This window comes from Kitasatospora sp. NPDC094019 (assembly GCF_044764505.1).
Lineage (GTDB): Bacteria > Actinomycetota > Actinomycetes > Streptomycetales > Streptomycetaceae > Kitasatospora.
Genome location: NZ_JBIWIF010000029.1, coordinates 1 through 57,671 on the forward strand (window position 1 = coordinate 1; position 57,671 = coordinate 57,671).

Genomic DNA, 57,671 nt, shown 5'->3' on the forward strand with positions numbered 1-57,671 from the left:
GGTACTGCAGGGGGGACCCTGTGGGAGAGTAGGACGCCGCCGAACAATCATTGTGAAGAACCCCCGTCGGGAAACCGACGGGGGTTCTTTGCGTTTGTCGGCCTTTCGCCCGCCCGGGGCCAGGGGACCGAGCGGGGTGGACCTAGGACCACCCCCAATTCGGGTGGGACGGCCAGTGCCTGCGGCGGCGGGGCCGGGGACACTGGGTGAGGAGGATCGGGGTCGGTCTGCGGCATCGGCATCAGCAACCAGGAGTGGGCGTGGCAACAGAGAGTCGGATCGGCGGGGGCGGTGCCGTGCGAGCCCGGACCGAGGCCGCGTTCACCGCGGCCGGCCGCGGGCTGGGCCGGTTGTCCGTGCTGGTGCTCGGTGCGGTGCCGATCGTGGTGGTGCCGGTCCTCGGGACCTTCTTCGCCGGTGCGACGGTCGCGTGGCTGCTCGACGGCTACTACCCGGCCGCGTTCGTCGCCCTGATCGCCGCCCTGGTCACGGGCCTGGCACTGGCCGGCCTGTTCGTGCGGCCGGCCGCGCGCCGGACGCGGCGGAAGCTCGACCGCTGGTACGGGATCAGGCTGCCGGCGGAGTACACCCCCAGGCCGCGGCTTGAGGAGGACGCCCGTGGGCACTGGTGGACGGGCTACTCCTACCACCGCTCCCACAATGTCGCCCGGCTCGCGCAGCTGCTGCACTGGGCCGCGAGGGACGCCGTGACCCGGCGCGAGATGCTCTGGCTGGTGCTCGGCCCGTTGCTGGCGATCGTGCTCGGAGCGGTGGTCCTCGCCCTGCTGGGTGGCGGGGCGGCGTCCCTGGTCCTCGCGGTGCGGGGTTACGGGTCGCACGGGTCGAGCTCGACGGGTGCCGTGAACGTCCTGCTGTCGGCGCTGCTCGGTCTCGGACTGGTCGCCCTCGGCACGCTGGTCGCCCCGTACGCGGTGCGCGGCTACGCCGAGTCGGCGCGACGGGTGCTGGACAAGGACGGCCGGGCCTCGCACGCGCAGCTGACCCGACGGGTGGCCGAGCTGACCGAGACCCGGGCCGAGGCGGTCGGCGACCAGGCGGCGGAGCTGCGGCGGATCGAGCGGGACCTGCACGACGGCGCGCAGGCGCGGCTGGTCGCGATCGGGATGACGCTGGGCACGATCGAGCACCTGATGGAGACCGACCCGGCGGCCGCGCGTGAGCTGCTGTCCGAGGCCCGGCAGTCCTCGGCGCGCGCACTCCAGGAGCTGCGCGACCTGGTCCGGGGCATCCACCCGCCGGTGCTGGCGGAGCGGGGGCTGGGGGACGCGGTCCGGGCGCTCGCGCTGGACTGCGCGCTGCCGACCGAGGTGTGCGTGAGCCTGCCGGACCGCCCGGCGGCGCCGGTGGAGGCCACGGCGTACTTCAGCATCTGCGAATTGCTGGCCAACGCGGCCAAGCACTCGGGCGCGGAGCGGGTGTGGGTGGACATTCTGTACCGGGCCGGCCGGCTGCGGGTCACGGTGACGGATGACGGCGTGGGGGTGGCCGATCCCACCAGGGGGACCGGGCTGCGCGGGATCGAGCGGCGATTGGGTACCTTCGACGGTGTCCTCGCCATCGACAGCACGTCGGGCGGTCCGACCACCATCACCCTGGAGTTGCCGTGCGAGTTGTCCTCGCCGAGGACCTCTACCTCCTTCGAGAAGGTCTGATCCGACTGCTGGAGGCGCACGGGTTCACCATCGCCGCCGCGGTCGAGACCGGACCCGAACTGCTGGACGCCCTGCTGACGCACCGTCCGGACGTCGCCGTGGTCGATGTGCGGTTGCCGCCGACGCTGACCGACGAGGGGTTGCAGGCGGCGCTCAAGGCCCGCCGGGAGATTCCGGGTCTGCCGGTGCTGGTGCTGTCGCAGCACGTCCAGCAGTTGTACGCGCGGGAGTTGCTGGCGGACGGTACCGGCGGAATCGGGTACCTGCTGAAGGACCGGGTCTTCAACGCGGACCAGTTCATCGACGCCGTCCGCCGGGTGGCGGACGGCGGTACGGCGATGGACCCGGACGTCATCGCCAAGCTGATGCAGAGCAGCTCGCGCCGCTCCGGTCCGCTGCAGCGGCTGTCGCCGCGCGAGCGGGAGGTGCTGGAGCTGATGGCGGAGGGTTGTTCGAACTCGGCGATCGCCGCCCGGCTGTCGGTGAGCGACGGTGCGGTGGCCAAGCACATCGCCAATATCTTCACCAAGCTCGAACTCGCCCCGGCCGAGGACGCGAACCGCCGGGTGATGGCCGTGCTGGCCTACCTCAACGGTACGGCGGGGCAGCCGTCCTGACCCGGTGCCCGCTCCCCGCTCCCGCCGGGTGGGGAGCACCCGCGCGGGAGTACCCGGACGCGAGCGGCCGGTCGGCGTGACGGTGCGGGCTGCGGGAACGCTGGGACAGGTGTACGAGTAAACTCCGGTGGGCCGAGCCCGGAGGTCGCTCAGCCGTCCGGCGCCCCGACAAGCGGGAACCGGCAGCCGAGGCAGCGTACGGCCGCAGCCGACATCCAGGGGTTGATAGACGTAATGGCACGCCCATCGCTCACCAAGGCCCACCGCAGCCTGCTCGGCCTGGTCGCCGCCGGTGCCTGCATCATCTCCGGAATCGGCTTCGCCGGCTCGTACAACGCGGTCAGGGAGCTGGCCGAGGAGAAGGGCTTCGGCGCCTTCTCCTACGCGTTCCCGATCGGCGTGGACGCGGGCATCGTGGTCCTGCTCTCGCTGGACCTGGTCCTCACCTGGCTGCGGATACCCTTCCCGGCGCTGCGGCAGACCGCCTGGCTGCTGACCGTCGCGACCATCGCCTTCAACGCGGCCGCCTCCTGGGGCGACCCGCTCGGGATGGGCATGCACGCCGTCATCCCGCTGCTGTTCGTCGTCGTGGTCGAAGCCTCCCGGCACGCGGTCGGCCGGATCGCGGCGATCACCGCGGACCGGCACATGGAGTCGGTGCGGATGATGCGCTGGCTGCTCTCACCGGTGCCGACCTTCCGGCTCTGGCGGCGGATGAAGCTCTGGGAGCTGCGCTCCTACGACGAGGTCGTGCGGCTGGAGCAGAACCGGCTGGTGTACCGGGCCCAGCTGCGGTTCCGCTACGGCCGGGGCTGGCGCCGCTCGGCGCCGATCCAGGCGCTGCTGCCGCTCAAGCTGGCCAAGTACGGCGTGCCGCTGGACCCGTCGGTGTTCGACCGGATGGACGAGGACGCCAAGGTGGCCCGGGAGGAGAAGGAGGCCCGCGAGGTCGAGGCGGCGGCCCGGGCCGAGGCGGCCCTCGCCGTGCAGGAGGCCCGCGCGCTCCAGGAGAGCCGGGCGGCGGGCGCCCTGGTGCCGGCCGGGCAGTCCACGCGGGTCGGGAGCGGCGGCGCGGCGGCCCGCGAGCGGGACGGGGTCGAGGCGCAGGTCGCCGCAGGGCAGCAGCCGGTCCGGGTCGACCGTTCCGCCCAGGCCGCTCCGCGGGTTCCGGGACCGGGGCAGAGCCGGCCGCAGCCGCAGCACTCTCAGTCCCAGGGCCAGGGCCAGGGCCGCCCGGAGCCGGAGGCGGAGCCGCAGGGTCAGGCCGAGCCCGCTCCCGCCGACGTGCTCGCCAAGCTCGCCGCCGTGCGGCTGCGTGACGCGCAGGAGCCGGCCGGCGGGGAGCAGCAGTCCCCGGTGCCGCCGGAGGAGGAGCTGAACGTCTGGACCGCGCGCGCCGTGCGGACCACCGGGCACCCCAGCGACGGTGCGCCGGGCGGGCGGGTGCCCGCCCAGGTCTCGCCGTGGTTCAAGCCGCCGCGTCCGACCGACCCCGACCAGTCGGAGGAGGGGGAGGCGCAGGCCGCCGACGTGCACGCGGGGTCCGGGGCCGGGTACGCGGAGCCGCCGTTCGTGGAGGAGCGCTTCGCCGAGCAGGGGCGTGCCGAGCAGGGCTTCACCGAGCGGGCCCACACCGAGCGGGCCCACAGCGAGCAGGGTTACGCGGAGCAGGGCTACGCGGAGGCCGTGGAAGAGGCGCCGGAGTTCGCCGAGCGCCCGGAGCGGGCGTTCGGTCCCGCGCCGCGCCCCGGTTCGCACCGGCTGGACCCGGAGCAGGCGTTCGAGGCGCTGGTGAGCTACATCGACACCTTCGAGCACGAGCCGGACCCGCAGCGGCTGGCCGCCTGGCTGACCAAGAAGTACGGCGTGGCCGGCAACCGTCCCGACGGTTCGGTCCACCCCAAGGACGTCGAGGCGCTCTACCCGGAGCTGCGGGACCGTTACGCGACCTCCGGGCGGGAGTGACCCGGCCCGCGGCCGCACCGTCCGATCCGTCGGTGGGCCATTGACGCCCGTTCCCGGCCCGTCTACCTTCGCATCAACAAACTGTTGAAGCGCTGGCCTGGCACGGGCCCCGCGCGCATGCTCGCGTGAGGAGTGACGGATGTCGCAGGTCGAGATGGGCGTCGGCGGGCCGACGGGCGCGGCGGGATTCTCCGCCGCCGCCCGGTCCGCCGTGGACGCGCTGCTGGCCCCGGTCGATGCCGATCTGGCCCGCCGCTTCCCGGGTGACCCGGGCACCCGCCAGCCGGTCCACACCGTCTACGTGCCGGCCGACACCTTCGCTGCGGACACCGTGCGGACCTGGGGCCGGCAGGCCCTGGAAGCCTTCGACACCCATGCCGGCACCCCCGCCGAGCTCGCCCGCGCGCTCGGTGTGCCGGACGACGGGCTGCTCGCCGAGGTGCACCGCCGGGTCCGGGCCAAGCTGGAGCGCGAGCCGGTCGAGGACCTGCGGGTCGACTTCGAGGACGGCTACGGCCCGCGGCCCGACGCGGAGGAGGACGCTGCGGCGGTCCGGGCCGCCGAGATCCTCGCCGCCGCGGTCGCCGACGGCAGCGCTCCGCCGTACTTCGGCATCCGGACCAAGTGCATGGAGGCCGCCGTCCGGGACCGCGGCATCCGCACCCTGGAGCTGTTCCTCGGCACCCTGCTGGCGCACGGCGGACTGCCCGACGGACTGGTGCTCACCCTGCCCAAGGTGACCTACGCCGAGCAGGTCACCGCACTGGTCCGGCTGCTGGCGGACTTCGAGCGCGGCGCCGGGCTGCCGGCCGGCCGGATCGGCTTCGAGATCCAGATCGAGACCACCCAGGCGATCCTCGGCCCGGACGGGCGGGCCACCGTCGCCCGGATGATCGAGGCGGCCGAGGGGCGGGCCACCGGCCTGCACTACGGCACCTTCGACTACAGCGCCGCCTGCGGGGTCGCCGCCGCCCACCAGAGCATGGACCACCCGGTCGCCGACCACGCCAAGGCGGTGATGCAGGTCGCCGCCGCCGGGACCGGCGTGCGGCTCTCCGACGGTTCCACCAATGTCGTCCCGACCGGTACCACCGCCCAGGTGCACGCCGCGTGGAAGCTCCACCACGATCTGGTCCGCCGCTCGCTCGCCCGCGCCTACTACCAGGGCTGGGACATGCATCCGGCGCACCTGCCGACCCGCTACGTCGCCGTCTACGCCTTCTACCGGGAGGGTCTGGCCGCCGCCGCGGCCCGGCTGGCCGCGTACGTGGCCAAGGCCGGCGGGGACGTCATGGACGAGCCGGCGACCGCCCGGGCGCTCAGCGGGTACCTGTTGCGCGGGCTCGACTGCGGTGCGGTCGACCTCGCCGAGGTGCGGACGGCGACCGGCCTGGACCGGGCCAGGCTGGACGCGCTCGCGGGCCGCGGCTGAGCGGCCCCGACCCGGTGCGGGCCCCGACTCGGCACGGGTGCCGTCGGTACGGGCCCCGGGCGGCGTGGATCCAGGCCCGCCCCGACCTGGTCCGGCCCGCCCCGACGGGCACGCCGTAGGCTGGCGGGGCGGTCCGTGGGCGAGCTGTCGTCCCGCGCGGGCCGCGCCGTCCGTCCCTCGACGCCCTCCGGGAGAACCGCCGCGCCATGCCCGCCACACCGGAGCCGACCCCCAGGCCGTACCTGACCGTCCGGAGCGCGGGCACGCACGAGATCGAGATCAAGAAGTCCCGGTTCATCTGCCACCTCGCCCGGGTCACCGACGAGGAGGAGGCCCAGGCGTTCATCGCGGGCATCCGCAAGCGGTACTGGGACGCCCGGCACAACTGCACCGCCTTCGTGGTCGGCGACGAGCAGCGCCGCGAGCGCTCCAGCGACGACGGCGAGCCCGGCGGGACGGCCGGCGTGCCGATGCTGGAGGTGCTGCGCCGACGCGGGGTGACCGACACGGTGGCGGTGGTGACCCGCTACTTCGGCGGCATCAAGCTCGGCGCCGGCGGCCTGGTGCGCGCCTACGGGAGCGCGGTGTCGGAGACCCTGGACGAGCTCGGGCTGCTGGAGCGGCGGCCGGTCGCGCTGCTCGCGGTGACGGTCGACCACGCCCGGGCCGGGCGGGTCGAGAACGACCTGCGGGCGGCCGGATTCGCGGTCAGCGACCTGGCGTACGAGGCGTCGGGGGTGCGGATCGAGGTGGGGGTGCCGGAGCCGGAGGTCCCGGCGTTCCACACCTGGCTGGCCGAGGCGACCGGTGGCACGGCGACCGGGGTGGCGGCGGGCCGGACCTATGTCGAGGTACCGGTCTGAGCGGAGCGGCCGGTCCGGGCGGCCCGTACCCGGCGTCCGCGGGGCCGGTACCCGGGCGGGGCCGGAGCCCATGCAGATTCTCCTCCCGCGCGAAAGCGGGCTTGAGCAGATTCACCCGAATGTAGTGACGTGGCCCGGAGTTGGAACTTCCGCTCCGGGCCATGGCGTTTCCTGTGCACAGGTCCGGCGAACCGGACCAAAGACCCATCGATGGAGGACACGGGACCCCACCACCGCCCCACGGAGGTATGCGCATGACCTCGGAACGTTCCTCGTCGTCGCCCGCCCGCGCCGGAATCCCCGGCGCCGGAGGCCCTGCGACGCCCTATCGGATGACCGTCACCACCACCCTCCCGTACGCCGACGCCCTCGCCCTGGCCGACCAGCACCTCGCCGCCTGGCTGAAACAGGAGGGGTGCGAGGAGCCCCCGCCCGCGTTGTCCACCCCGTCGACCTGGTCCGCCCACCCCCGGGCCGGAGCCGTCCACCCCTACGCCGAACGCTTCCGGCTCGGTGACCGCGTCCTGCTGGACCGGGACGGCGGCGGGTTCCCGGACCGTGCCGGAGGCCCGGCCGCCGCGGACGATCCGGCCGACCCGGGCGGTCGACGCGGCCGCTACGACCGCCGCCGGGTCCGTACCCCCGCCCCGCACGGCACCGATCACCTCACCCTCACCCTGGCGGCCGGACCCACCGGCCCGACCTGGCTCCGGCTGGAGGCCGCCACCCGCACCACCGACAGCGCCGTCCGGACGCCCGGCCGGGTACCGGTGCCGGACCTGGCCCGCACCCTGCTGCCGCTTCTCGACGCCGCCGACGGCCCGGCCGCCGTCCTGGCCGCACCCCGGCTGCTCACCGCGGCCGAGGTCGACGGCCTGGTCGACGAACTCTGCGACCCGGAGCGCCGGATGCCCGCCGTGGTGGCCAGCGTCCCGGCCGCCCTCGATCCCGGCGCGTGGCTCGCCGAGGTGGTCGCCCCGCTCTGCGAGCACCTGCCGGGGCTCGCCACGCTCTACGTCCTGGACGCCGAGGCGCGTACCAGGTTCAACGTCGCCCTGGAGTTCCACGCCGTCTACGGCGGGGCGCTCCGGACCTATCTGCCCGAGGTCGACCCGGCCTCGCGGCGGGACGGCCGGCGGCACCTGGTGCTGGCCCGTCACCGGATCGAGGAGGATCCGCGGCGCGCGGCCGTCCTGCTGTCCCGCGAACCGCGCCGGCTCGCCGCCGAACGGACGCCGCCGGAGGTCCTGGCGGCGGTTCCCCCGCTACGGTTCCCGGCCTCGGTGCCCGTGCTCGCGGCCCCGGTGGCCGTCCCCGCCGGTGTCCACGAGAGCGGCATCCATGAGAGCGGAGTCCGGTCCGTCCGGCCGGACCGGACGCAGGAGCACGGGCGGAGCGCCCACCCCCCGCACCCCGCGCGCCACGACGGCCGTCGGGAGCACCGTCGCGAGCGGGCCAAGCCGACGGCCCTCACGGCGGGCGGCCCGCTCCCCGGTCGGACGGCCGGCCCCGGGGCGGGGCGCGGATCCACCGGTCGGCTCTGCACCGGGCCGGGCGGCGGACCGGTACCGGCCCCGCCGGGGCTGTTCCTCCCCGCCCCGTCGGCCCCGGTCCGGCCGGTTCCGTCCGCTCCCGCCCGTCGGACCGGGCGGCGGCGCACCGGACCGGCCGGCGGCCACGGCGGGATCCCGCTCTCCTTCACCGAGCTGATGGACCGGCTCGGCGAGTTCCCGCTGCTGACCTTCACCGGCGACCAGAAGGCCGCGCTCGCCCTCGACGAGCTGCGCTGCGCCGGGGGCGGCTGGGCCCGTCTCACCTGGGACGGCCTGACCGCGCTCCAGGAGTACGCCGAGGCGGCGGTCCGCGGCCGGGCGGGCGGCGACTTCAAGCAGTGGTGCGAACGGACCCCGGCCGGCTGCCACCGCTTCCCGCCCCGCAAGGCGGTGCGCGGTGAGTCGCGGACGGTGTACAGCCACGCCAAGTGGAAGCGCGAGCGGATGCTCCCGGTGCCGGAGTGCGTGGACGCGTCCAGACGCGCGTTCATGGGCGCGCACCTGCGGATCGGCGGCGGCCGTACCGCGCCCCGGCTGCACTACCTGGACGACTGTTCGGGCAGTGGCCGGATCTATGTCGGCTACATCGGACTGCACCTGACCAACACCCGGACCAACTGAGAGGCTTGGCTGACCGGTGCGCCCGTTCGGTGGACAATGTCCGGAAGCGGGGCGGACCCCCGGTTCGCCGCCGAGGGGCTGCCGACCGCCCCGGGCAGGCGCCGGACGAGCAGGGGGAACGACCACCGATGCAGTACTCAGCAGACGGCCAGTCCGACGGTGCTGTCACGGCCCCCCAACCGGGCTTCCTCGCCTCGGTGTTCCGCGACCTCGGAGTGGAGGAGCCGACGGCCGACGATCCGTCCGGCCGCCCCCCGGGCGCCCCGGACGGACCGTCGGACACCGCCCGCCCGGCCCCCGGTCCGCTCGGCGTGGGCGGCGACGAGGAGGTCGCCGCCCACGCCCGGGCCGCCGCGCTCACCCACCACCGCACGCTCACCGTCCAGGCCGAGCACGAGCGGCTGGCCGACCTGCTCCGCCGCTCCGCCCTACCGGTCTCGGCCATGGACTTCGAGAGCCAGCTGCGCCGCTACGAGCCGCGCCCCTACCCGGACGGAGCGCCGTCCGCGGCGGAGGCCGGTCCGGACCCGGAGCCGCGGTGGGAGGACTACGCGCCCGCCGAACCGTCGGCCGCCGACCCCGACGGGCCCCCGGTCCGCCGACTGCTCGACTCCGGCTACCAGCGCGGACTGGCCCAGGCCCGGCTGACCCACCAGCGGGCCCTGCGGGAGTGGCGAACCCGGCAGGCCGAGGCCGGAAGCCCCGCCGTCGACGAGTCCCGGCGCGTCCACGACGAGGCCGAGCAGGCCCGGGCGCGGGCGGTGCGCGAGTACAACGACTCCCTGGAGGAGTGCCGCCGGGCCTACCGGCAGGCCGAGCCGGCCGCCGTGGAGTCCCTGCTGGAGCGGGCCCTCGCCGCCGCCGAGACCAACACCCGGGACCTGCCGGCGCCCTGCCGCGCCGTCTACCGGCCGCTGACCCGCACCGCCGTGCTCGACCTCGACCTGCCACCGCTGGACGTCGTGCCCTCGCTGACCGGCTACCGGCTCGCCCCGGACGGCGAGGTCCTCCCGGTGCCGCGCCCGCCGACCCATCGGGCCTCCGACTACCTGCGGCTGGTCGCCCGGCTGGCCCTGCGCGCGCTGCAGGCCGCCGACGCCGTCGACACCGACGAGATCCTGGCCGGCGTCGTGCTCAACGGCTGGCTGCGCGAGCCCGGCGGCGCCGGTCCGCTCTGCCTGGTGAGCGTGGACGCGGACCGCGACGCCCTGGCCCGTACCAGGCTGTTGCCGCCCACCGACCCCGACGAGCAGCCCGACGGCGAGGGCGTCTACGCGGACGCCGAGCAGGACGAGGCACTGGTCCGGCTGCGCCAGCTCGACGCCGCCGTCAGCCCGGACCCGTACGGCCGGGCGGGCGTCGAACCGGCCGCGCGGGCGGCCGCCACGGTCCCGGCGGCGCCGGACCTCTCGGCGAACGAGTTCGCCCAGCTGGTCCGGGAGCTGCTCACCCGCGGCGGGCTCGGGCAGTGGAGCGTACGGCTGCGCGGCCCGGTCGGGCTGGTGGCCACCGGTGAGGGGCCCGCGGGCAGCGCGCTGCCCGGCCGCTGGGTGGTGTGGGCCTCCCGGGGCGAGGGGGCGGTGGGCGAGGAGGAGATCCGGACCCTGGCGGAGGCGGTCCGCGAGGAATCGGCCGAACGCGGCCTGCGGCTGACCACCGGCCGCTTCACCGACGGGGCGCTCGACCTCACCGGCGAGGACGGGCACCGGCACATCCACCTGGTGGACGGCGACGGCGTCCGCGAGCTGACGCACACCCACCTCGGACTGCCGCTCGCCGCCGGGCACTGAGGCGGGCGGGCCCGAGCCGTGTCGGCGCCGGGCCGCGTGGGACCGGCCGGTGCGGCCGCGCGTCCCGACGGGGTCCGCGCGGCCCGGGATCCACTACGGTGTCGGCCCGGAGCGGTCGCCGTCGGCCGGCTCCGACGGTTCGTCCCGCCGTCCCGTGCCGCCGCCTCACCCCGACGGCCGGTCCGGCGGGCGACGGCGGGCGGGGTGTCCGACGCTGGGGGACACGGCCGGCAGGTACCGGCCGACGGTCGGCCCGGGGACGGGCGGGACACGGGGGAGACGAGTGAACGGACGGACCGTCACGGTGGAGCGGCGATGACCGCGGTCCTGGTGGCCGCGGGGGCGTTCCTGATGACGCTGATCGGTGGCTGGGTCGCGCAGCGCACCGGCGACCGCCGGCACCTGGTGCTCGGCTTCGCCGCCGGGCTGATGCTCGGGGTGGTCGCCTTCGACCTCCTCCCGGAGGCACTGAACCAGGCGCCCGAGGAGGTCCACGGGGTGCCGCAGGCGCTGCTGATGTTCGCGGCCGGCTTCCTGACCATCCACATCGTCGAGCGGGCGGTCGCGATCCACCGCGGCCACGAGGAGGAGTACGCCGAGCACAGCCACAGCCACAGCCACAGCCACGGCCGGAGCGGGAGTGGCGGTCACGACCACAGTCACCACGGCCACGCCCACGGTCGCCCCGGGAACGGCGGCGAGCGGCACCAGGGGGTGGGTCTGACGGCCGCGCTGGCCCTGGTCGGCCACAGCGTCATGGACGGCTTCGCGATCGGCGCGGCCTTCCAGGCCGGTACGACGGTCGGCACGGTGGTGGCGATCGCGGTGGTCGCGCACGACTTCGCGGACGGCTTCAACACGTACACGATCACCCGGCTCTACGGGAACAACAGACGGCGGGCGCTGGCCCTGCTGGCGGCCGACGCGCTCGCGCCGGTCACCGGTGCCGCGATCACCCTGCTGTTCACCATCTCCGAGCACCTGCTCGGGCTGTACCTCGGGTTCTTCGCCGGATTCCTGCTCTATCTGGCGACCTCCGACATCCTCCCCGAGGCGCACAGCCCGCACCCCTCGCGCACCACCCTGCTCTGCACGCTCGGCGGGGTCGGCTTCATGTGGCTGGTGATCGGGCTCGCGGCCTGACGGGAGGCCGCGACGGGGGCGCCCGCCGGTCAGCGGGCCCGGGCGTCCCAACGGGCCCGCATCGCCTCCAGCGCCTCGGTGACCGCCGGCCGGCGCGAGGTCTGGGAGCGCCACAGCGCGAACACCCGCCGGGCCGGCTCCGGTGCCACCGTCCGGGCGACCACCCCGGGCGGCAGCGCGCCCCGGCCCAGCCGGGGCACCAACCCGATGCCGAGACCGGCCCCGATCAGGGCGATCTGGGTCTCGAACTCGCCGACCCGGTAGTGCACGTCCGGCTCCTCACCGGCCTCGCGCAGAGTGCGGACCAGCCAGTCGTGGCAGATGTTGCCCGGCGGCACGCTCGTCCAGCGCTGCCCGCGCAGCCGGCCCACGGGCACCACCGGGAGCTCCGCCAGCGGATGACCGACCGGCAGCAGCAGGTCCACCGGGTCCGGCCCGAGGTCCATCCGGTCGAGCCCCTCCTGCACCGGCAGCGGTACCGTCGGCCAGTCCTGGACCAGCGCCAGGTCGACCTCACCGCGCGCCACCAGCTCGGCCGCCGGGTACGGGTCGCTCTCCAGCAGCCGCACGTCCAGCTCCGGGCAACGCTCGCGCAGATCGGCCAGCACCCCCGGCATCAGGCCCCGCGCGCCGGTCGCGAAGGCGGCCACCAGCAGCCGCCCGACCGCCCGGCCGCGCTGCTCCTCCAGCCGTACCTCGGCGCGTTCCACCAGCCCCAGCACCGCCCGCGCCGTTCCGGCCAGCTCACGCGCCGCGTCCGTCAGCACCACGCCCCGGCCCTGGCGCTCCAGCAGCACCGTCCGGGTCTCCCGCTCCAGCTTGGCGATCTGCTGGGACACGGCGGACGGGGTGAAACCGAGGGCCGCGGCCGCCCCGCCGACCGAGCCGTGGACGGCCACCGCGTGCAGCGCCCGCAGGCGCCCCAGATCCATCATGCAGCAATGCTAAAGCGTGGCCTTCAGAAATCATCGCTGGTGCTGCACGGTTCCCGACGGCCATCCTCGTGCCATGAGCGCATCCCCGCAGGCCGCCCCGGGCGGCGGCAGCATGAGTCCGCGTCACATCGGCCTGGCCGTCCTGGTGGCCGCCGTCTGGGGCCTGAACTTCGTCCTCATCCACATCGGGCTCCAGAACTTCCCTCCGCTGCTGTTCTGCGCCCTGCGGTTCGCGGTGGTCGCCGTCCCGGCGGTCTTCTTCGTGGGACCGCCGAAGGTCGCCCTGCGCTGGGTGCTCGCCGTCGGGGTGGTGCTCGGCGTGGTCAAGTTCGGCCTGCTCTTCCTCGGTATGCACGCCGGGATGCCGGCCGGCCTCTCCTCGCTGGTGCTCCAGGGGCAGGCGGGCTTCACCGCGCTGTTCGCCGGCGCGCTGCTGGGCGAGCGCCCCGGTGCCCGGCGGCTGACCGGCCTCGGCATCGCCTTCGCCGGCATCGGACTGAGCGCCGTCGACCACGGCCTCGGCGGGCCGTTGGGCGCGTTCGTCCTGGTCGTCCTGGCCGCGGCCGCCTGGGGGCTCTCCAACGTGCTGACCCGCAGGGCCTCCCCGCCGGACGCGCTGCGCTGGATGGTCTGGGTCAGCGCGGTGCCGCCGCTGCCGCTGCTCGCCCTCTCGCTGCTGGTCGAGGGCCCGGCGGCCGACCTGCGCGCGCTGCGCGGCATCGACCTCGCCGGGCTCGGCGCGATCGGTTACGTCGGACTGGTCTCCACCCTGTTCGGCTTCGTCGCCTGGAGCTACCTGCTGCGCCGCTACGACGCCACCGCCGTGGCGCCCTACTCGCTGCTGGTCCCGGTGTTCGGCATGTCCTCGGCCTGGCTGCTGCTCGGCGAGCCGGTCGGCCCGCTGGGCGCCGCCGCCGCGCTGCTGGTGATCGCCGGGATCGGGATCACCGCGCTGCGCCCGGGTGCGCTGCCCGGCGCGGTGCGACGGTGGGCGCGACGGTCGCCGCGTAGGCGGCCTCGGCGCTCCGCAGCGCTCGCAGCAGCGCGTCCTGGTCGGCGGGGCTGACCGCGCCGAAGTACTCCTGGGAGACCTCGTAGCGGACCTGGCCGATCCGCTCCACCGCCGACCGGCCGGCCTCGGTCAGCAGGATCCGCACGGCCCGGCGGTCGGCCGGGTCCGGGGTCCGTTCCACCAGGCCGGCCTCCTCCAGCGCGTCGACCACCGTGGTGGCCGAACGGGGGGCGATGTGCAGCCGGTCGGCCAGGTCGCTCAGTCGCATCGCCCGGTCGGGGAGTTCGCAGCCGGGGGCGTGCGCGAGGGTGCGCAGGGCCCGGCCCTGGCCGGGGGTGATGCCGTAGGGCTCCAGCCGCTCGCTGGTGAGGCGGCGGATCCGCTTGATCGCCCGGGTCATCGCATCGGCCAGCTCGGCGGCGGTGTCCTGTTCGGTGACGTCCGGAGCGCTGCCGTCCCCGCGGGCGGTGTCCTGGCCTGTGGTGCTCCGGCCTGTGGTGTCCTGGCCTGCGGTGTCCTGGCCTGCGGTGTTCGGCTCGGCGGGGCCTTCCTCGACGCTGCCGGGGGCGTTGCTGCCGGGGGAGGAGCTCGCCGCGTCGTCGGTCGGCGTGGTGGTCATGGGCGGCTCTCCTCGGCAGGTGTTCGACCAAGGGTATCGGCCGGTTCCGGGGGTGCCCGGAAAAATGTTGAGCAAGACTCACTATCTGGGTTAGCGTAGGCGATGAGTGAGGGCACCCTAAGTTCCCTCCCCGATCCTGGAGGGCCCGTGCCCCGCTCCGAAGCCCGCGTCGCCACCGACCGTTCCGCCCGCTACGCCAAGCAGCTCGCCGCCCACATGGGCCGCAAGATCAAGGCCGACTGGTCCGAGGAGACCGGTCACGGCACCCTCGTCTTCGGTGCCGGCACCGCCACCCTGGACGCCACCCCCGACGCGCTGCTGCTCGCCGTCGAGGGCGAGACCGAGAACCTGCCCGGGCTGGAGGACGTCGTCGGCCGCCACCTGGTCCGCTTCGGCGCCCGCGACGAACTGGTCGTCGAGTGGCGCCGCGACAACGGCGAGGCCGGTCACGTCCACCGCAACGAGGAGGAGCCGGCCGAGGGCTGAGCCTGCGGCGACGCGGCCCGGTGCCCGGGGGGGCAGCGGCTCCGCGTTCAGGGCCCGGGGCGCCGTCGGCGCTCGGACGGGCGGCCTGTGAGCGGCCACCGGGCCAGCGTCCACAGGACCAGGCCGCCCAGGCACCAGCTGGCCACCACGTCCAGCAGCCAGTGGTAGTCGCTCCACACCAGACCCAGCCCGACGCCCGCGGACAGCAGCGCCGCCGCGGTGGCGAGCATCCGCCGCCCGCGCGGCGCGGCCGCCCGCGCCAGCAGCAGCGCCGCCACCCCGTACCCGAGCGTCGCGGTCGCGGTGTGCCCGGACGGGTACCAGCCCCACTGGTCCGCCGCCAGCGGCAGCCCGAACGGGCCCGGCCGGGCGAACCACGCCTTCGCCGGCACCACCAGCAGCGGGATCAGTCCGGCGGTCAGTACCGCGACCGGCACCGGCAGCCACCACCGGGCGAAACCCGCCCGGAACTCCCGTCGGGCGGCGACCGCGCCGCCCAGCAGCAGCACCGGTACCGCCACCGAGCCCCCGCCCAGGTCCGAGAACGCCTTGCCGAGGTGGTTGAGCAGAGTGCTGTGCAGGGCGTGCCGGATCTCCCGGACGGCGTGCCGGACCCATTCGTCCAGCTCCAGCAGCGGCCCGTCGACGGCGACCTGCCAGGACACCAGCAGGAGCACCAGGCCCAGGACCGCCGGCACCACCGGACGGGCGAGGACGCGAGGCAGCCGCCCCGGAGCAGGGGGGAGAGCTCCGGGGCGGCCTTGATGATCGCCGCTCCGCGCGTCCCGGGGGGTGTGGGTCGGACGGTCGGTCGATCGGCTCTCGGTGTGCACCGCCCCGTACGGGACGGCCTGGTTGTCCTCGCGGCCCTCGCGCGGAGCCGCCCCCTGGGGCGACGCCGCGGACGGATCCGCCCATGGCTGGGGCTCGCTGTCCATCTGTGATGACACTACGTCAAGGTCCTTGCGCGACCGGGGAGCTTCAGCGATTCCGCACACCATCTTCACCGTCCGCGCCGGTGGCGTCACGCCGGGTTCGAACCCAACGGCCCGTGGGGACTGAGGTCCCCACGGGCCGTTCGGCGCTGTCCGGACATCCCTCCGGCGGGTCTTCGGGCGCGGCCCCGGGGCCGCGGGCCGGATCAGACGGTGGCGAAGGCGCCCTCGATGATGTCCAGGCCCTCGTTCAGCAGGTGCTCCGGCATGACCAGCGGCGGCAGGAAGCGCAGCACGTTGCCGTAGGTGCCGGCGGTCAGCACGACCAGGCCCTCGGCGTGGCACGCCTTGGCGATGGCCGCGGTGGCCTCCGGGTTCGGCTCCTTGCCGCCCGGCTTCACCAGCTCGACGGCGATCATCGCGCCGCGGCCGCGGACCTCGCCGACGCGGACCCGGTCGGAGTCGGCGTACTTCTCCTGGATCGCCCGCAGACGGCCCAGCATGACCTCGCCGATCCGCTGCGCCTTGCCGTTGAGGTCCAGCTCCTTCATGGTCTCGATGGAACCCAGCGCGGCCGCGCAGGCCACCGGGTTGCCACCGTAGGTGCCGCCCAGGCCGCCGGCGTGCGCGGCGTCCATGATCTCGGCGCGACCGGTCACCGCGGCCAGCGGCAGACCGCCGGCGATGCCCTTGGCGGTGGTGATGAGGTCCGGGACGATGCCCTCGTCGTCACAGGCGAACCACTGGCCGGTGCGGCAGAAGCCGGTCTGGATCTCGTCCGCGACGAAGACGATGCCGTTGGCCTTCGCGTACTCGACGATGGCCGGCAGGAAGCCCTTGGCCGGCTCGATGAAGCCGCCCTCGCCCTGGATCGGCTCGATGATGATCGCGGCGACGTTCTCGGCGCCGATCTGCTTGTTGATGATGTCGATCGCCTGCGCGGCGGCCTCGGCGGCGCAGTTCTCGGCACCGGTCAGCCAGCGGTAGGGGTAGGCCACCGGTACCCGGTGGACCTCCGGGGCGAACGGACCGAAGCCCTGCTTGTACGGCATGTTCTTCGCCGTCATGCCCATGGTGAGGTTGGTGCGGCCGTGGTAGCCGTGGTCGAACACCACGACGGCGGTGCGCTTGGTGTACGCGCGGGCGATCTTCACCGCGTTCTCGACCGCCTCGGCGCCCGAGTTGAACAGCGCGGTGCGCTTGTCGTGGTCGCCCGGGGTCAGCTCGTTGAGCTGCTCGGCGACGGCGACGTAGCCCTCGTACGGGGTCACCATGAAACAGGTGTGCGTGAAGGCGGCGAGCTGCTCGGCGGCCTTGGCCACCACGGCCTCGGCGCTGTTGCCGACGTTGGTCACGGCGATGCCGGAGCCGAAGTCGATCAGCGAGTTGCCGTCCACGTCCTCCAGCACGCCGCCGTTGGCGCGGGACACGTACACCGGCAGGGTGGTGCCGACGCCGGCCGCCACCGCACCCAGCTTGCGGGCCTGCAGCTCCTGCGACTTCGGACCGGGGATCGCGGTGACCAGGCGGCGCTCCTGCGGGAGCGGCGTTGCGGCGCTCATGGGTTTCTCCAGACTTCTCGGCTCGGTAGTTCGCAGGCTACGGGGGCGTTCCCCGGGCAGGCATGCGCCACTCGGTAGCACTGGGCCGTCCGACTTGTCCGGGGCGGCCAGCCCGGGCGGAGCCGCTACCGGGAGGCTCCGCTCCACTACATTGAGCGCGGGCGTGTCGCCGGGGCGGTGGCATGGGTATGGGCGGCACCGACGGCGGTCGGGCCGGCGGGCGAGGGAACGGGGCCGTAGATGGGACTTGACGGGGCACGGAGCCACGACGAGCGGACCACCGCCACCCCCCGCACGCCGATGCCGCACCCGCGTCCCCCGGCCCGTGTGCCGTTCGACCTCGCGGCCTGGGCCTCGGCCCCGCGGCCCGAGGCCGACCCGGGCGTCTTCCGCCAGGACCACCGGCAGATCGATCCCGAGCGCGCGGAGGCCGCCAAGGTCCCCACCTGGCCGCTGCTCCTGCGGGCGGGGCTGAACGCGGTGGTGGGGTGGTTCGCCTTTGTCTACGGAACGCAGCTCGCGCTGCGCGTCATCGTTCTGACCGTGTGGGTGGACCATCCCTCCTCGACGGCGGTCACAGTGGTGGGGCTGTCGGTCAACGCCCTTGTCCTGGCCGTCGTCATCAAGGTCTTCGGCCGGATGGGCCGGTGGGTGGAGGTGTGGCGGCGGTTCGCCCTGCCGTTGCTGTCGCGGACGGTGACGGAGGAGGTCCCGGCCACCGAGGAGGAGCAGGCGGAGGCGGCCCGGCAGCGGGACCCGTGGACGGTGCTGCGGCAAGGTGGGGCCGCCGCTGCGGCCGGGCGGCTGGACGCCGAGGCGGTCGGGGACGTCGACTACGTGCGGATCCGGCGGGCCTGGGAGTCGGCCCAGGCCGACCCGGCCTTCCTGCCGGCCTTCGTCGAGCAGGTGTCACTGCGCGGCGCCGCCGCGTTCGCGCACCCCTCGGAGACGCGCGAGCTGCCGGGCCGGACGGAACGGCACGACCTGCTGCTGGGCCAGGTGCGGCTCGGCACCGCGCAGGACGTGCCGAAGAACCCGCTGACCCACCGGTCGGCCGGTTTCGCGCTGGACCCGGTGGTGCTCGGCACCTCGCTGCTGGCGGTGGGCCCGGCCGGAACGGGCAAGACGGCGCGGCTGGCCCGCCCGGTGGCCGAGGCGCTGTGCCTGCAGGCGCTGGCCGGGACGGCGTGCGCGGTGGTGATCGGGACGGCGGACGCCGACCTGGGGCCGGACGCCTGGTACGACGTGGTGATCGCCCCGGGTGACGCCGGGTCCCGCTACGGGCTGGACCTCTACGGCGCGGCGCAGGATCCGGACGAGGCGGCGGCCCGGTTGGCCGAGGCGCTGTTGCCGGACGAGCTGACGGCGCGCGCCGAGTCCGCCCGGACGGCCCTGCAGCAGATGGTCGGCCCGTTCCACGCCGCGTTCGGCCGTTATCCGGGTGTGCGCGAGCTGCGGGCGCTGCTGGTCGGCGAGCCGGAGTCGCTGGAGGCCCTGGTGAAGGGGCTGCGGGCGGCGGAGCGGCTGGGTTCGTTCGAGCGGGACCTGGAGCACCGGGAGCGTCAGCGCGGCCGGGCGGACGATCCGGGGGCGCTGCTGGCGGACCGCCTGGCGCTGCTGGACCGGCCGGCCTTCGAGGGGGCGTTCGCGACCGACGGCACGGGCCGTCCGCCGTTCGCGATGCGGGTGCTGGACCATCCGCTGCGGGTGCGGGTGAAGCTGCCGGAGCGCAGCCACCCGGAGGCGGCGCGGATGCTGTCGCGCCTGTTGGTGGGGCAGTTCGTGCAGGCGGCCGGATCGCGCGGGGACCGGTCGCTGTTCGCCGGTCTGGTGGTGGACGACGCCTCGGCGGCGTTGGACGCCGGGATCGTGCGCGGCCTGCAGCGGTTGCGCGGGGCGAACGCCGGGGTGGTGCTGCTGCTGCGCACGCTGGTGGACCTGCCGGAGGCGTTGCGGGCTCCGCTGTTCGGGGCGGTGGGCTGCCGGGCGGCGTTCCCGGGCATCGCGCCGTGGGACGGGCGGCTGTTCTCGGAGGCGTGGGGCACCCATCTGGTCCGGGAGACGGCGGTGACGCTGGCCCCGGACACCTCGGGCGGGATCGTGCGGCGGGCGGGGCGGCTCGGGCGCAAGGCGCTGTCGGGGACGACGGCGCAGACGGAGTCGGTGACCACCCGGGAGGTGGAGCGGTTGCGCTGGTCGCCGTCGGACCTGGCGCACGCCCTGCCGGCGGGGCATGCGGTGGTGTCGTTGACGGCGGTGTCGGGGGAGCAGGTGCCGCCCTTGCTGGTGGACCTCCGGGGCTGAGGCGGGCGGCCGAAGCTCGCCTCCGAGGTGGATTCGGCGGTGCCGGTTGTCCGGAGCGTCCATAATGAGAGGTGGGGATCCCCCCGGACTCCCAGCCCTTTCCCCGCCCGGCCGCAACGGCGCGGTCGCGTCGCTCCCCCGAAGGTGCCATGCCCCCCACACTTGCCTCCGTCGTCCGCAACACCTCGCTCCATCTGACGGTCCTCGCCGGTGCGGACCATCTGGAGCGGCCGGTCCGCTGGGTGCACACCAGTGAGCTGGACGATCCGACGCCCTTCCTCGAAGGCGGTGAGCTGCTGCTCACCACCGGTATCAAGCTGGGCCGTACGGCCGCCCGGCTGCAGGCGTACGTGCACCGGTTGGCCGACGCGGGGGTGGTCGGGCTCGGGCTGGGGGTGGGGCTGTCGCACACGGAGGTGCCGCAGCCGCTGGTGGACGCGGCGGCGCAGCGCGGGCTGCCGCTGCTGCGGGTGCCGGAGCCGACGCCGTTCATCGCGATCAGCAAGGTGGTGTCGGCGGCGCTGGCGGCCGAGCAGTACGAGGCGGTGACGACCAGCTTCGAGGCGCAGGAGGAGCTGACCCGGGCCGCGCTGGGCAAGGACGGCACGACGGCGGTGGTGCGCCGGCTGGCGGCCCGGCTGGGCGGCTGGGCGGCGCTGTACGACGGTTCGGGCGCGCTGTCGGTGGTGGCGCCGGACTGGGCGGCGCGGCGGGCCGGTCGGCTGGCGGCGGAGGTGGACCGGCTGCGGCGGCGTCCGGCGCCGTCGAGTGCCGCGCTGCAGGGGCGGGCGCCGGGGATAGACACGGCGGACGAGGACTACGTGGTGGTCCAGTCGCTGGGGGCGGACCGGCGGGCCCGCGGGTTCCTGGCGGTGGGCACCGAGGACCGGATCACGCCGACCGAGCGGTATGTGCTGAACGCGGCGGTGGCGCTGCTGACGCTGACGCTGGAGCGGTCGCGGGAGCTGCGGCAGGCCGAGGAGCGGATGGGCGCCGCGCTGCTGCGGATGGTGCTGGCGGGCGAGGTGGCGACGGCGCGGCAGGTGGCGACGGGCCTGTTCGGCGGGCTGCCGGAGGGGACGGTCCGGGTGCTGGTGGCCGGGGGCGCCCAGGGGGTGGACGCCGGGGAGTCGCTGGGCGAGCTGGGCGACCGGGCCGAGCAGGCGGGTGCGCGGGTCGGGGAGAAGCTGCTGGTGGCGCGGGAGGAGGGCACGCACGGGCCGCGGCTGATGGTGCTGGCGCTGGACAACGGCGCGGTGCACCGGGCCTGCCTGGGTGTGGTGGAGGAGCACGAGGGCCTGTCGCTGGGTGTGTCGGCGCCGGCGGCGCTGGAGGACGCGGGGACGGCGCACGCGCAGGCCGAGCGGGCGCTGGCGGTGGCGCTGCGCGGTGGGCGGCGTTCGGTGGACCACGAGGAGGTCGGCGCGGGTTCGCTGCTGCCGCTGCTCGGGGAGGACGCCGTGACGGCCTTCGCGGAGGGGCTGCTGCGGCCGTTGCGGGACCACGACCGGACGGCGCGCGGCGATCTGGTGGCCTCGTTGCGGGCGTGGCTGTCGCGGCACGGGCAGTGGGACGCGGCGGCGGCCGATCTGGGTGTGCACCGGCACACCCTGCGCTACCGGATGCGTCGGGTGGAGGAGCTGCTGGGGCGGTCGCTGGACGACACGGACGTCCGGATGGAGCTCTGGCTGGCGCTGCGCTCGGGCGAGGAGTAGCCGCAGTGGGCCGGGGCCGCACGCGGCGGGCCGGTCCGCGCCGCACGCGGGGGTCCATCCGGCTGGACGTGGTGGAGTGGCCGCGCGGGCGAACGCTACTCCGTGTCCAACCCGGTCGGTGTGCCGGCCGCCCTACCCTCGATTGCGGTTCCACGTCCGTGGGGCCGTGAGGACTGACGAGGAGAGGCCGGGTACCACGGTGACCACCACGTACGATTTCTGGCTGGCCGGCCGCCGGGCGAGCGGCGACGCCGAGTTCGAGGTGCACAACAGCTGGGACGGCCGTCTGGTCGGCACGGTGGGCATCCCCAGCGAGGCGCAGGTCGAGGAGGCCCTGGAGGCCGCCGTCGCCGCGCTGCCGGTGTTCGCCGCGACCCCGGCGCACGTGCGTTCCGCCGCCCTGGACCACGTGGCCCGGCGGCTGGCCGAGCGCACCGAGGAGATCGCCCGGCTGATCACCGCGGAGAACGGCAAGCCGATCAAGTGGGCCCGCGGCGAGGTCGGCCGTGCCGTCTCGGTGTTCCGCTGGGCCGCCGAGGAGGCCCGCCGGACCAACGGCGAGACCATGCGGCTGGACACCGACCCGGGTGGTGTGGGCCGGTTCGCGCTGGTGCGCCGCTTCCCGCGCGGCGTGGTGCTGGGCATCGCCCCGTTCAACTTCCCGCTGAACCTGGTCGCCCACAAGGTCGCCCCGGCGATCGCGGTCGGCGCGCCGATCATCCTCAAGCCGGCTCCGGCCACCCCGCTGTCGGCCATGGTGCTGGGCGAGATCCTGGCCGAGACCGACCTGCCGGCCGGTTCCTGGAGCGTGCTGCCGGTCCCGAACGACCGGATGCCGGCCCTGGTGCAGGACCCCCGGCTGCCGGTGATCTCCTTCACCGGTTCGGACAAGGTCGGCTACCAGATCATGGACTCGGTGCCGCGCAAGCACACCACCCTGGAGCTGGGCGGCAACGCCGCGGCCGTGGTGCTCGCCGACTGGTCCTCCGAGGCCGACCTGGACTGGGCGGCCACCCGGATCGCGATGTTCGCCAACTACCAGGGCGGCCAGTCCTGCATCTCGGTGCAGCGCGTGATCGCCGACGCCTCGGTCTACGACGCGCTGGTGGAGAAGGTCGTCGCCAAGGTGGCCGAGCAGGTCACCGGTGACCCGAACGACGACGCGACGGACGTCGGCCCGCTGGTCGACGAGAACGCCGCGAAGCGGGTCGAGTCCTGGGTGGACGACGCGGTGGCCAAGGGCGCGAAGCTGCTGGCCGGCGGTACCCGCGAGGGCGCGACCTACGCCCCGACCGTGCTGGCCGAGCTGCCGGCGGACGCGATCCTGGCGACCTGCGAGGTGTTCGGTCCGGTGCTGTCGCTGCACCGGGTGGACGGTGTGGACGAGGCGTTCGCCGCCGTCAACGACTCGCCGTTCGGCCTCCAGGCGGGCGTGTTCACGCGTGACCTGCAGACCGCCTTCCGGGCCCACCGGGAGCTGGAGGTCGGCGGTGTGATCATCGGCGACGCGCCGTCCTACCGCGCCGACCAGATGCCGTACGGCGGTGTCAAGGACTCCGGTGTCGGCCGCGAGGGCGTCAAGTACGCGATGGACGACTACACCGTCGAGAAGGTCATGGTCCTCACCGGCCTGGACCTCTGAGGCAGTGCTGACGAAGGGCCCGGCCGCGCCGCGGCCGGGCCCTTCGGCGTGCCGGGGGAGCGGGGCTCAGGTCCGGCCGGCGGCGGCCGCGACGGCCTCGGCGACGGTGGCGTCGCCGGCGACCAGGTCCAGGGTCCGCCCGGCGGTGCCTGGTTCGTGCAGCAGGGCGGCGAGCACGGCGGCGACGTCCTGCCGGTCGACGGCGCCGCGCGGGAGGCCGGGGGCGAGCCGGACCAGACCGGTGCCCGGTCCGTCGGTGAGGCGGCCGGGGCGCAGGACGGTCCAGTCCAGGCCGGGGCGGGACCGGACGGCGTCGTCGGCGGCGCCCTTGGCCCGCAGGTAGGTCTGGAAGCCCTCGTCGGCGGGGTACTCGGCGTCGGCGTCGGCGCCCATCGAGGAGACGATGAGGTAGCGGCGGACACCGGCGAGTTCGGCGGCGTCGGCGAGCAGGACGGCGGCGTCCCGGTCGACGGTGAGTTTGCGGGCGGCGCCGCTGCCCGGTCCGGCGCCGGCGGCGAACACCACGGCGTCGGCGCCGTCGAGCAGTCGGGCCAGCTCCGGGGCGGCGGCCGCCTCCAGGTCGAGCAGCAGCGATTCGGCGCCGACGGCGGCGAGGTCCTCGGCGTGTTCGGGACGGCGGACGATTCCGGCCGGCCGGTCGCCCCGCTCGGCGAGCAGCCGTTCCAGTCGGACGGCGATCTGTCCGTGGCCCCCGGCGATGACGATGCGCATGGCTCCGACGGTAGCGCGGGGCGGGGGCGGCGTCCTGGGGAACCGGTGCGGGGGTCGGGGGAACGGCGCGGCGCCGGGGGGAACCCTTGGTGCTGGGGAGGGTGCCGGGCAGGCCACAATGGGCGCATGACTTCGCTCGCCCACCCGCAGCTGCGGTTCACCCCCGAGGTGACCGACCCCTCCGGCCCCCGGGAGCTGGTGGTCCTCGGCTCCACCGGTTCGATCGGCACCCAGGCCGTCGACGTGGTGCTCCGCAATCCCGACCGGTTCCGGGTGGTGGCCCTGTCGGCGGCCGGCGGCCGGGTCGAGCTGCTTGCCGAGCAGGCGGTGCGTCTCGGTGTGCACACCGTCGCGGTGGCCGATCCGGCGGCGGAGCCGGCGCTGCGCGCGGCGCTGGCGGCGAAGGCCGGGGGCGCTCCGCTGCCGACCGTGCTGGCCGGTCCGGACGCGGCCACCGAGCTGGCGGCGATGGAGTGCCACTCGGTCCTGAACGGCATCACCGGGTCGATCGGTCTGGGCCCGACGCTGGCGGCGCTGCGGGCCGGCCGGGTGCTGGTGCTGGCCAACAAGGAGTCGCTGATCGTCGGCGGCCCGCTGGTGAAGGCGGTGGCGCGGCCGGGGCAGATCGTCCCGGTGGACTCCGAGCACGCCGCGCTGTTCCAGGCGCTGGCCGGCGGCACCCGGGCGGAGGTCCGCAAGCTGGTGGTGACCGCGAGCGGCGGTCCGTTCCGCGGCCGCGGTCGCGCGGAGCTGGCCGGGGTGACCCCCGCCGACGCGCTGGCGCACCCGACCTGGGCGATGGGCCCGGTCGTCACGATCAACTCGGCCACCCTGGTGAACAAGGGCCTGGAGGTGATCGAGGCGCACCTGCTCTACGACGTGCCGTTCGACCGGATCGAGGTCGTGGTCCATCCGCAGTCGGTCGTGCACTCGATGGTGGAGTTCACGGACGGTTCGACGCTGGCGCAGGCGAGTCCGCCGGACATGCGGATGCCGATCGCGCTCGGCCTGGGCTGGCCGGACCGGGTCCCGGACGCCGCGCCGGGCTGCGACTGGACGAAGGCCGCGACCTGGGAGTTCTTCCCGCTGGACGACGAGGCTTTCCCGGCGGTCGAGCTGGCCCGCGAGGTGGGCACCCTGGGCGGTACCTGCCCGGCGGTGTTCAACGCGGCGAACGAGGAGTGCGTGGACGCCTTCCTGAAGGGCCGCCTCGCCTTCACCGGGATCGTGGACACTGTGGCGAAGGTCGTCGCCGAGCACGGGGCCCCGGCCGGGGGAACTTCGCTCACGGTGGAGGACGTCCTGCACGCGGAGGACTGGGCGCGCGCCCGGGCCCGCGAGCTGGCGGCGGGCTGACGGTCCGCCCGAAGGGGCGACAGCACCGGGGCGGGGCCGTCCGGACGGTCCCGCCCGGCGGACCGGTACGACGACAGGACGATCGGAGCGGCATGACGGAGGCGCAGCGGTGGCAACGGTGATGACGGTGGTCGGCATCCTGGTCTTCGTACTGGGACTGCTCTTCTCGATCGCCTGGCACGAGCTCGGCCACCTCTCCACGGCCAAGCTGTTCGGCATTCGGGTGCCCCAGTACATGGTCGGCTTCGGCCCGACCGTCTGGTCCCGGAAGAAGGGCGAGACCGAGTACGGCCTCAAGGCCGTTCCCCTGGGCGGGTACATCCGGATGATCGGGATGTTCCCGCCGGGCGCGGACGGGCGGATCACCCAGCGCTCGACCTCGCCCTGGCGGTCCATGATCGAGGACGCCCGGGAAGCCTCCTACGAGGAGGTGAAGGAGGGCGACGAGTCGCGGCTCTTCTACACGCGCAAGCCGTGGAAGCGCGTGATCGTCATGTTCGCCGGGCCGTTCATGAACCTGCTGCTCTCGTTCGGGCTCTTCCTGACCGTGATGATGGGCTTCGGCGTCTCGATGGCGGTGCCCACCATCGGCACCGTCTCGGAGTGCGTGGTCAAGGCCGGTCAGGCCACCGACACCTGCCCGGCGGACGCCCCCGCGGCGCCCGCCTCCCAGGCCGGGCTCAGGCCGGGCGACCGGGTGGTGTCCTTCGACGGCGACCGGATCAGTGACTACGAGCAGCTCCAGGGCGACATCCGGAAGTCGGCCGGCAAGAAGGTCGAGCTGGTGGTGGAGCGGGACGGGCAGCGGCTGACCCTCGAACCGACCATCGCCGTCAACGACGTGCAGAAGTACGACGCCCAGGGCCTGCCGGTGAAGGGCGAGACGGTGCGGGCCGGCTTCCTCGGCTTCACCCCGACCACGGGTGTGGTCCGGCTCGGCCTCGGCCAGTCCGTCGACCGGATGTACGACATGGCGGAGCACGGTGTGGAGTCGCTGGCCGCGCTGCCCGGCAAGATTCCCGGGCTGTGGCACTCGGTGGTGGACGGCACCCCGCGCGAGGCGGACTCCCCGATCGGCATGGTCGGCGCGGCCCGCGTGAGTGGAGAGGTGTTCTCGCTGGACATCCCGGGCAGCCAGCGGGTCGCCTACTTCGTCAATCTGCTCGCCGGGATCAACCTCTCGTTGTTCCTCTTCAACATGCTGCCGCTGCTGCCGCTGGACGGCGGCCACATCGCGGGCGCGGTCTGGGAGTCGGTCCGCCGCCGGTTCGCACGGCTGTTCCGCCGTCCCGACCCCGGTCCGTTCGACGTGGCCCGGCTGATGCCGCTCGCGTACGTGGTGGCCAGCGTGTTCATCGGCTTCACCCTGCTGGTGCTGGTCGCCGACCTGGTCAACCCGGTCAAGATCAGTTAGAGCGGTCGGCCGGTGGGTGCGCGGGCGCCCGTTCCGGTGCCGTACCGTTGGAGCCCGGGCGCGCGATCGTCGGCGCGCCCGGGTTCGGTCGTCCCAGCGGCCGGGCCGACCACACATCGAACCCGGGGAACCCTGCGCACATGACCGCGATCTCGCTCGGTATTCCGTCTCTGCCGCTCAAGCCGCTCGCCAAGCGCCGTGTCTCCCGTCAGATCATGGTCGGCAGTGTGCCGGTCGGCGGTGACGCGCCCGTCTCGGTGCAGTCCATGACCACCACGGTGACCTCGGACATCAACGCCACGCTGCAGCAGATCGCGGAGCTCACCGCGTCCGGCTGCCAGATCGTGCGGGTCGCCGTCCCGTCCCAGGACGACGCGGACGCGCTGCCGATCATCGCCAGGAAGTCGCAGATCCCGGTGATCGCCGACATCCACTTCCAGCCGAAGTACGTCTTCGCCGCGATCGACGCCGGCTGCGCCGCGGTCCGGGTCAACCCGGGCAACATCAAGGCTTTCGACGACAAGGTCGGCGAGATCGCCAAGGCCGCCAAGGGCGCCGGCGTGCCGATCCGGATCGGCGTCAACGCCGGTTCGCTCGACAAGCGCCTGCTGGAGAAGTACGGCCGCGCGACCCCCGAGGCGCTGGTCGAGTCCGCGCTCTGGGAATGCTCGCTGTTCGAGGAGCACGACTTCCGCGACATCAAGATCTCGGTCAAGCACAACGACCCGGTCGTGATGATCAACGCGTACCGCCAGCTCGCCGCCGCCTGCGACTACCCGCTGCACCTCGGCGTCACCGAGGCCGGTCCCTCCTTCCAGGGCACCATCAAGTCCGCGGTCGCCTTCGGCGCGCTGCTCGCCGAGGGCATCGGCGACACCATCCGGGTCTCGCTGAGCGCCCCGCCGGCCGAGGAGATCAAGGTCGGCAACCAGATCCTGGAGTCGCTCGGCCTGCGCCAGCGCGGCCTGGAGATCGTCTCCTGCCCGTCCTGCGGCCGCGCCCAGGTGGACGTCTACAAGCTCGCCGAGGAGGTCACGGCCGGCCTGGAGGGCATGAACGTGCCGCTGCGCGTCGCGGTCATGGGCTGCGTCGTCAACGGCCCGGGCGAGGCCCGTGAGGCCGACCTCGGTGTCGCCTCCGGCAACGGCAAGGGCCAGATCTTCGTCAAGGGCGAGGTCATCAAGACCGTCCCCGAGTCCAAGATCGTGGAGACCCTGATCGAGGAGGCGTTCAAGATCGCCGAGCAGATGGAGTCGGAGGGCGTCGAGTCCGGCGCGCCGACCGTCACCGCCGGCGAGTGACCCACCCCGGTGCCGGGTAGGTCCGCGCGGTTCTTCCGGAAGCGGGGCCGTCCGTGCGCGGACGGCCCCGCGGCCGTACCCGGGTGGGGGCAGGGAGTAGGGTGCGGCCACCGTCGTCTCAGTAAGGTGCTGTCTCGATGCTCGATCGAGGTGTGATGCTCCCCAGCTCGTTCCAGGCCGCCCGCGCCCTGGCGACCACCCGCGTGCTGGAACCGCCGGACCTCGCCGACGCCCTCGCCGTCCTCCACCGCGACCCCGTCGCCAACGCCTTCGTGGCCACCCGGGTGGAGGCCGTCGGCCTCGACCCCTGGCGGCTCGGCGGCGAGATGTGGGGCTGGTACGACGAGCACGGCGAACTCGACGCGCTCTGCTACGCCGGGGCCAATCTCGTCCTTGTCGAGGCCGGCCCGCAGGCCGTCCGGGCCTTCGCCGAACGCGCCCGCAGGCAGGGGCGCCGCTGCTCCTCCATCGTCGGCCCGGCCGGGCCCACCGCGGCCCTGTGGGCGCTGCTGGAGCGCAGCTGGGGACCCGCCCGCGAGGTCAGGGCGCACCAGCCGCTGCTCGCCACCACGGTGCCCTCCGCCGAGATCGCGCCGGACCCGCTGGTGCGGCGGGTGCGGCGGAACGAGGTCGACGCCCTGATGCCGGCCTGCGTGGCGATGTTCACCGAGGAGGTCGGCGTCTCGCCGATGGCCGGTGACGGCGGTCTGCTGTACCAGGCCCGGGTCGCCGAACTCATCGCCACCGGCCGCTCGTTCGCCCGCTTCGGCGAGGACGGCGAGGTCGTGTTCAAGGCCGAGGTCGGGGCGGTCACCGAGGGCGCCTGCCAGATCCAGGGGGTCTGGGTCGCGCCCGGGCACCGGGGGCAGGGGCTGTCCGAGACCGGGATGGCCGCGGTGCTGGAGATCGCGCTGCGCGAGGTCGCGCCGGTGGTCTCGCTGTACGTCAACGACTACAACCTGCGGGCACGGGCCTCCTACCGGCGGGTGGGGTTCCGGGAGGTCGGGGCGTTCATGAGCGTGCTGTTCTGAGGGCGGACCGGCGGCCGGCCACCGGGTTGCCGGTGCGGGCCGCGCCGCGGGTGGGCGGGGGGTAACGTCCGGGGCATGGAACGGGTGACTGGGGTGATTGCGGGGTGACCGGGGTGACTGGGCCGGACGAGGTGCGGATCGAGCCCGTCGACCTCGCGGCGTGGGCTCCGCAGGCGCTCGACGTCCAGGCGGTGGCCTTCGGGCTCACCCCCGAGGAGGTCATGGTCCGGCTCCACATCGTCGGACGGCACGCCCAGCAGCCCGGGGTGATCGCGCTCGGGGCGTTCGGCGGTGGCCGACTGGTCGGGTTCGGGTACGGGATGCCCAACCGGCGCGAGCACTGGTGGAGCACGGTGATCGAGCCCTATCTGGTCGCCCGGGGGCACGGGGCCTGGCTGGACGACGTCTTCGCGGTCACCGAACTGCACGTGCTGCCGGAGTTCCAGGGGCGGGGCGTCGGCTCGGCGCTGATCCGGACGCTGACCGCGCGGTCCGGGGCGGACCGCAGCATCCTCTCCGCGATCGACGCCGAGACACCGGCCCGACGGCTCTACCGGTCGCTGGGCTACCGGGACCTCGCGCGGGCCGTGCACTTCCCGAACACGGAGCGGCGCTACGCCGTGATGGGGGCTCCGCTGCCGTTGCGCGGGGCGGGCGGCGCGGACGTGGTTCAGAGCGCGCCGGCGAACTCCAGATAGAGCTCGGCGTCGGTGCGGCGGCCCGCGGCGAGGGCGTCGACGGCGAGGTCGACGGCGCGGACCAGGGTCCAGTCGCGCAGTCGTTCGCGGTCCACCTCCAGGGCTTCGGCGAGCTGGTGCAGCCGGCGCCGGACGGCGGCCGGGAGGCCGGGGGAGCCGACCAGGGTGTCGGCGCGGTCCAGGGCCAGGCGGGCCAGGTCGTAGGCGCGTTCTCCGACCAGCGGCCGGGGGTCGATCGCGAGCCAGGGGGCGCGGTCGGCGGCGAGCACGTTGCCGTGGTGGAAGTCGCCGTGCAGCAGGAACTCCTCGGTGGCGGAGGCGGCGAGGGCGACGGCGGTCTCCCGGGCCTCGGCGAGAAGGGGTTCGGCCTCGGCCGGGAGGCCGGCGGCGGCGCCGGCCCTGCCGGTGCCGGTGGCGGTACCGGAGGCGGAGGGCGACGGGGCGGGGACGCCGTCGAAGGGGTGGTCCGCGGGGACGGGCGCCCAGAGCCGGTGGAGCAGGCTGGTGGCTTCCAGCATGGCCTTGGGTTCGGCGAGCGAACGCAGGGGGATCCCGCCGTGCAGCCGCTCCAGCAGGAGGACGGTGGTCCCGGGGTCGGGGGCGGCCGTGCCGAGGAGCAGGACGGCGCCGCGGCCGGCCCAGACGGTCAGGGCCTCGGCCTCGTGGGCGGTGCCGGGGGTGCGGAGGGAGACCTTGAGCACGGCCGGGGCGAGGTCGTCGTCGCGGTGGACGTAGGCGACCAGGGCGAGCGAGCCGCCGGGGTCCAGGACGCGGTCCAGGGTCAGGCCGAGCCGGGCGAGCTCGGCGGTGACGAGGGCCGGGAGGGCGGCGAGCCAGCGGTCCGCGTCCTCGGGGCGGACGGCGGCGACGTTCCGCGCGAGCCGGTCGGGGACGCTGATCTGCCCTGGTGCTGCTGCCGACATGCCGGCCTTTCGGTAGCGGTTCCCCCGTGGTGGTACAGGTCCATTGTCGGTGATGGGAGGGAACGGGGCCGCTGGGCGGTGCGCGGGCCGGGTCCGGCGCCTTCGGCTACGGGGTGGGGGAGCCGGTGCCGGCGGGGGTGTCGGGGAGGCCGGGGAAGGCGGTGGGGGCCGCGCCCCACTGGCGGGCGCGGAGGGCGGATTCGCGGAGGGCGTCGGCGGCCGACGGCCGCTGCGGCGCGGGGACGGCGGCCACCAGGTCGGCGTAGACGGTGGCCAGCCGGGTTTCCAGGTGGGCGGCGAGGCGGCCGGCGGAGGCGGCGTCGGTGACCGGGAACGGGAGCCGGTAACCGGCGGCCGCCGCGTCGGGGCTGGCGCCGCTGCCGGCGAGCAGACGCTGCCAGGCGTCGCGGCGGGCCTGGTGGGCGGCCAGGGCGGTGCGGGCGGCGGTGCGCTGCCCGTCGTCGGAGACGCGGGCGCCGACCACGCCGTAGCCGTAGACGGCGGCGTGCTCGGCGCCGAGGGCGTCCTGGAAGGGGGCCGCGGTGCCGCCCGGGGCGGCGGACGGGGCCGTGCCGCCGGCGGACGGGGACAGGGACGCGGTCGGGGACGCGGTCGGGGACGCCGCCGGGGCCGGGGCGGCCGCCGGGGCGGCGTCGCCGAGGGCCACCGAGTGCAGGACCCCGGCCGCCGAGATCGAGGCCAGCAGGCGGGCCAGCGGCGGGGAGGCGGCTCCCAGGTCGGCCAGCCGGGCCTGGGCGGTCTGCCGTTCGAGCGAGGCCAGCGCGGCGGTGGTGGGCACGGCGGGGGCGGTGCCGGACGCGGTGGCGCCCGAAGGAGTGGTGCCGGACGGGGCGGTGCCGGACGAGGTGGCGCCGGACGAGGTGGTGCCGGGGGTCGGGACCGGGGTGGCGGTGTCCAGGGCCGCGCGGTGGCGGGCGACCTCCTCGCGCAGGGGCTGGAGCTGGGGCGACTGCGGGAGCAGGGCGTCGTAGGCGGCCAGCAGGGTGTCGGTGGCGTCGAGGGCGCGCCGGCGGACCGGCTCGTCGGGGTCGGGGCGGCGGTGGTCGCCGGCCGTCGGACTGCCGGGGTCCTGGTGGTGCGCGTCGGTGCATCCGGTCAGCACGCCGCCGGTGAGGAGCAGCCCGAGGGCCAGGAAGGACCGTCGGCCGGTCGGCTGCATGGGTGTCACTCCGGGGCGGGTACGGGAGGACTGCCTGCCCTCGCTGGCGTGAATGATTACAGAATCCTCACCTGCCCGGGCACGGATTGCCCTTCCGGCGGGGACGGGCGGCCCGTGTGAGCTTGCTCGCACCGGGCCGGGCGGGGGCGGTCGGACCGGGGGCGGAATCGGTGGTTGGGCGGTTCACCGGCTAGGCTTTGGGCCGAGCTGCCGCGACCCGGCCGCGCGCCGGAGCGGCGCGCCGGTGGGTGCGGTGCGACCTTCCGACAACAGCAGACGCGGCCGAGGAGTCCACCCGGATGAGCACCACCCCCATCGACCGGCTGCGTGCGTTGCTGGAGCCGCTGGCCGCGCAGTCGGGCCTGGACCTGGAGGACGTCAAGGTCACCCAGGCGGGCAGCCGCCGCCAGGTGCAGATCGACGTGGACGCCGAAGGCGGCGTGGACCTGGACACCGTCGCCGAGTTCAGCCGGGTGGTCTCCGAGGCCCTGGACGAGTCGGACGTGATGGGTTCCGGCGCCTACCTGCTGGAGGTCGGTTCTCCGGGCGCGGAGCGTCCGCTGGAACTGCCCCGGCACTGGATCCGGGCCGAGGGCCGGCTGGCGAAGATCCACCTGGTCGACGGCGGGGAGATCGTCGCCCGGGTGCTGGCGGCCGACGAGGACGGCGCACTGGTCGAGGTGCAGCCGGTCAAGGGCCGCGGCCGGGCCAAGGAGCGCCGGCTGGAGTACGCCGAGGTCGCCCGTGCCCGCATCCAGGTGGAGTTCAACCGCAAGGACGACGAGGAGCTCGACGAGCTGCTCGACGAGGGGGACGACGGTGCGGAGTGACGACCTGCGCACCGACCGCACCATGACGAACGTGACGAAAGACGAGGAGGCGTAGCCGTGGACATCGACATGAGTGCCCTGCGCACGCTGGTCAGCGAGAAGAACATCCCCTTCGGCCTCGTGGTCGAGTCGATCGAGTCGGCCCTCCTCACCGCGTACCACCGCACCGAGGGCTCGCGCCGCCGCGCCCGGGTCGAGCTGGACCGCCAGTCCGGCCATGTGACGGTCTGGGCCACCGAGGACGCGTCGGAGCTGGACGAGGGCGTCGAGCCGAAGGAGTTCGACGACACCCCGAGCGGCTTCGGCCGGATCGCCTCCAGCATCGGCATGCAGGTCATGATGCAGCGGCTGCGCGACGCCGCCGACGACCAGACCTTCGGCGAGTACGCGGGCAAGGAGGGCGACATCGTCACCGGTGTCGTCCAGCAGGGCAACGACCCGAAGAACGTGCTGGTCGACATCGGCAAGCTGGAGGCCATCCTGCCGCCGCAGGAGCAGGTCCCGGGCGAGGACTACCGGCACGGCACCCGGCTGAAGTGCTACGTCGTGGCCGTGCGCCGGGGTGTCCGCGGGGCGTCGGTGACGCTGTCGCGCACCCACCCCAACCTGGTCCGGAAGCTGTTCGCGCTGGAGGTCCCGGAGATCGCGGACGGCAGCGTGGAGATCGCCGCGATCGCCCGCGAGGCCGGTCACCGGACGAAGATCGCGGTCTGGTCGCGCCGCCAGGGGCTGAACGCCAAGGGCGCCTGCATCGGCCCGATGGGCGCCCGGGTGCGCGCGGTCATGGGCGAACTGCACGGCGAGAAGATCGACATCGTCGACTGGTCGGAGGACCCGCGTGAGATGGTCGCCGCGGCGCTGTCCCCCGCCCGGGTGACCAGCGTGGAGATCGTGGACCTGGCGCAGCGCTCCGCACGGGTGATCGTGCCGGACTACCAGCTGTCGCTGGCGATCGGCAAGGAGGGGCAGAACGCCCGCCTGGCCGCCCGTCTGACCGGCTGGCGGATCGACATCCGGCCGGACACCGAGGGCGTCGAGCCGGAGTCCCCGGCCGAGTAGTCGTTGTCGTCGGAGCCCCCCGCCGGTCCCCTGGGAACCGGCGGGGCGGCGCCATGTCCCTTCGGAGGGGTAGACTTGCCTTCGTCTGGCCGGACGCCCGTCCGAGCACGCCCGGAACGCACCTGCGTGGGCTGCCGCAAGCGAGCGGCCAAGCACCAGCTGTTGCGTGTCACGGCGGTCGAGGGCGTATGCGTCCCCGACCCACGTGGCGCACTGCCGGGCCGGGGAGCGCATCTGCATCCCGAACCGGCCTGTCTCGACCTCGCGGTCCGCCGACGGGCGTTCCCCCGGGCCTTCCGGCTCCAGGGCGCGCTCGACACCGGGCGGCTCCGCGAGTTCATCGAGGAGCGGGTGAGCGACAGCTCCCCGTGACAGCGCGCCGCTCGCGCGGCGGAGAACCACCGCAACAAGCACGGCGCACGGGCAGCCGTACGTCGTGCCACCAGTCAGGTACCTCGCGATGTGGAAGTAGGTCGAGATTGCGATGAGCACTCGATGAGTACGCGATGAGTACGCGATGGGTACGCCCATGAAGTAGCGACAGTCCGGCGGACGAGACCCCCGGACTCATAGACAGGAGTGAAGTGGCTAAGGTCCGGGTTTACGAGCTCGCCAAGGAGCTTGGTTTGGAGAGCAAGGCCGTGATGGCCAAGCTCACCGAGCTGGGCGAGTTCGTCCGTTCGGCGTCCTCGACCATCGAGGCGCCGGTCGTGCGCAAGTTGACTGACGCGCTTGGCGTTGCCCCCACCGGTGGTGGCTCTGCTGCCAAGCCGGGCCCGCGGAAGCCCGCGGCGCCCCAGCCCGCGGCCGGTTCGGCCGCGGGTGCACCCAAGCCGGGTGCCCCGACCCCGGGTCCGCGCCCCAGCGCGACCCCCGGTCCCCGTCCGACCCCCGCGGCCGCGGCCCCCGCGGCTCCGGCCGCGCCCGCCGCCGCCGCGCCCGCCAAGCCGGCCGGTGCTCCGGCACCGGGCCCGCGCCCGGCGCCGCGTCCCGCGGCGGCCGCCCCGGCCGCTCCGGCGGCCGAGTTCTCCTCGCCGGCCCCCGTGTCCGGTGAGACCCCCGAGGCTCCGCGCCCGGCCACCCAGGCCCCGCGCTCGGCCGGTGGCCCCGCCGCCGGCGCCGGCGCCCGTCCGGGCCCGCGTCCGGCCGGCCCGCGTCCGGGCAACAACCCGTTCACCTCGGGCAGCGCCACCGGTATGGCCCGCCCCGGCGACCGTCGTCCCGGCGCGCCCGGCGCGCGTCCGGGTGCTCCGGCCGGCCAGGGTGGCGAGCGTCCGGCCCGCCCGGGTGGCGACCGTCCGCGTCCGGGTGGCCAGGGTGCCCCCGGTGCCGGTGCCCCCCGTCCGGGTGGCGACCGTCCGGCCCGTCCGGGTGGCGACCGTCCGCGTCCGGGTGGCCAGGGTGCCCCCGGTGCCGGTGCCCCCCGTCCGGGTGGCGACCGTCCCCGTCCCGGCGGCCAGGGTGCCCCCGGTGCCGGTGGTCCCGGTGGCGCTCCGCGTCCCGACGGCATGCCCCGTCCGGCCGGCCCGCGTCCGACCCCGTCGGGCATGCCGCGTCCGAACCCGGGCATGATGCCGCAGCGTCCGGCCGGTCCGGGCCCGCGTCCCGGCCCGGGTGGCCGTGGTCCGGGTGGCCCCGGTGGCCGTCCGGGTGGTCCGGGTGCCGGTGGCGCCCGTCCGGGCTTCCAGGGCCGTCCGGCCGGTCCGGGCTCGCGTCCGGCCGGTGGCGGCTTCGGCGGCCCCCGTCCCGGTGGCGGTGCCCCGGGCGGCGGCGGTGGCTTCGGTCCCCGTCCGGGTGGCTTCGGCGGCCGTCCCGGTGGCCCGGGTGCCCGTGGTGGCACGCAGGGTGCCTTCGGCCGTGGCCCCGGTGGCCGTCCGGCCCGTGGTCGCAAGTCGAAGCGGGCGAAGCGCCAGGAGTACGAGGCCATGCAGGCCCCGTCCGTCGGCGGTGTGATGCTGCCTCGCGGCAACGGCCAGACCGTTCGCCTGTCGAGCGGCGCCTCGCTGATGGACTTCGCGGAGAAGATCAACGCCAACCCGGCCGCGCTCGTCTCCGTCATGTTCAACCTCGGTGAGATGGTCACCGCGACGCAGTCGGTCTCCGACGCGACGCTGCAGCTGCTGGCCGACGAGATGGGCTTCCAGCTCGAGATCGTCAGCCGGGACGACGAGGACCGCGAGCTGCTGGAGTCGTTCGACATCGACTTCGGCGCCAACGAGGGCGACGAGGACCAGCTGGCCCCGCGCCCGCCGGTCGTCACCGTCATGGGTCACGTCGACCACGGTAAGACCCGTCTGCTGGACGCCATCCGCAAGTCCAACGTGGTGGCCGGCGAGGCCGGTGGCATCACCCAGCACATCGGTGCGTACCAGGTGGTCACCGAGGTGAACGGCGAGTCCCGCCCGATCACCTTCCTCGACACCCCGGGTCACGAGGCGTTCTCCGCCATGCGTGCCCGTGGTGCCAAGTCCACCGACATCGCGATCCTGGTGGTCGCGGCCAACGACGGTGTCATGCCGCAGACGGTCGAGGCGCTCAACCACGCCAAGGCCGCGGGTGTGCCGATCGTGGTCGCCGTCAACAAGATCGACGTCGAGGGTGCCGACCCGACCAAGGTCCGCGGTCAGCTGACCGAGTTCGGTCTGGTGGCCGAGGAGTACGGCGGCGACACCATGTTCGTCGACATCTCCGCGCGCCAGGGCCTCAACATCGAGCAGCTGCTGGAGGCCGTGGTCCTGACCGCGGACGCCTCGCTCGACCTCCGGGCCAACCCCGAGCAGGACGCGCAGGGTATCGCCATCGAGGCCCACCTCGACAAGGGCCGCGGTGCCATGGCGACCGTCCTCGTGCAGCGCGGTACCCTCCGCGTCGGCGACTCGATCGTGGTCGGCGACGCCTACGGCCGCGTCCGCGCGATGCTGGACGAGAACGGCAACAGCCTCGCCGAGGCCGGCCCGTCCCGTCCGGTGCTGCTGCTCGGTCTGACCTCGGTGCCCCGCGCCGGCGACAGCTTCATCGTCGTCGACGAGGACCGCACCGCGCGCCAGATCGCCGAGAAGCGCTCGGCCCGCGACCGCAACGCCGCCTTCGCGCAGCGTCGGGTCCGGGTGTCCCTGGAGGACCTGGACAAGGCCATCGCCGCCGGCTCCATCGAGCAGCTCAACCTCATCATCAAGGGTGACGTCTCCGGTTCGGTGGAAGCCCTTGAGGACGCCCTCGTCAAGCTGGACGTGGGCGAGGAGGTCGAGCTCCGGGTCCTGCACCGCGGTGTGGGTGCCATCACCGAGTCCGACGTGGACCTGGCGATGGGCTCGGACGCCATCATCATCGGCTTCAACGTGCGCGCGGAGGGTCGTGCGCGCGCCGCGGCCGACAAGGAAGGCGTGGACGTCCGGTACTACTCGGTCATCTACCAGGCGATCGAGGAGATCGAGAACGCCCTCAAGGGCAAGCTCAAGCCGGAGTACGAGGAGGTGCGCCTCGGCGCCGCGGAGATCCGCGAGGTCTTCCGCTCCTCCAAGTTCGGCAACATCGCCGGTGTCCTGGTCCGCGACGGCATCATCCGCCGCAACACCAAGGCCCGCCTGCTGCGCGACGGCAAGGTCGTGGCGGAGAGCCTCACCATCGAGGGTCTGCGTCGCTTCAAGGACGACGCGACCGAGGTCCGCGAGGGCTTCGAGGCCGGTGTGACCCTGGGCTCGTTCAACGACATCAAGGTCGACGACGTCATCGAGACCTACGAGATGCGCGAGAAGCCGCGCGCGTAAGCGAGTGGCTGCCGGGGCCGGTCGACGGGTGGTATTTCCGTCGACCGGCCCCGGTCCTGCTGTGTAGGGTCCGGGGAGCGGTCCCGTTCGGGAACCGCTCCCCGAGGCCCCCAGGTCGGCTTTGACCTGTCACACATGTTCGTGGGAACACTCACCTTCGACCTCCTGCTGGGCGACGTCCACTCGCTCAAGGAGAAGCGGTCGATCGTGCGGCCCATCGTGGCCGAACTGCAGCGCAAGTACAGCGTGTGCGCTGCCGAGACCGGGAACCAGGATCTGCACCGCCGGGCCGAGATCGGCCTCGCGGTGGTGTCCGGCGAAGCCGGGTACATCACCGAGATCCTGGACAGCTGTGAGCGGTTGGTCGCCGGCCGCCCCGAGGTTCAGCTGCTCTCCGCCAGGAGGCGCTACCACAACGACGACGACGAATGAGAACCGTGACAGCGGACGGCGCGAGTCGCCGTTCTCACACGGATCAGGACCGAGAGCGCCCACAAGGCTGGGCGCGGGCCGGTACTTTGGGGCAGGGGCCCCGATGGGCGAGCAGCACGCCCGAGTACCCGGCCCACTGCACGAGGAGGCACAGTGACCGACACCGCAAGGGCGCGCAAGCTCGCCGACCGCATCCAGGTGGTCGTCGCCCAGACCCTGGAGCGCCGGATCAAGGACCCGCGACTCGGGTTCGTGACCATCACCGACGCCAGGGTGACCGGGGACCTGCGCGAGGCCACCGTCTTCTACACGGTCTTCGGCGACGACACCGAGCGTGAGGCCACGGCCGCCGCGCTGGAGAGCGCCAAGGGCGTGCTCCGCTCCGAGGTCGGCAAGCAGACCGGGGTGCGCTTCACCCCGACGCTGACCTTCGTCGCGGACGCCCTGCCGGAGAACGCCAGGAACATCGACGACCTGCTCGACCGGGCCCGGGCCATCGACGCCGCGGTGCGCACCAGCGCCGCGGGCGCGGTCTACGCCGGCGACGCGGACCCGTACAAGGTTCCGGCGGCCGAGCGTGACGACGAGGACGAGTAGTCATGGCGGGTGAGCCGGCGGCCGCCGGTTCGGCGGCCGGTACCGGTTCGACCACGGGGGCGTCCTCCACCGACACGGTGGAGGACGCCCCCGTGGTGCTTCCGGGGCCGCGCGCCGAGGAGAGCGGATTCGAGCTGCTCTGGCAGCAGGTGGTCGCCGAGATCGGCCGGGCCCGCTCGATCGACCTGATCTGCCACATCTGCCCGGACGGCGACGCTCTCGGCTCCGCCCTGGCGGCCGGGCTGGCCCTCAAGGGCCTCGGCAAGGAGGTCCGGGTCTCGTTCGGCGACGATCCGCAGATCGTCCCCGAGTCGCTGGCCTTCCTTCCCGGCCAGGAGCTGATCGTGCCGGCCTCGGCGGTGCCCGAGGTCCCCGAGCTGGTGCTCTGCTTCGACGTCGCCGCGGAGAGCCGGCTGGGCCTGCTGCACGACAAGGCGTTCGCGGCCCCGGTGCTGGTGGTCCTCGACCACCACGCGTCCAATCCCGGCTTCGGCACCCACCAGCTGATCGACCCGGACGCGCCGGCGACGGCCGTGCTGGTGGACGAGCTGCTGCGCCGGCTGGGCGTCGAGCTGGACCAGTCCCTGGCCACCTGCCTGTACACCGGGGTCGCGACCGACACCGGCTCGTTCCGGTACCGGGCGACCACGCCCGCCACCCATGAGCTGGCGGGGCGGCTGCTGGCCACCGGCATCCGGCACGACCTCATCTCGCGGCAGCTGTGGGACACCTCCTCCTTCGGCTACCTCAAGGTGCTGGCCGGGGCGCTCGACCGCGCCGTCTACGAGCCGGACGCGGCGGGCGGCCTCGGCCTGGTGTGGACCTGGGTGCCGTACCAGGAACTGGTGCTGTTCAGCGTGACCGTCGAGGAGATCGAGGGTCTGATCGACATCCTGCGCCGCCCGGCCGAGGCCGAGGTGGCGCTGGTGCTCAAGCAGGACCCGGACGGCACTCTGCGCGGCTCCTCCCGCTCCAAGGGCGCGGTGGACGTCGCGGCCGCCTGCGCGGAGCTCGGCGGTGGCGGCCATGTCTACGCGGCCGGGTTCTCCGCCCGGGAGGACGTCCACGTGGTGGTGGAACGCTTCCGCGCCGCCCTGGAGCCCCGCCGGGACTGATCCGCCGCGAGCCCCGCCCGCCGCGGACCGCCCGCCGTGCGGCGTGGTGGGCGGGGCCGTGCGGTCGGTAGGTTGGCGGTTCGTGGTTGATCGTTTTGTGGTTGATCGTTTTGTACAGAGCTTTGACAGAAAGAACTTGATGAAGCGCAAAGGCACCGCCCCGGACGGCCTCGTCATCGTCGACAAGCCGGAGGGCATCACCTCGCACGGGGTGGTCGCGAAGCTGCGGTGGCTGGCCGGGACGCGGAAGGTCGGCCATGCCGGCACCCTCGACCCGATGGCCACCGGCGTCCTGGTGATCGGGGTCGAACGGGCCACCCGGCTGCTCGGCCACCTGATGCTCACCGCCAAGACCTACGAGGCGACCGTCCGGCTCGGGCAGACGACCGTCACCGACGACCGGGAGGGCGAGGTCACCTCCTCGACCCCGGCCGACGGGGTGACCGGGGAGGCCGTCGCCGCCGGCGTCGCGGCGCTCACCGGCGAGATCATGCAGGTGCCGTCCAAGGTCAGCGCGATCAAGATCGACGGCAAGCGCTCCTACGCCCGGGTGCGCGAGGGCGAGGACTTCGAGCTGGCGGCCCGGCCGACCACCGTGCACTCCTTCACCGTGCACGAGCGGCGCGAGGCGGTCGCGGAGGACGGCACGCCGGTGGTCGACCTGGACGTCACCGTGGAGTGCTCCTCCGGCACCTACATCCGGGCGCTGGCCCGGGACCTCGGCGCCGGGCTCGGCGTCGGCGGGCACCTCACCGCGCTGCGGCGCACCAGGGTCGGGCCGTACGGGGTGGAGTCGGCGCGCACCCTGGAGCAGTTGGAGGAGTCGGTGACCGGCGACGCTGCCACCGGGCTGGAGGTACTGCCGATCGCCGCCGCCGCCGCGGCCGCCTTCCCGCGCTGGGACCTCGACGCCGACCAGGCGAAGCAGCTGTCCCACGGCGCCCGGCTGAAGGCCCCGGGGATGGGCGTGGACGGGCCGATCGCGGTGTTCGGCCCGGACGGCACCTTCCTCGCGCTGGTGGAGGAGAAGGCCGGCCAGGCCCGGCCGGTCGCCGTCTTCGTCGGCTGAGCCGGCGCCCCCACCGGGGCGGTACCGCCCCGGTGGGGGCGCCGTCGGGGGAAGTTCACCCGTGCGGGGGAGCGCACGAGGTGAACCGCGGTCGTGAACGGCGCGGTCGCGGTCGGTCCGCGCCCGCGCCGGGCAGGCTCCCCCGCGGCGCGCAGGTCGCCGCGACGCGTCCACTCCAGGGCCGGCCGGCCCTGCGGGGAGGGCTGCGGGCATGCCGGGACTGCTGGGCTTCAGGGGCTTGCCGGGGGAGGGCGACAGCACGGCGGCGGCGGGCGACCCGGGCCGTCGGCTGCTGCGGATCCACGACCGGGACGGCCGGCCGCGGGGGCTGGGCTTCGTGCTCGACCCGCTGGGTACCGTCCTCACCGCGCACGAGACGGTCGCGGGCCTCGACGGGATCGTCCTGCACCTCTTCGGGGGCCAGACCAGGGTCCTCGGCCCGGACCACGTCCGGGCACTGCCCGGGCACGGGCTGGCCCTGCTGCGTACCGACACCGTCGGCGGGCTGCCCGTACCGCCGCTGCCCGTCGCCCCGCCGCCGTCGGCCGGGGCCGGCCAGGTGCTGCTGGTGCCCGTCCCGGTCCCGGGCGAGGGGCGCGCGGACGGGCGGACGGTACTGCTGCGCTGCGGCCTCGTGGCGGCCCGCCCGCGGGTCGACCGCTTTCCCCCGATCGACGGTGTGCTGCTGCTCGACGTGCCCGCGGCGGCAGACGCGGCGCTCGTCCCGGCCGGGGCCCCGGTGCTGGACGCCGCCACCGGCACCGTGGTGGCCGTGGTCGCGGCCGGCCCGCGGCTCCCGGGGCGGCCGGGGCCGCCCACCGCCGTTCCGGTGACCGCCGTCGGAGTGGACCTGCCGGAGTTCGCCGAGGCGCTGGCGCGCAACGCGGCCGGTGTGCCCGCGTACGGGAGCGCGCTCAACCTGGCCGGGGTGCTGCGGCTGGCCGCCGCCCAGCTGGCCGCGGCGGGTGCCGGGCCGGACCGGGTCGCCGCGCTGGCGGCCGACCGGGTGGACCGGCCGGACGGCCTCGCGGAGTGGGCCGACCTGTTGGTCGGCGACGGCCGCTCCGGTCCGGGGGGAGAGGCGGCGGCCGGGGTGGTGGCGCTGGTGGGCGGGGCCGGGACGGGCCGCAGCACCGAGGCGGCGGCCGTCGCCGTACGCCGCAGGGACGGCGGGAGCCCCCGGCCCACGGTTTGGCTGCGCGGCGCGGACCTCGGGCCGGCGGACGCCTCGCTGGCCGGCGCGGTCGAACGGGCGCTGGCCTCGGCCTCGGTGGAGCTGGGGGTGCCGGCCCCGGCCGGCCCCGGGGCGGTGGCCGCGCTCTGCGCCGCGGCCGGACGGCCACTGCTGGTGGTGCTGGACGGCCCGGAGGAGTCACCGGTGCCACTGGACGCGGACTGGCTGCGGGCCTCGGCGTGCTGGCTGGCGGCGGGCGGGGCCCGGCTGCTGACCGCCTGCGGGGAGGAGAGCTGGGAGCGGCTGGCACCGGGCGGGGCCGAGGGCGAGTTCCTGGTCCCGGTCGGTACGCCGGACGGCGGACCGTACTCAGGCGGACCGTACTCCGGAGGCGCGGGACCCGGCACGGGCGCCGTCCGGGTGGTGGTGCGGCGCTTGGGCCCGCTGCCCGCCGAGGCGGCCGAGCGGGTACGGCGACGGTACGGGGTGCCGCCCGGCTGGCCGGCGGCGGCGGACGCCCGGCACCCGCTGGCGGTCCGGCTGGCCGGGGAGCTGTGGGCGGAGGGCCTGCGCGGGGAACCGGCGGACCGGGCCGGGCTGTTCGCCGCCCACCTGGACCTGTGCTGCCTGCGGGTGGCCGGGCGGCTCGCCGAGGACGGCCGCCCGCGCCGGCCGGGGGCCCACCGCCGCGGCGCCGTCCGGCCCGCCGGGGTGTCCGCGGGACGGGTGCGCCGGACGGCGGCGGCGGTGGCCGGGCGGGTGCACGAGGCGGCGCGGCGGATGCTGGGCGCCGAGCAGGGCGGTCTGGGGCGGGCCGCGTTCGAGGAACTGTTCCCGGTGGCGGGGGGCTGGGCGACGGCGGTGCTGGCGGAGGGGCTGTTCGTCCCGGCCGGTCCCGGCTACCGCTTCGCGCACGGGGAGTTCGCCGACTGGCTGCAGGGCCTGCACCTGGACCTGGACGCGGCGCTGCGGCTGCTGCTCGGCGAGGCCGAGGACACGCCCCCGGCGCCCGGCGGGGCCCCGGGCCGGGCGGGGCCGACCGGGGGGATCCGGACCGTGCCGCGGCACCGGATCGGCCCGGTGGTGGCCGCGCTGCGGCGGGTCGCCGGGACCTGGGGCGCCCCGGCGCTGGATCCGTGGCTGCGGCGGATCTGGCGGGCCGTGGACCTGCGCCCGGCGGGCAGCGAACCCGCCTGGTGGGCCGGGCGGTTGCTGGTCGCCGGTCTGGCCGCCGGGCCGGACCTCGCCGAACACCGCTCGCTGCTGGAGCAGTTGGCCGACCGCATCGTCGAACGGGCCGCCGCCGCGGGCGGGTTCGATCGGCTCCCGGTGGAGGGTCTGGGCCGGTTCGGGCCGTCCTTCTGGGCCGGACTCGGACTGCCACTGGAGGCCGAACTCGCGCTGCTCCGGCGGCTGGTGGCCGCCGACGGGCCGGACCGGCCGTTCCTCGGCACGGTGACCGGCCGGCTGCGCGCCGATCCGTCGGGGGTGCTGCCGCTGCTCTGCGGCTGGTTCGACGATCCGCGCGGCCTGCCGGCCCGGCCCGGGAGCACCGTCGCCGACCTCGCGCACGACCTGCTGTTCGCCCACCGCTCCCTGGCCCTGGACGAGCTGACCGAGGTGCTGGCCGGAGCAGCGCACCCGAGGGCGGACGCGCTGCTCGCCCTCCTGGCCGTCGAGGAGCCCTCGGCGCTCTGCCGGGCGGTCGACCGCTGGAGCCACGACCCCCGGCCCGAACGCCATGTGGCGGCCGCCGTGCACGCGCTGCACGCCGCCCCCTACGCCCGCGGCGCCGGGCCGGAGCTGCTGCGGTTCACCGCGCTGGCCCTGCTGGCCCGGGAGGAGGAGCCGGCCCTGCACGGCGCGGCGCTCGCCCTGTTGCTGCGGGAGCCGGGCGGCCGGGCCGCCCACCTGCCGACGGCGCTGGCCGTGTACCGGGGAGGTGAGGACCGCTTCCTGACCGCGCGGGCGCTGGCCCCGGCGCTGGAGAGCGACCCCGAGCCGGTGCTGGCCGCGCTGGCCGACCGTCTGGGCGGGCCCGGGGCGGCGGCGCGGCCGGACGCGCCGGTCGCCGGGACGCTGCGGGTGCTGGCGGACGCCCGGGCGCCGCTGGCCGCCCGGCGGGCCGCCGAGCTCGCGGCCCGACTGCTGCGCGAACGGCCGGAACTGGCCGGTCCGGTCGCCGTCGACTACCTGGGCCGCCGGCTGGGGCGCGGCGCGGTCGGGGGCGCCGTCGCCCGGCTGGAGCTGCGGGTGCTGCTGAGCGGTGCCCTGGCGGCCCGCGCGGCGGCGGTCCGCCGCCCGTTCGCCGAGGTGCTGTCCCGCCCGGTGCCCGACCCGGTGGCGGACGCGCTGCGCTGCGAGCTGCTGGACACCCTGCTGGCCACGGAGGGCGATCCGGAGGTGCTGGCCGCCGCCCTCGCGGGGCTGGCCGAGCACTGCGCGGCGGAGCGGCCGGCCCGGGCCCGGGCGGTGGTGGTCCGGGCGGCGGCCGCGCTACCGGGCGCGGACGGGCTGCTGGTGCGCTGCGCCGTCGGGTCGGCCCCGTTCGCCGCGCTGCTGGCGCGCTGGCCGGAGGACGAGCGGCCGGCCCGTCCGGTGGGCCCCCGGTTGGACCGGCTGCGGGCCCTGGTCGCGGCCGGGCGGGACCCGCGGTCCGCGGCGGCGGAGGCCGAGCGGGGCGGCGGCGCCGGGGCCGTTCCGCCGCCGGCCGGGGGAGCCCGACACCCGGCGGTTCGGCCAACCTGCCTTCCGGTGCCGAACTCGGGACAGGCGCATGGCACGCTATAGGGGTTCGGGTTTTGAGCGTTTGAGCGTACAGAAGGTACGCGCCGTAGGGAACAAGGAGCGGTCAGGTGCAGCGCTGGCGTGGCCTGGAGGAGATCCCCGCCGACTGGGGACGCAGCGTCGTCACCATCGGCTCGTTCGACGGGGTGCACCGCGGACACCAGCTGATCATCAACCGGGTGGTCGAGCGCGCCCGTGAGCGGGGGGTGCGCTCGGTCGTGGTCACCTTCGACCCGCACCCCAGCGAGGTGGTCCGCCCGGGGACCCACCCGCCGCTGCTCGCCCCGCAGCCGCGCCGGGCGGAGCTGATCGAGGAACTGGGCGTCGACGCCGTCCTGGTGCTGCCGTTCACCACCGAGTTCTCCAAGGAGTCGCCGGAGGAGTTCTTCCGGCAGGTACTGGTGGACGCGCTGCACGCCTGCCTGGTGGTCGAGGGGCCGAACTTCCGCTTCGGCCACCGCGCGGCCGGGGACGTCGCCCTGCTGGCCGAGCTGGGCCGGTCGGCGGACTGCGGCGTCGAGGTGGTCGACCTCCAGGTGCGCGGCACGGTCGGGGACGGCGAACCCTTCTCGTCGACCCTGACCCGCCGGCTGGTGATGTCCGGCGACGTGGCCGGGGCGGCCGAGGTGCTGGGCCGTCCGCACCGGGTGGAGGGCGAGGTGGTGCGGGGCGCGCAGCGCGGCCGTGAGCTGGGCTACCCGACCGCCAACGTGGACACCGTGCCGCACAGCGCCGTTCCGGCCGACGGCGTGTACGCGGGCTGGCTGATCGCCGGACCGGACGGGACCGTCCTGCCCGAGGGCGGGCAGGGGGGGAGGATGCCGGCCGCGATCTCGGTGGGCACCAACCCGACCTTCGACGGCACCTCGCGCACGGTCGAGGCGTACGCCATCGACCGGGTCGGCCTGGACCTCTACGGGCTGCACGTGGCGGTCGAGTTCCTGGTGTACCTGCGCGGGATGGAGAAGTTCGACTCCATCGAGGCGCTGCTGGAGCGGATGGCCGACGACGTCAAGCGGGCCCGGGAGCTGACCGAGGCCGGCTGACCGACCGAGGCTGACCGACCGAGGCCGACCGACAGCGGCCGACCGGCACGCGCGAGGGCCCGCCGACCACGGAGGTCGGCGGGCCCTCGGCGACCGTCGTTCCTACTGCTGCGGCGGCGCGGGCGGCGGCGGGTAGCCGTAGCCGGGCGGCGGCTGGTGGCCCTCCTCGGGCCGGGGGTGGCCGTAGCCGCCGTCGGCCGGTGGGGCGGGCGGCTGCTGCCACGCGGGGGACTGCTGCCACTCGGGCGCCGGCGGCTGCTGTTGCGGGGCGCTCTGCTGCTGCGGGTAGCCGTAGCCGGGCGGGGGCGGCGGGACCTGTCCGGGCTGCGGGGCCCACGGCGTGCCGGGCGCGGGCTGGGGTGCGGGCTGGCCGGGCTGCGGCGGCTGGGCGTACGGGTACGGCTGGCCGTACGGGGGCTGGCCCTGCGGTCCGGGCTGGGGCTGCGGGTAGCCCGGTGCCGGGGGCTGCGGCTGGACCTGCTGCTGCCAGCCGGTCTGCTGGGCGGTCTGCTGGGCCCGGACGATGTCCTCGCCGACCAGCGTGGCCAGCTCGAAGTACGCCTCGCGGACCTTGGGCCGCATCATGTCGAGGTTGACCTCGGCACCGGCCGCCAGGCTCTCGTCGAAGGGCACCACGACCACGCCGCGGCAGCGGGTCCGGAAGTGCGCGACGATGTCCTCGACCTTGATCATCTTGGCCGTCTCGCGAACCCCGGAGACCACCGTGATCGACCGCTGCACCAGGTCGGCGTAGCCGTGCGCGGAGAGCCAGTCCAGGGTGGTGGAGGCGGACGAGGCGCCGTCCACGCTGGGCGTGGAGACGATGATCAGCTGATCGGCGAGGTCCAGCACCCCGCGCATCGCGCTGTACAGCAGGCCGGTGCCGGAGTCGGTCAGGATGATCGGGTACTGGCGGCCCAGCACGTCGATGACCTGGCGGTAGTCCGAGTCGTTGAAGGTGGTCGACACGGCCGGGTCGACGTCGTTCGCCAGGATCTCCAGGCCGGAGTGGAGGTCCTGGGAGGTGAACTGACGGATGTCCATGTAGCTGCGCAGGTGCGGGATGGCCGTCACCAGGTCGCGGATGGTCGCGCCGGTCTGCCGCTTCACCCGGCGGCCGAGGGTGCCGGCGTCCGGATTGGCGTCGATCGCGATCACCTTGTCCTGGCGCTCGCTGGCCAGGGTGGCGCCCAGGGCGGTGGTGGTCGTGGTCTTGCCGACACCGCCCTTGAGGCTGATCACCGCGATCCGGTAGCAGCTGAGCACCGGGGTGCGGATGATCTCCAGCCGGCGGGCCTTCTCGGCGGCGGCGGCCTTGCCGCCGAACTGGAACCGCGGCTGCTGGCGCTGCTGCTTCGGCTGGCTGCGCAGCAGCCGGTCCGAGGACAGCTCGACGGCGGCGGTGTAGCCGAGCGGCGCGCCGTGCGCGGTCTGCTGCGGGGCGGTGGCCTGCTGGAACGCGGCGGGCGCGGTCGGCGGGCCGCCCCACTGCGGGGCGTCCGGCTGGGGCTGCGCGGGCTGCTGGTAGGCGGCGGGCTGCGGCCAGCCGCCGGCGCGCGGGTCGGCACCGGCGGGCGGCGCGGGCGGTCCGGGCTGGGGCTGCTGCTGCGGCGGTACGGCCTGCTGGGGCTGGGCCTGCTGGGCGGCCGCCCACGCGGCGGCCTGCGGGTCCTGCGCGAAGGGCTGGGGCTGGCCCGGCGCCCCGGCGAAGGGCGGCTGCGGAGCGGTCGGGTACGGCTGGGGCACAGGGGCGGGAGGCTGGGCGGGGCCGGGCTGAGCGGCGACGGACGGGTCGGCCGGCGGCCAGCCGTGCATCGGTGCGGGTGCGGGTGCGGGTGCGGGTGCCGGGGCGGTCGCGGCCGGGGCGGTCGGAGGCGCCGCGAAGGGCTCGGCGGGGACACCCTGGACCGGTGCCGGTGCCGGTGCCGGTGCCGGCGCAGGGGCTGCCGGCGGCGCGGGAGCCTCGGCCGGCTGGGGCTGGGGCTGGGGCTGGGGCTGGGGCTGCGCGAAGGGCTGCCCGGGCGGCTGGGGCTGAGCCGGGGCGAGCGGCTGAACGGACGGCTGAACGGCCGGCTGCGCCGCGACCGGCGGCGCCACGACGTCCGGCACCGGCGCAGCTACTGGCGCGGGCGCGGGGACGGGCGCGGGCGCGGGCGCGGCGGCGGGCACGCCCGCCGGAGCACCCGCACCGCCCGGAGCCGGAGCGGCCCCGCCGCCCGGCGCGGCCGCCGGAGCACCCGCGGCGTCGGTCTGCACGTACCAGGACGGGGGAGTGTAATCGGGCGCGTCGGACCAGTCGTCGTCGTCCTCCGCCGCGTTGTCGCCGACGTAGACGCCGTCCCGATCGCTGCTCACCTAGGGCTCCCTCGTGTTCGCCGCCGCAAGTTCGCGGTGCCGTTGCCGTTCCACAGCCTAGGCCGTGAGCCACCCCCGGTTGAAGGCGGTGTCTCATCTCCGACCGGGCCGGACACGGGTCGGACATGGGCCGGACACGAGCCGCGCACGGGCCCCGGCCGGATCCCCTCGGGTCAGTCGAGGCGGCGCGGACCGCCCAGGACCTGGCGTTCCGCCTGCCCGGTGACCACCCGGACGTACTGACGGCTCATCCGGGTCGTCCACAGCGTCAGGTCGTCCGGGAGCGACGGCAGGGCGGCGGTCTCGGCCGGTCCGAGCGAGAGCACCCGCCCGATCAGTTCGGCCTCCTCCGGCATCACCCGCTGCACCCCGACCAGGTCGGCCGCGTTGAGTACCCGGGAGGCGTTCGGCCCCAGGTGCGGCACCACCGTCAGGACCGTCTGCCAGGGCGTGGCGGAGAGCCGGCTGCGCGGCGGGCGGGCACCGAGGTCGCGCACCACGAGCACCGGCGAGGTGACCGAGGCGCCCTGCGGTCCGAGCCGGCCGGGCTGGTGCACCGTCACGCACGGCTGCCCGCCGCCGGCGGCCTGCGCCATCGGTCCCCAGAGGTGGCCGCGGGCGGTCTCGACGGCGATCCGCGCGCCGGTGGCGGCCGCGCGCAGCGCGATGACCTGCGCCGTCCAGAGGCCGCCGACCAGCACCAGGTCGTAGGAGCCGGGGCGGAACAGGCCGAGCACGGCGGGTCGGGAGCGGTGCACGTCCTCGCCGATCAGCACGCCGTCGTCGCCGACCGGGAAGGACAGCGCGTCGAGCTCGGCGAGGGTGAGCACGTGCTTCTCCCGGCGCGGGCCGCGCAGCCCGAAGCCGGGCAGCAGGCGGCGCCCGGTCCGGGGCGGCGGCTCCGCGCCGGACCGCGGCGCGGGGACGGAGTAGGACTGCTGGGCCATCAGGAGGCACCTCCCAGCGGCAGGGTGGCGAGCACGCCGGGCGCCTGCTCCAGGTCGAGCCGGACCAGGCCGAGTCCGGCGCTCTGGGCCCGGGCCTCCAGTTGCCGGCCGCGTTCGACGGCCTCGCTCTCGCTCCGCTCGGTGACCCGGACGTGGCCGCTGAGGGTGACCGAGCCGCCGGTGCCGTGACCGGCGGTCAGGCTGAAGGTGCTGGCCAGCGCGGGCGCGCCGGTGACCAGGTTCACCAGATCGGGGACGGCGATCCGGCCGGGGGCGCCGCCGGGGCGGCCCAGCTGCGGCCAGCGGGAGATCCAGTAGGTGCTGTGCCAGCGGTCGTCGACCCGCCAGAACCGGTTGGTCTCCTGGGTGCGCGGTCCGCTGCCGCCGCCGCTGCCGGTGCCCTGACGGCCCGCCGTGGCCAGCGGGTTGACGCAGGTGGAGATGGCGAGGGCGGCGATCAGCTCGCGCTCGTCGAGCACGGTGGCGTCGAATCCGGCGCTGTTGAGCCGCCCGGCCAGCTGGTCGGTGACCCGCTGGAGTGCCTTGCGGGCGCCCGTCTCGCCGCCGCCCCGGGCGCGTACCGCGGTGGCGGCCCGTTCCGGGTCGAGCTTGAGCGCGACCCAGGTGAGCCGCAGCGCGGGGGTGGCGGTGCCGTCGGCGAGTTCCCGGTAGGAGCGGGCCGCCAGGGACTGCTCGGGCAGGTGCGGCGCGGGCGCCGGCTGGGTGTGCTGGACGAGCTGGACCGACTCCAGGGTGATGTCGTCGACCCGCAGGGCGGAACAGACCACGTCCAGCGGCAGCGGCCGGGCGTTGCGGTCCGGACGCAGCGGCAGATCCTTGGCCTGGACGAGCAGCACGGCGCTGAGGAAGGTGCCGTCGCCGACCATGCCGGTCTCCCGGCGCACCGGGCGGCCGCCGAGGTCGGCCTCGGTCGCGTGGGTGCAGGTGCGCAGCGCGGGTTCGAGTTCCAGGGCCGGCGCGAGCGCCGGGTCGGTGCCGGGCGGGGGGAGGTGGGCGCGGGCCCGCCGGCGGCGGGCCTTGAGCGCGGCCCGCACCCGCAGCGCCTCGGGGAGGGTGCGGCCGCGCAGCGGCACCAGCGCCAGTGCGACCAGGGCGAGGGCGACCGCGCCGAAGCCGGCGGCGACCGTCCTGCTGATCGTCCAGCCGACCGCGACCAGGGCCACCGCGACCTCGACCAGCACGAGTTGCTGGAGCCTCAGCCGACCGCCGAGCAGTCCCGGCCGGGGGTGGACGCGGACGGTGACGGCCCCCCGGGGGCCGCCGTCGCGGCCCGGGGCGGGGGAGCCCGCGGTGTCGGTCCCGTCGCGCCGCGCGGAGCGGCGCGGACCGTTGCCCCGCGGCGTGTTCCGGCGCCCCGGAGCTGTCTGGCTCGGCATCCCCCGAGTGCCCCTCTCTGGTCGGTTGTCGCGGCCCGGCTGGCCGGTGCGTGAACCGTACCCGTACCGTACTCACCGTCTGCTGCCGCATCGTAGAGGGTTCGAGCCGGTTCTCGCCCGGGGGGTGGCAGGCCACGGGGAGCAGGGTCCGACAGGGGAGACGACGAGCATGGCATCGCGCCGGGACGAGCTGAACGCCTACACCTTCGCCCGCAAGCGCACGGTCGGGGCCTTTCTGCTGCCCGGCGGTGGGGGGAGCGACGAGGACGCGCCGCGCCCGGTGAAGGCGATCCTGCCGAGCGTGGTGGTGGGGGCGCTGGTGATCGGCGGCTTCGGCCTGTGGGGGGTGTTCAAGCCGAGCGCGCCGGTGGGCTGGGACGAGGGCAGGTTCATCGTCCAGGGCAAGCAGAGCACCACCCGCTACGTGGTGCTGGTCGACCCGGACGGGCGGACGAAGCGGCTGCACCAGGTGCTGAACATGGCCTCGGCGCGGCTGGTGCTGCCGGTGGACAGCAAGGTGGTGGTGGTCGACGACGGAGTGCTCGACCGCTATCCCAACCACGGTCCGACGATCGGCATCCCGTACGCGCCGGACAAGCTGCCCAGCAAGGAGAACGCGAGCCGGCCGATGAAGTGGTCGGTCTGCGACCGGCCGGGCGACGAGCAGGGGAGCACGGTCGACCAGGCGGTGTTCGTGGCGGGCGGCGCCGACGCGGAGACGCTCGGGGCGAAGGACCGGATGCTGGACGTCGGCCAGGCGCTGCTGGTCCAGCAGGCCGAGGATCCGCAGGTGGCGGCCTCCGGTCCGGCCGCGGGCCAGGGGAAGCTGAAGCTGTTCCTGGTGGACAGCAAGGGCCGCCGGCACGCGATCGGCGGCCCGGAGGACTCCGACACCACCCGCTCGCAACTGATGTGGGCCGTCTTCGGGTCTACGGCCGTCCCGCAGAAGGTGAAGAAGGACTGGCTGGACACCCTGGCGCCGGGCAGCGACATCGTCTTCCCCAGGATCGACGGGCTGGTCCCGGACACCAGGACGGCCAACTCCTCGGTGCCGCTGCAGAACCCGGAGGACCGCAAGGTCGGCCGGCTGGTGCGGTTCGGCGAGAAGCACTACGTGGTGGGGAAGAGCCAGCTGCTGCTGGTCAGCCAGTTCCAGGCGGAGCTGATCCGGCAGAACCCGCTGTTGCAGCCGCTGTACAACCAGGACGCCAACAAGAGCCCGCGGATCGACGACCTCACCCCGGCCGAGCACGCCACCGTCAACAGCAGCGTGCCGCTGATGGCCGAGGGCGCCGCGGACTGGCCCACCCGGACGGGTGCGCCGGCCAACTCCTGGCAGGCGCCGAAGGACGCCCGGGCGGTGGTCTGCAGCACCTTCGACGGGGTCGCGGAGGACGGCCGGACGCCGCGGCGCAGCGTCTGGGCCGGGACCGAGTACCCGGTGCGGTACGGCAACGGCACCTCGACCGCGCACGTGACGCCGGGTCACGGTCTCTTCTACCGCGCGCTGGACAACGCGGCGGACGGCTCCGGCACGGACTTCCTGATCACCGAGACCGGTCTGCGGTACGCGGTGCCGGCCAGCAGCGAGGGCGGCAAGGGCGGCCAGAGCGCGCCGCCGGCCCAGCCCGGCCAGCCGTCCGGGGCGGCGCCCGCCCAGCCCGCCGCGCCGAAGGCATCGTCCGGGCAGCCGGCGACGCCGTCCGGCCCGCCGCAGCCGGAGGAGCTGGGCGGCAACCAGGCCAGGCTCGGCTACCAGGGGCTGCAGCCGGCGCCGGTGCCGCAGCAGTGGTCGAACCTGGTGCCGGCCGGCCCGGCGCTCAACGCCAGGAGTGCGGCCCAGCAGCAGAACGCCTAGCGTTCACCGGGGCCTTCCGCCGCTGCCCGCAAAGGAATTGGCCACGATGTCATGGCTTGGTAACCGACCGTCGCCCGGTGTTGGGTGAGCTGCGTGTGCCGACTACAGTGCTGCAGGACATCACACCGGTGGTGCCCGGGGGGCCGGGAACGGTCCCTCCGGACTCAAGGTCTGTCTCATGGGGGACGGTAGAGCATGGGTCAGTTCAAGACGACCGCTCAGGAGATGCTGGCTTTCGCCAAGCACATGGACGAGGTCATCAACCAGATCAACACCGAGATCAACGGTCTCAACAACCTGGTGGGTTCGATCACCGGTGGTTGGCAGGGCCAGGCCGCGCAGGCGTACACCAATCTCCAGGGCCAGTTCAACACCGACGCCCAGGAACTGAACAAGTCGCTGCGCGCCATCAAGGACGCGATCGAGCTCACGACCCAGAAGTACTCGCAGGCGGACGCCGACCAGCAGGCCGTCTTCGGTTCCGCGGCCGCGTCCTGACCCTCGGCTCTGTCCGTTCACCCGGCGACGCACCCCTCGGGTGATGGGGTGCCTCGCAGCCTCGACTAGGAGACATCGTGGCCGAACACATTCTGGTCAACTTCGAGACCATCAAGAACGCCAGCTCGGAGGTCCGCCGGACCGCGGGGACCATCAAGGCCCAGCTCGAGGAGCTGAAGGCCGGGGTCACCAAGATCTCGGGCAGCTGGGAGGGCGCCGCCCAGCAGGGCTACCGGGCCCACCAGACCAAGTGGGACCAGCGCGCCGAGCACCTCCAGGAGGTCCTGGAGAAGATCGCCAAGTCCCTGGACAGCGCGGCCCAGAGCTACCAGAACACCGAGAACCGCAACGCCACCCTCTGGACGGGCTGACGGTTCACGGCCCCAGTACCACGCGCCGAAGGGCGGGTGCCCCGCGCGGGCACCCGCCTTTGGCGCGACCGCGCGACCAGGTGGACGACATGAGGGGTGGCAGGGTGCCGGTGGTCAGGTACCGGACGGCGGCCGCGGCGGCGGCCGCGCTCACGCTGCTCGGCGGCCCGCTGGCGGTGCCGGCGGCGGCGGAGGGACCGGGCGTCTCGGCGGCGGGGGAGTGCGGCAAGAACGCCCAGAACGTGCAGGCCGTGCCCTGGTCGCTGCAGCGGATGGTGCTGGACGAGCTCTGGCAGGGCGGCGCGACCACCGGCGCGGGCGTCCTGGTCGCGGTCATCGACACCGGGGTGGACGACCAGAACCCGCAGCTGGCCGACAAGGTCCTCGACGGCGGTTCCTTGCTCAAGGACAAGGAGGGCAAGCGGGTCGAGGGCGGCGGCAAGGACGACCTGGTCGGCCACGGCACCAAGGTGGCCGGCATCATCGCGGCGTCCCGCAGCGACCGGACCGGCTTCGTCGGCATCGCCCCGGGTGCCACCGTGCTGTCCATCCGGCAGAACGACGCCGAGGGCAACGGCGACGTGCACTCGCTGGTGGAGGCCGTCAACTCGGCCGTCGCCCAGGGCGCCAAGGTCATCAACATCTCGCAGGACGTGCGCGGCGCGGCCGACACCCGCTTCGTCGGTTACGAGGAGCTGAAGGCCGCGGTCGACAACGCCGAGAACCGGGGCGTGGTGGTGGTCGCCTCCTCCGGCAACGACGGCAAGAAGGGCGACACCTACCCGGCGGCCTTCCCCACCGTGCTCGCCGTCGGCGCCTCCGACCGCAACAACGAGCGCACCTACTTCTCCCAGTACGGCGACTTCGTGGACGTCGCCGCCCCCGGTGTCGACATGCTCTCCACCGTCCCGCGCGGCGGGCAGTGCGTGGACAACGGCACCAGCTTCGCCGCGCCCTACGTGGCCGGGCTGGCGGCGCTGCTGGTCGGCGCGCACAAGGACTGGCGGCCGAGCCAGGTGCGCGCCTGGATCGAGCAGACCGCGCAGCGCACCGACCACCGGTCGAACGAGTACATCGGCTGGGGCGTGGTCGACCCGGTGAAGGCCGTCACCACCGCGCCCGCGGTGCCGACGGACAAGCCGGCCGACGACCCGCCGGTGCAGTTGGCGTCCGCCCCGATCGTGCCCCGCCCGCTCGGCCTCGGCGAGACCCAGGCCGACCGCGACGGCCGGACCGCGACCTATGTCCTGGGCGTGGGGGCGCTGCTGGTCGCCCTGCTGATCGGCGGCGGCGTCGTCCTGCGCGACCACCGCCGCCGCCCCTGACCTCGTCGCCCCGAGTCCGCCGCCGGGCCTGCCACCGGCCCCGGGCCGCCGCCCGCCGGGCCCGTCGCCCGGCCCCGTCCCGCCCCTGACCTCGCCGCCACCACGGTCCCGGCCTCCGGCTCGATCGCGCTCGCCCCGGACCGGAAGCCGCGGAAGTGGCGCGGACGCGGCAGTGCCCCGGGCCAGGGGGAGCCCGGGGCACTGCCGTGTGGGGGAGGGGTGGGGGTTCGGGGGTCAGTCCTGCTGGTCCTCGGGGAGGGTGATCACCCAGCGGGTGTCCTGCCGGGGGCGCAGGTAGAGCAGCCAGTAGAGGGTGGCGACGGCGGTGATGCCGCCGGTCCACAGCAGCGGCACGGTGTCCAGCTGGGTGATCACGTAGACCAGCACCGCGATCAGCACCACCGGGACGGCCGGCCACAGCGGCATCCGCCAGGCGGCGGCGTGCTTGTGCTGGTTGCGGCGGGAGAGCAGCGCGGCGATCGCGACCAGCAGGTACATCCCGGTCACGGCGACGCCGGTGATCTCGCTCAGCAGCTCGCCCTTGACGAAGCAGAGCGCGGCGCCGGGGAGGCCGACGGCGAGGGTGGCGACCCACGGGGAGCCGAACCGGCCCAGGGTGCCGAAGGCGCGGTTGACCGGGCCGGGCCACGCCTTGTCGCGGGCCGAGGCGAACAGCACCCGCGAGTTCTGGATGACCATGACGATGCCGGCGTTGATGATGGCCAGCGCGACGCAGAGGCTGATGAAGGTGCCGACGGCCGAGTTGCTCCAGGCGGTGACCAGACCGGAGATGTCGCCGGAGCTGAGGGTGGCGAGGTCGGGGGCGCCCATGGTGATGGCGACGACCGGGACCAGGATGACGGCGGCGGAGATCGCCAGCGTCCACAGCACGGTGCGGGACACGTTGCGGCGCGGGTTCTCCAGCTCCTCGGAGAGGTAGACGGCGGTGGAGAAGCCCTGGGTGATGAAGAGGGCGATGCCGAGGGCTCCGATGATCGCGCCGACGCTCACCGTGGTGGTGACGCCGTCCTCGCCGGTGACCACGCCGTGCAGCATGCTGGGCGCGCCGCTGTTGGCGTGGGCGAAGCCGAGCACGGACACGACGCCGGCCGCGACGACCTCCAGCACCAGGAAGACGCCGGTGATCCAGGCGTTGGCGCGCAGGTCCAGCAGGCCGGCCAGGGTGGCGGCGAGCATCACCGCGGCGCCGGCCAGCGGCTTGTCCACGTGCAGGACGGGGGCCAGGTAGTCGGCGGTGCCGAGGGCGATGACCGAGGGGACGATCATCACCACGATCAGCGAGAGCACGAACACCAGCCAGCCGGCCAGCCGTCCGGCCAGGGTGCCGACCATGGCGTACTCGCCGCCGGCGCTGGGGATCAGGGTGCCGAGCTCGGAGTAGCAGAAGGCGACCGCGATACAGAGCACCGAGCCGATCGCGATGGCCAGCGCGGTGGCGCTGCCGATGCTGGAGAACAGCTCCGGGACGATCACGAAGAGCGTGGAGGCCGGTGTGACGCAGGACAGCGTGAGCAGTGTGCCGCCCACGACGCCGATCGAACGCTTGAGCGTCTGCGGGGCGGCGGGGGCGCCCGCGACGGCCGGGGCGGTCGGTGGGCGAAGCGTGTCGGTCATCGGGGCATCCGATCGGCTCTGTGCGGTCCTGGAGAGGGAGCGGTATCGCCTCCGCTGGCTGTCTGCTCGGTTCTGGTCCTGTCGCTCCCGGGCCGCCATGGAACCTTGGCCGTATCGATCGCGTCAATGCCGGAATTGCTTCGGAATCCGTTGTCACCGTGCGCACAAACATGCGATCTGATGATCACTTATCGTCATCACTATGCATGCCCGACTTGTTACTTTCGCCACATGGCACCTGAATCCAAGGTGAACGTGGCATTGCGCGCCTCAATCCAAGGTTGCGACCGAATGCGGAGGCAGGTCGACCGGAAGCCCCCAGGTCGTGGGGCCGCCCCCGGCCAGGTACGGGAACCGCAGCCCTCCGGCTGAAAGAGCCAGGTAACGTTTCGGCACCCGGGACGCGAGAAGGGGTCGGACCCCGAGGATCCGACCCCTTCCCACACGCTCCGTGACGACCGGCCCTCCGTGACGACCGGAGCGCGTGCCGACCGGGCGCCGCGACTACGGCGCCGGCAGCCAGCCCGTCTGCACCATCTGCCCACTGGTGATCCGGCGCGAGACGAACACACCCCGGCCCGGCGGCAGTGCCTGCGGCTTGACGTTGGCCAGCAGCGGTCCCTCGTCCCGGTTGCCGGACAGCAGCACACCCTGCCCGCCCAGCTCCCGCATCCGCTGCATGAACGGCTCGTACAGCGAGCGCCCCGCGCCGCCGGCGCTGCGCGCGACGATCACCCGCAGTCCGATGTCGCGCGCGAACGGCAGGAACTCCGTCAGCGCGGCCAGCGGATTGCCCGAGGAGGTCGCCACCAGCTCGTAGTCGTCCACGACCACGAACATGTCCTTGCCGCTGTACCAGCTGCGGTTGCGCAGCTGCTCCGCGGTCACGTCCGGCCCGGGCAGCCGGCGCGAGCAGGCCCCGCGCAGCATCTCGACCACGGAGCTCATGGCCGGCTGGGCGGCGGCGTACTCGACCAGGTACTCCGGCGGGACCACGCCGAGCAGCGCGCGCCGGTAGTCGCCGACCACGATCCCGGCCTGGTCCGGGGTGTACCGCTCGGTGATCTGCTTGACCAGCATCCGCAGCAGCGCGGACTTCCCGGACTCGGTGTCGCCGAACACGATGAACAGCGGGTCGGTCTCGAAGTTGACGAAGGCCGGCGCCAGCTCCGCCTCGTCCACGCCGAAGGCGACACCCCGTTCCGGGTGCTCGAAGCCCTTCGGCAGCGACTGTCCGTCCAGCACCGGCGGCAGCATCCGCACCTGCGGCGCGCGCGGACCGGTCCAGGCCGCGGCGACGGCCTGGACCAGCCCGGTCACACCGTGCTGCAGGTCCTCCACCGAGCCGGAGCCGTCCAGCCGGGGCAGGCCGGTGAGGAAGTGCAGCCGGTCCGGGGTGACGCCCCGGCCGGGCACGGCCGGCACGGCCTGCGCCACCCGGCGGTCCACCTCGGACTCCATCGCGTCGCCGAGCTTCAGCTCGGTCCGGTTCTGCAGCAGGTCCTTGAGCGCCGGCCGGACCTCGGCGTACCGGGTCGCGGTGACGATCAGGTGGACGCCGTAACCGAGGCCGCGCTGGGCGATGTCGCCGATGACCGGCTCCAGCGCCTCGAACTCCTGCTTGAAGGTGTTCCAGCCGTCGACCACCAGGAAGACGTCGCCGAACCGCTCCTCCGGCAGCGTGCCGGCGGCCCGGCGGGCCCGGTAGGTGCCGATGGAGTCGATCCCGGTGCTGCGGAAGAGCTCCTCGCGCCGGTTGAGCACCCCGTGCACCTCGGAGACCATCCGACGCACCTTCTCCGCGTCCAGCCGCCCGGCCACCCCGCCGACGTGCGGCAGGTCCTGGAGCGACTGGAAGCCGCCACCGCCGAAGTCGAGCAGGTAGAACTGCGTCTCCAGCGGCGTGT

General features: G+C 74.7%; 43 protein-coding genes and 1 pseudogene (1 of these 44 running past the window's edge). 32 read left to right on the forward strand and 12 right to left on the reverse strand.

All coding sequences use genetic code 11. The features are described from left to right. Positions 1–260 precede the first annotated feature (260 nt). The 8 genes from ACIQ9P_RS36850 (at position 261) to ACIQ9P_RS36885 (ending at position 11,657) form a co-directional block, all read left to right on the forward strand. Positions 261–1,673 carry a histidine kinase gene (locus tag ACIQ9P_RS36850; RefSeq protein ID WP_402366124.1) on the forward strand — a complete coding sequence of 471 codons (1,413 nt, stop codon included), beginning with the start codon at positions 261–263 and terminating at the stop codon, positions 1,671–1,673. Then, a complete protein-coding gene (locus tag ACIQ9P_RS36855; protein WP_402366126.1) occupies positions 1,625–2,290 on the forward strand; it encodes a LuxR C-terminal-related transcriptional regulator in 666 nt (221 codons plus the stop codon). Before ACIQ9P_RS36850 ends, ACIQ9P_RS36855 begins: the two co-directional genes overlap by 49 nt. Positions 2,291–2,524: 234 nt before the next feature. Next, positions 2,525–4,255 (forward strand): DUF2637 domain-containing protein, encoded by a 1,731-nt coding sequence (locus tag ACIQ9P_RS36860; protein WP_402366128.1) that lies wholly within the window; start codon positions 2,525–2,527, stop codon positions 4,253–4,255. A gap of 139 nt (positions 4,256–4,394) precedes the next feature. Next, positions 4,395–5,687: a DUF6986 family protein gene (locus tag ACIQ9P_RS36865; RefSeq protein ID WP_402366130.1), complete on the forward strand. Its 1,293-nt coding sequence runs from the start codon at positions 4,395–4,397 to the stop codon at positions 5,685–5,687. 206 nt (positions 5,688–5,893) lie between these two features. Then, on the forward strand, positions 5,894–6,550 hold the full coding sequence (locus ACIQ9P_RS36870) for a YigZ family protein (protein ID WP_402366132.1): 657 nt from the start codon (positions 5,894–5,896) through the stop codon (positions 6,548–6,550). A 332-nt stretch (positions 6,551–6,882) separates the two neighbouring features. Beyond that, positions 6,883–8,724 (forward strand): hypothetical protein, encoded by a 1,842-nt coding sequence (locus ACIQ9P_RS36875; RefSeq protein ID WP_402366134.1) that lies wholly within the window; start codon positions 6,883–6,885, stop codon positions 8,722–8,724. Between the two features lie 128 nt (positions 8,725–8,852). Further along, complete coding sequence (locus ACIQ9P_RS36880) at positions 8,853–10,514, forward strand: restriction endonuclease (protein ID WP_402366136.1); 1,662 nt, start codon at positions 8,853–8,855, stop codon at positions 10,512–10,514. 315 nt (positions 10,515–10,829) lie between these two features. Beyond that, entirely contained in the window at positions 10,830–11,657 is an 828-nt protein-coding gene (locus ACIQ9P_RS36885; protein ID WP_402366138.1) for a ZIP family metal transporter, read from the forward strand. A gap of 29 nt (positions 11,658–11,686) precedes the next feature. Here the strand turns inward: ACIQ9P_RS36885 and ACIQ9P_RS36890 are convergent, their stop codons facing one another. Continuing rightward, positions 11,687–12,592 carry a LysR family transcriptional regulator gene (locus ACIQ9P_RS36890; RefSeq protein WP_402366140.1) on the reverse strand — a complete coding sequence of 302 codons (906 nt, stop codon included), beginning with the start codon at positions 12,590–12,592 and terminating at the stop codon, positions 11,687–11,689. Between the two features lie 112 nt (positions 12,593–12,704). Between ACIQ9P_RS36890 and ACIQ9P_RS36895 the strand changes: the two genes are divergently transcribed. Next, the gene (locus ACIQ9P_RS36895; RefSeq protein WP_402366228.1) at positions 12,705–13,658 is read left to right on the forward strand and encodes an EamA family transporter; all 954 of its coding nucleotides are present in this window, start codon (positions 12,705–12,707) and stop codon (positions 13,656–13,658) included. Between the two features lie 124 nt (positions 13,659–13,782). Here the strand turns inward: ACIQ9P_RS36895 and ACIQ9P_RS36900 are convergent. After that, positions 13,783–14,223: pseudogene (locus tag ACIQ9P_RS36900) on the reverse strand (MarR family winged helix-turn-helix transcriptional regulator); the annotation flags it as partial. Between the two features lie 147 nt (positions 14,224–14,370). Here ACIQ9P_RS36900 and ACIQ9P_RS36905 point away from each other — a divergent pair. Further along, a complete protein-coding gene (locus ACIQ9P_RS36905) occupies positions 14,371–14,709 on the forward strand; it encodes a DUF2218 domain-containing protein (protein ID WP_402366142.1) in 339 nt (112 codons plus the stop codon). Between the two features lie 47 nt (positions 14,710–14,756). Here the strand turns inward: ACIQ9P_RS36905 and ACIQ9P_RS36910 are convergent, their stop codons facing one another. Together ACIQ9P_RS36910 and gabT are read right to left on the reverse strand one after the other, a co-directional pair. Further along, positions 14,757–15,647, reverse strand: a complete 891-nt coding sequence (locus ACIQ9P_RS36910) for a phosphatase PAP2 family protein (RefSeq protein ID WP_402366144.1) — start codon at positions 15,645–15,647, stop codon at positions 14,757–14,759. 203 nt (positions 15,648–15,850) lie between these two features. Next, positions 15,851–17,206: a 4-aminobutyrate--2-oxoglutarate transaminase gene (gene gabT / locus ACIQ9P_RS36915; protein ID WP_402366146.1), complete on the reverse strand. Its 1,356-nt coding sequence runs from the start codon at positions 17,204–17,206 to the stop codon at positions 15,851–15,853. A 240-nt stretch (positions 17,207–17,446) separates the two neighbouring features. Here gabT and ACIQ9P_RS36920 point away from each other — a divergent pair, with 240 nt between their 5' ends. The 3 genes from ACIQ9P_RS36920 to ACIQ9P_RS36930 all read left to right on the forward strand — a co-directional run bounded on the left by ACIQ9P_RS36920 (position 17,447) and on the right by ACIQ9P_RS36930 (position 22,867). Beyond that, the gene (locus tag ACIQ9P_RS36920; protein WP_402366148.1) at positions 17,447–19,510 is read left to right on the forward strand and encodes an ATP-binding protein; all 2,064 of its coding nucleotides are present in this window, start codon (positions 17,447–17,449) and stop codon (positions 19,508–19,510) included. 149 nt (positions 19,511–19,659) lie between these two features. Then, positions 19,660–21,225 carry a PucR family transcriptional regulator gene (locus ACIQ9P_RS36925; RefSeq protein ID WP_402366150.1) on the forward strand — a complete coding sequence of 522 codons (1,566 nt, stop codon included), beginning with the start codon at positions 19,660–19,662 and terminating at the stop codon, positions 21,223–21,225. Positions 21,226–21,424: 199 nt separating this feature from the next. Further along, the gene (locus ACIQ9P_RS36930) at positions 21,425–22,867 is read left to right on the forward strand and encodes an aldehyde dehydrogenase family protein (RefSeq protein WP_402366152.1); all 1,443 of its coding nucleotides are present in this window, start codon (positions 21,425–21,427) and stop codon (positions 22,865–22,867) included. Between the two features lie 66 nt (positions 22,868–22,933). Here ACIQ9P_RS36930 and ACIQ9P_RS36935 read toward each other — a convergent pair whose 3' ends face one another. After that, a complete protein-coding gene (locus tag ACIQ9P_RS36935) occupies positions 22,934–23,599 on the reverse strand; it encodes an NAD(P)H-binding protein (protein ID WP_402366154.1) in 666 nt (221 codons plus the stop codon). 126 nt (positions 23,600–23,725) lie between these two features. Here ACIQ9P_RS36935 and dxr point away from each other — a divergent pair, with 126 nt between their 5' ends. From dxr to ACIQ9P_RS36960, 5 genes are all read left to right on the forward strand, one after another. Then, positions 23,726–24,955 (forward strand): 1-deoxy-D-xylulose-5-phosphate reductoisomerase, encoded by a 1,230-nt coding sequence (dxr, locus tag ACIQ9P_RS36940; RefSeq protein ID WP_402366156.1) that lies wholly within the window; start codon positions 23,726–23,728, stop codon positions 24,953–24,955. Positions 24,956–25,064: 109 nt separating this feature from the next. After that, complete coding sequence (locus ACIQ9P_RS36945; RefSeq protein WP_402366157.1) at positions 25,065–26,369, forward strand: M50 family metallopeptidase; 1,305 nt, start codon at positions 25,065–25,067, stop codon at positions 26,367–26,369. A gap of 140 nt (positions 26,370–26,509) precedes the next feature. Next, positions 26,510–27,670: a flavodoxin-dependent (E)-4-hydroxy-3-methylbut-2-enyl-diphosphate synthase gene (gene ispG / locus ACIQ9P_RS36950; RefSeq protein WP_402366159.1), complete on the forward strand. Its 1,161-nt coding sequence runs from the start codon at positions 26,510–26,512 to the stop codon at positions 27,668–27,670. A gap of 155 nt (positions 27,671–27,825) precedes the next feature. After that, positions 27,826–28,701 (forward strand): GNAT family N-acetyltransferase, encoded by an 876-nt coding sequence (locus tag ACIQ9P_RS36955; RefSeq protein WP_402366230.1) that lies wholly within the window; start codon positions 27,826–27,828, stop codon positions 28,699–28,701. A 104-nt stretch (positions 28,702–28,805) separates the two neighbouring features. Beyond that, entirely contained in the window at positions 28,806–29,399 is a 594-nt protein-coding gene (locus ACIQ9P_RS36960; RefSeq protein ID WP_402366161.1) for a GNAT family N-acetyltransferase, read from the forward strand. Here ACIQ9P_RS36960 and ACIQ9P_RS36965 read toward each other — a convergent pair. Continuing rightward, complete coding sequence (locus ACIQ9P_RS36965; protein WP_402366163.1) at positions 29,372–30,322, reverse strand: aminoglycoside phosphotransferase family protein; 951 nt, start codon at positions 30,320–30,322, stop codon at positions 29,372–29,374. The two genes, ACIQ9P_RS36960 and ACIQ9P_RS36965, sit on opposite strands and share 28 nt — an antisense overlap. Before the next feature lie 106 nt (positions 30,323–30,428). Further along, positions 30,429–30,914, reverse strand: a complete 486-nt coding sequence (locus ACIQ9P_RS36970) for a ferritin-like domain-containing protein (RefSeq protein WP_402366233.1) — start codon at positions 30,912–30,914, stop codon at positions 30,429–30,431. 887 nt (positions 30,915–31,801) lie between these two features. Between ACIQ9P_RS36970 and rimP the strand changes: the two genes are divergently transcribed. The 10 genes from rimP (at position 31,802) to ACIQ9P_RS37020 (ending at position 45,378) form a co-directional block, all read left to right on the forward strand. Continuing rightward, the gene (gene rimP, locus ACIQ9P_RS36975) at positions 31,802–32,332 is read left to right on the forward strand and encodes a ribosome maturation factor RimP (protein WP_402366166.1); all 531 of its coding nucleotides are present in this window, start codon (positions 31,802–31,804) and stop codon (positions 32,330–32,332) included. Positions 32,333–32,389: 57 nt separating this feature from the next. Continuing rightward, positions 32,390–33,391 carry a transcription termination factor NusA gene (gene nusA / locus ACIQ9P_RS36980; protein WP_402366168.1) on the forward strand — a complete coding sequence of 334 codons (1,002 nt, stop codon included), beginning with the start codon at positions 32,390–32,392 and terminating at the stop codon, positions 33,389–33,391. A 126-nt stretch (positions 33,392–33,517) separates the two neighbouring features. Continuing rightward, positions 33,518–33,763: a YlxR family protein gene (locus tag ACIQ9P_RS36985; protein WP_375969135.1), complete on the forward strand. Its 246-nt coding sequence runs from the start codon at positions 33,518–33,520 to the stop codon at positions 33,761–33,763. Positions 33,764–33,975: 212 nt separating this feature from the next. Beyond that, a complete protein-coding gene (gene infB / locus ACIQ9P_RS36990; RefSeq protein WP_402366170.1) occupies positions 33,976–37,158 on the forward strand; it encodes a translation initiation factor IF-2 in 3,183 nt (1,060 codons plus the stop codon). A gap of 135 nt (positions 37,159–37,293) precedes the next feature. Then, on the forward strand, positions 37,294–37,590 hold the full coding sequence (locus ACIQ9P_RS36995; protein ID WP_266274452.1) for a DUF503 domain-containing protein: 297 nt from the start codon (positions 37,294–37,296) through the stop codon (positions 37,588–37,590). 153 nt (positions 37,591–37,743) lie between these two features. Beyond that, positions 37,744–38,187 (forward strand): 30S ribosome-binding factor RbfA, encoded by a 444-nt coding sequence (rbfA, locus tag ACIQ9P_RS37000; protein ID WP_402366174.1) that lies wholly within the window; start codon positions 37,744–37,746, stop codon positions 38,185–38,187. Positions 38,188–38,189: 2 nt separating this feature from the next. Further along, positions 38,190–39,302, forward strand: a complete 1,113-nt coding sequence (locus ACIQ9P_RS37005; RefSeq protein ID WP_402366177.1) for a bifunctional oligoribonuclease/PAP phosphatase NrnA — start codon at positions 38,190–38,192, stop codon at positions 39,300–39,302. Positions 39,303–39,441: 139 nt separating this feature from the next. Next, entirely contained in the window at positions 39,442–40,371 is a 930-nt protein-coding gene (truB, locus tag ACIQ9P_RS37010) for a tRNA pseudouridine(55) synthase TruB (RefSeq protein ID WP_402366179.1), read from the forward strand. 211 nt (positions 40,372–40,582) lie between these two features. After that, complete coding sequence (locus tag ACIQ9P_RS37015; protein WP_402366181.1) at positions 40,583–44,335, forward strand: trypsin-like peptidase domain-containing protein; 3,753 nt, start codon at positions 40,583–40,585, stop codon at positions 44,333–44,335. 65 nt (positions 44,336–44,400) lie between these two features. Next, complete coding sequence (locus ACIQ9P_RS37020) at positions 44,401–45,378, forward strand: bifunctional riboflavin kinase/FAD synthetase (protein ID WP_402366184.1); 978 nt, start codon at positions 44,401–44,403, stop codon at positions 45,376–45,378. A 102-nt stretch (positions 45,379–45,480) separates the two neighbouring features. Here ACIQ9P_RS37020 and ACIQ9P_RS37025 read toward each other — a convergent pair whose 3' ends face one another. The 3 genes from ACIQ9P_RS37025 to eccE all read right to left on the reverse strand — a co-directional run bounded on the left by ACIQ9P_RS37025 (position 45,481) and on the right by eccE (position 50,077). After that, positions 45,481–47,733, reverse strand: coding sequence for a MinD/ParA family protein (locus tag ACIQ9P_RS37025; RefSeq protein WP_402366187.1), 2,253 nt, complete (start codon positions 47,731–47,733; stop codon positions 45,481–45,483). Positions 47,734–47,906: 173 nt separating this feature from the next. Beyond that, a complete protein-coding gene (locus tag ACIQ9P_RS37030; RefSeq protein WP_402366190.1) occupies positions 47,907–48,680 on the reverse strand; it encodes a hypothetical protein in 774 nt (257 codons plus the stop codon). Continuing rightward, positions 48,680–50,077 (reverse strand): type VII secretion protein EccE, encoded by a 1,398-nt coding sequence (gene eccE / locus ACIQ9P_RS37035; protein WP_402366193.1) that lies wholly within the window; start codon positions 50,075–50,077, stop codon positions 48,680–48,682. The genes ACIQ9P_RS37030 and eccE overlap by 1 nt, the downstream gene beginning before the upstream one ends. A 169-nt stretch (positions 50,078–50,246) precedes the next feature. On the opposite strand from eccE, the gene ACIQ9P_RS37040 reads away from it, so the two are divergent. The 4 genes from ACIQ9P_RS37040 to mycP all read left to right on the forward strand — a co-directional run bounded on the left by ACIQ9P_RS37040 (position 50,247) and on the right by mycP (position 54,129). Then, a complete protein-coding gene (locus tag ACIQ9P_RS37040) occupies positions 50,247–51,935 on the forward strand; it encodes a type VII secretion protein EccB (protein WP_402366195.1) in 1,689 nt (562 codons plus the stop codon). A 195-nt stretch (positions 51,936–52,130) separates the two neighbouring features. Then, entirely contained in the window at positions 52,131–52,433 is a 303-nt protein-coding gene (locus ACIQ9P_RS37045; protein ID WP_391390812.1) for a WXG100 family type VII secretion target, read from the forward strand. A gap of 77 nt (positions 52,434–52,510) precedes the next feature. After that, positions 52,511–52,804 (forward strand): WXG100 family type VII secretion target, encoded by a 294-nt coding sequence (locus ACIQ9P_RS37050; protein WP_093860323.1) that lies wholly within the window; start codon positions 52,511–52,513, stop codon positions 52,802–52,804. An 89-nt stretch (positions 52,805–52,893) separates the two neighbouring features. Continuing rightward, positions 52,894–54,129 (forward strand): type VII secretion-associated serine protease mycosin, encoded by a 1,236-nt coding sequence (gene mycP / locus ACIQ9P_RS37055; RefSeq protein WP_402366198.1) that lies wholly within the window; start codon positions 52,894–52,896, stop codon positions 54,127–54,129. Positions 54,130–54,363: 234 nt separating this feature from the next. Here the strand turns inward: mycP and ACIQ9P_RS37060 are convergent, their stop codons facing one another. Both ACIQ9P_RS37060 and eccCa read right to left on the reverse strand, forming a co-directional pair. Next, a complete protein-coding gene (locus ACIQ9P_RS37060) occupies positions 54,364–55,764 on the reverse strand; it encodes an APC family permease (protein WP_402366201.1) in 1,401 nt (466 codons plus the stop codon). A 504-nt stretch (positions 55,765–56,268) separates the two neighbouring features. Beyond that, a protein-coding gene (gene eccCa, locus ACIQ9P_RS37065) for a type VII secretion protein EccCa (RefSeq protein WP_402366204.1) crosses the window boundary here: on the reverse strand, positions 56,269–57,671 show its 3' end. The gene runs 2,545 nt beyond the window's last position; only the last 1,403 of its 3,948 coding nucleotides appear in the window; its start codon lies off the right edge, out of view; the stop codon is at positions 56,269–56,271.

Bases quoted from the DNA above. Each gene is read 5' to 3' on its own strand.
- ACIQ9P_RS36860 (WP_402366128.1), top strand. From the start codon at position 2,525: ATGGCACGCCCATCGCTCACCAAGGCCCACCGCAGCCTGCTCGGCCTG.
- ACIQ9P_RS36865 (WP_402366130.1), top strand. From the start codon at position 4,395: ATGTCGCAGGTCGAGATGGGCGTCGGCGGGCCGACGGGCGCGGCGGGA.
- ACIQ9P_RS36870 (WP_402366132.1), top strand. From the start codon at position 5,894: ATGCCCGCCACACCGGAGCCGACCCCCAGGCCGTACCTGACCGTCCGG.
- ACIQ9P_RS36875 (WP_402366134.1), top strand. From the start codon at position 6,883: ATGACCGTCACCACCACCCTCCCGTACGCCGACGCCCTCGCCCTGGCC.
- ACIQ9P_RS36880 (WP_402366136.1), top strand. From the start codon at position 8,853: ATGCAGTACTCAGCAGACGGCCAGTCCGACGGTGCTGTCACGGCCCCC.
- ACIQ9P_RS36885 (WP_402366138.1), top strand. From the start codon at position 10,830: ATGACCGCGGTCCTGGTGGCCGCGGGGGCGTTCCTGATGACGCTGATC.
- ACIQ9P_RS36890 (WP_402366140.1), bottom strand. From the start codon at position 12,592: ATGATGGATCTGGGGCGCCTGCGGGCGCTGCACGCGGTGGCCGTCCAC.
- ACIQ9P_RS36895 (WP_402366228.1), top strand. From the start codon at position 12,705: ATGAGTCCGCGTCACATCGGCCTGGCCGTCCTGGTGGCCGCCGTCTGG.
- ACIQ9P_RS36910 (WP_402366144.1), bottom strand. From the start codon at position 15,647: ATGGACAGCGAGCCCCAGCCATGGGCGGATCCGTCCGCGGCGTCGCCC.
- gabT (WP_402366146.1), bottom strand. From the start codon at position 17,206: ATGAGCGCCGCAACGCCGCTCCCGCAGGAGCGCCGCCTGGTCACCGCG.
- ACIQ9P_RS36920 (WP_402366148.1), top strand. From the start codon at position 17,447: ATGGGACTTGACGGGGCACGGAGCCACGACGAGCGGACCACCGCCACC.
- ACIQ9P_RS36925 (WP_402366150.1), top strand. From the start codon at position 19,660: ATGCCCCCCACACTTGCCTCCGTCGTCCGCAACACCTCGCTCCATCTG.
- ACIQ9P_RS36935 (WP_402366154.1), bottom strand. From the start codon at position 23,599: ATGCGCATCGTCATCGCCGGGGGCCACGGACAGATCGCCGTCCGACTG.
- dxr (WP_402366156.1), top strand. From the start codon at position 23,726: ATGACTTCGCTCGCCCACCCGCAGCTGCGGTTCACCCCCGAGGTGACC.
- ispG (WP_402366159.1), top strand. From the start codon at position 26,510: ATGACCGCGATCTCGCTCGGTATTCCGTCTCTGCCGCTCAAGCCGCTC.
- ACIQ9P_RS36955 (WP_402366230.1), top strand. From the start codon at position 27,826: ATGCTCCCCAGCTCGTTCCAGGCCGCCCGCGCCCTGGCGACCACCCGC.
- ACIQ9P_RS36965 (WP_402366163.1), bottom strand. From the start codon at position 30,322: ATGTCGGCAGCAGCACCAGGGCAGATCAGCGTCCCCGACCGGCTCGCG.
- rimP (WP_402366166.1), top strand. From the start codon at position 31,802: ATGAGCACCACCCCCATCGACCGGCTGCGTGCGTTGCTGGAGCCGCTG.
- ACIQ9P_RS36995 (WP_266274452.1), top strand. From the start codon at position 37,294: ATGTTCGTGGGAACACTCACCTTCGACCTCCTGCTGGGCGACGTCCAC.
- ACIQ9P_RS37005 (WP_402366177.1), top strand. From the start codon at position 38,190: ATGGCGGGTGAGCCGGCGGCCGCCGGTTCGGCGGCCGGTACCGGTTCG.
- truB (WP_402366179.1), top strand. From the start codon at position 39,442: ATGAAGCGCAAAGGCACCGCCCCGGACGGCCTCGTCATCGTCGACAAG.
- ACIQ9P_RS37015 (WP_402366181.1), top strand. From the start codon at position 40,583: ATGCCGGGACTGCTGGGCTTCAGGGGCTTGCCGGGGGAGGGCGACAGC.
- ACIQ9P_RS37030 (WP_402366190.1), bottom strand. From the start codon at position 48,680: ATGGCCCAGCAGTCCTACTCCGTCCCCGCGCCGCGGTCCGGCGCGGAG.
- eccE (WP_402366193.1), bottom strand. From the start codon at position 50,077: ATGCCGAGCCAGACAGCTCCGGGGCGCCGGAACACGCCGCGGGGCAAC.
- ACIQ9P_RS37040 (WP_402366195.1), top strand. From the start codon at position 50,247: ATGGCATCGCGCCGGGACGAGCTGAACGCCTACACCTTCGCCCGCAAG.
- ACIQ9P_RS37045 (WP_391390812.1), top strand. From the start codon at position 52,131: ATGGGTCAGTTCAAGACGACCGCTCAGGAGATGCTGGCTTTCGCCAAG.
- mycP (WP_402366198.1), top strand. From the start codon at position 52,894: ATGAGGGGTGGCAGGGTGCCGGTGGTCAGGTACCGGACGGCGGCCGCG.
- ACIQ9P_RS37060 (WP_402366201.1), bottom strand. From the start codon at position 55,764: ATGACCGACACGCTTCGCCCACCGACCGCCCCGGCCGTCGCGGGCGCC.